This window comes from Bradyrhizobium sp. Leo114, from assembly GCF_055229415.2.
The window spans coordinates 1-56,991 of record NZ_JBUYEN020000027.1 but is presented as its reverse complement, the minus strand read 5'-3'; the positions used below and the strand labels follow the sequence as shown (position 1 = coordinate 56,991).

53 protein-coding genes (1 of these 53 only partly in view) are annotated in these 56,991 nt (G+C 62.6%); 26 read left to right on the top strand and 27 right to left on the bottom strand.

Going from position 1 to position 56,991, the window contains the following annotated elements:
- On the bottom strand, window positions 1-776 hold the 5' portion of the coding sequence (locus ACZIRK_RS28495) for a GlxA family transcriptional regulator (RefSeq protein ID WP_474418615.1). It extends 190 nt beyond the left edge of the window; only the first 776 of its 966 coding nucleotides appear in the window; the start codon lies at window positions 774-776; its stop codon lies beyond the left edge, outside the window.
- Window positions 777-892: 116 nt separating this feature from the next.
- Between ACZIRK_RS28495 and ACZIRK_RS28490 the strand changes: the two genes are divergently transcribed.
- From ACZIRK_RS28490 to ACZIRK_RS28470, 5 genes are all read left to right on the top strand, one after another.
- Window positions 893-1,606, top strand: coding sequence for a hypothetical protein (locus ACZIRK_RS28490; protein WP_474418614.1), 714 nt, complete (start codon window positions 893-895; stop codon window positions 1,604-1,606).
- On the top strand, window positions 1,606-2,898 hold the full coding sequence (locus tag ACZIRK_RS28485) for an MFS transporter (RefSeq protein ID WP_474418613.1): 1,293 nt from the start codon (window positions 1,606-1,608) through the stop codon (window positions 2,896-2,898). Before ACZIRK_RS28490 ends, ACZIRK_RS28485 begins: the two co-directional genes overlap by 1 nt.
- A 73-nt stretch (window positions 2,899-2,971) precedes the next feature.
- On the top strand, window positions 2,972-3,679 hold the full coding sequence (locus ACZIRK_RS28480) for a YqcI/YcgG family protein (protein WP_474418612.1): 708 nt from the start codon (window positions 2,972-2,974) through the stop codon (window positions 3,677-3,679).
- Window positions 3,676-3,996 (top strand): cupin domain-containing protein, encoded by a 321-nt coding sequence (locus ACZIRK_RS28475; RefSeq protein ID WP_456643150.1) that lies wholly within the window; start codon window positions 3,676-3,678, stop codon window positions 3,994-3,996. The genes ACZIRK_RS28480 and ACZIRK_RS28475 overlap by 4 nt, the downstream gene beginning before the upstream one ends.
- 119 nt (window positions 3,997-4,115) lie before the next feature.
- A complete protein-coding gene (locus ACZIRK_RS28470) occupies window positions 4,116-4,274 on the top strand; it encodes a hypothetical protein (RefSeq protein WP_474418611.1) in 159 nt (52 codons plus the stop codon).
- Window positions 4,275-4,472: 198 nt separating this feature from the next.
- Here the strand turns inward: ACZIRK_RS28470 and ACZIRK_RS28465 are convergent, their stop codons facing one another.
- Window positions 4,473-5,726, bottom strand: a complete 1,254-nt coding sequence (locus tag ACZIRK_RS28465) for a CaiB/BaiF CoA transferase family protein (protein ID WP_474418610.1) — start codon at window positions 5,724-5,726, stop codon at window positions 4,473-4,475.
- A 196-nt stretch (window positions 5,727-5,922) separates the two neighbouring features.
- On the bottom strand, window positions 5,923-6,975 hold the full coding sequence (locus tag ACZIRK_RS28460) for a hypothetical protein (protein ID WP_474418609.1): 1,053 nt from the start codon (window positions 6,973-6,975) through the stop codon (window positions 5,923-5,925).
- 161 nt (window positions 6,976-7,136) lie between these two features.
- On the opposite strand from ACZIRK_RS28460, the gene bamA reads away from it, so the two are divergent.
- A complete protein-coding gene (bamA, locus tag ACZIRK_RS28455; protein WP_474418608.1) occupies window positions 7,137-9,563 on the top strand; it encodes an outer membrane protein assembly factor BamA in 2,427 nt (808 codons plus the stop codon).
- Here the strand turns inward: bamA and ACZIRK_RS28450 are convergent.
- Both ACZIRK_RS28450 and ACZIRK_RS28445 read right to left on the bottom strand, forming a co-directional pair.
- Complete coding sequence (locus ACZIRK_RS28450) at window positions 9,544-10,119, bottom strand: DUF6456 domain-containing protein (protein WP_028164883.1); 576 nt, start codon at window positions 10,117-10,119, stop codon at window positions 9,544-9,546. The genes bamA and ACZIRK_RS28450 overlap by 20 nt on opposite strands.
- A 97-nt stretch (window positions 10,120-10,216) precedes the next feature.
- Window positions 10,217-10,756 (bottom strand): GcrA family cell cycle regulator, encoded by a 540-nt coding sequence (locus ACZIRK_RS28445; protein WP_474418607.1) that lies wholly within the window; start codon window positions 10,754-10,756, stop codon window positions 10,217-10,219.
- A 134-nt stretch (window positions 10,757-10,890) separates the two neighbouring features.
- Here ACZIRK_RS28445 and ACZIRK_RS28440 point away from each other — a divergent pair, with 134 nt between their 5' ends.
- From ACZIRK_RS28440 to ACZIRK_RS28430, 3 genes are all read left to right on the top strand, one after another.
- Entirely contained in the window at window positions 10,891-11,529 is a 639-nt protein-coding gene (locus ACZIRK_RS28440) for a S24 family peptidase (protein WP_130223634.1), read from the top strand.
- 107 nt (window positions 11,530-11,636) lie between these two features.
- The gene (locus tag ACZIRK_RS28435; RefSeq protein ID WP_474418660.1) at window positions 11,637-11,912 is read left to right on the top strand and encodes a hypothetical protein; all 276 of its coding nucleotides are present in this window, start codon (window positions 11,637-11,639) and stop codon (window positions 11,910-11,912) included.
- 176 nt (window positions 11,913-12,088) lie between these two features.
- Entirely contained in the window at window positions 12,089-13,243 is a 1,155-nt protein-coding gene (locus ACZIRK_RS28430; protein WP_474418606.1) for an OpgC domain-containing protein, read from the top strand.
- A 25-nt stretch (window positions 13,244-13,268) separates the two neighbouring features.
- On the opposite strand, the gene cyoD is transcribed toward ACZIRK_RS28430, so the two are convergent.
- The 5 genes from cyoD to ACZIRK_RS28405 form a co-directional block, all read right to left on the bottom strand.
- Window positions 13,269-13,658 (bottom strand): cytochrome o ubiquinol oxidase subunit IV, encoded by a 390-nt coding sequence (gene cyoD, locus ACZIRK_RS28425; protein WP_474418605.1) that lies wholly within the window; start codon window positions 13,656-13,658, stop codon window positions 13,269-13,271.
- Complete coding sequence (locus ACZIRK_RS28420) at window positions 13,655-14,305, bottom strand: cytochrome (ubi)quinol oxidase subunit III (protein WP_208824491.1); 651 nt, start codon at window positions 14,303-14,305, stop codon at window positions 13,655-13,657. The genes cyoD and ACZIRK_RS28420 overlap by 4 nt, the downstream gene beginning before the upstream one ends.
- Before the next feature lie 3 nt (window positions 14,306-14,308).
- Window positions 14,309-16,306, bottom strand: coding sequence for a cytochrome o ubiquinol oxidase subunit I (cyoB, locus tag ACZIRK_RS28415; protein ID WP_474418604.1), 1,998 nt, complete (start codon window positions 16,304-16,306; stop codon window positions 14,309-14,311).
- Window positions 16,296-17,129, bottom strand: a complete 834-nt coding sequence (locus ACZIRK_RS28410; protein ID WP_474418603.1) for a cytochrome ubiquinol oxidase subunit II — start codon at window positions 17,127-17,129, stop codon at window positions 16,296-16,298. Before ACZIRK_RS28410 ends, cyoB begins: the two co-directional genes overlap by 11 nt.
- A gap of 283 nt (window positions 17,130-17,412) precedes the next feature.
- Window positions 17,413-18,714, bottom strand: coding sequence for a glycoside hydrolase family 3 N-terminal domain-containing protein (locus ACZIRK_RS28405; protein WP_474418602.1), 1,302 nt, complete (start codon window positions 18,712-18,714; stop codon window positions 17,413-17,415).
- Window positions 18,715-18,900: 186 nt separating this feature from the next.
- Here ACZIRK_RS28405 and ACZIRK_RS28400 point away from each other — a divergent pair, with 186 nt between their 5' ends.
- Genes ACZIRK_RS28400 through ACZIRK_RS28390 form a run of 3 tightly spaced genes read left to right on the top strand, consistent with a single transcriptional unit; the run spans window position 18,901 to window position 22,704 of the window.
- A complete protein-coding gene (locus ACZIRK_RS28400; RefSeq protein WP_474418601.1) occupies window positions 18,901-20,553 on the top strand; it encodes a DUF4153 domain-containing protein in 1,653 nt (550 codons plus the stop codon).
- On the top strand, window positions 20,444-21,115 hold the full coding sequence (locus ACZIRK_RS28395; protein WP_456643190.1) for a response regulator: 672 nt from the start codon (window positions 20,444-20,446) through the stop codon (window positions 21,113-21,115). The genes ACZIRK_RS28400 and ACZIRK_RS28395 overlap by 110 nt, the downstream gene beginning before the upstream one ends.
- Window positions 21,112-22,704 (top strand): sensor histidine kinase, encoded by a 1,593-nt coding sequence (locus ACZIRK_RS28390; RefSeq protein ID WP_474418600.1) that lies wholly within the window; start codon window positions 21,112-21,114, stop codon window positions 22,702-22,704. The genes ACZIRK_RS28395 and ACZIRK_RS28390 overlap by 4 nt, the downstream gene beginning before the upstream one ends.
- 3 nt (window positions 22,705-22,707) lie before the next feature.
- On the opposite strand, the gene ACZIRK_RS28385 is transcribed toward ACZIRK_RS28390, so the two are convergent.
- The 10 genes from ACZIRK_RS28385 to ACZIRK_RS28340 all read right to left on the bottom strand — a co-directional run bounded on the left by ACZIRK_RS28385 (window position 22,708) and on the right by ACZIRK_RS28340 (window position 32,191).
- Window positions 22,708-23,940, bottom strand: coding sequence for an acetyl-CoA C-acetyltransferase (locus ACZIRK_RS28385; RefSeq protein WP_474418599.1), 1,233 nt, complete (start codon window positions 23,938-23,940; stop codon window positions 22,708-22,710).
- A 152-nt stretch (window positions 23,941-24,092) separates the two neighbouring features.
- Window positions 24,093-24,947, bottom strand: coding sequence for an HpcH/HpaI aldolase/citrate lyase family protein (locus ACZIRK_RS28380; RefSeq protein ID WP_474418598.1), 855 nt, complete (start codon window positions 24,945-24,947; stop codon window positions 24,093-24,095).
- A gap of 4 nt (window positions 24,948-24,951) precedes the next feature.
- Entirely contained in the window at window positions 24,952-25,407 is a 456-nt protein-coding gene (locus ACZIRK_RS28375; RefSeq protein WP_028164873.1) for a MaoC family dehydratase, read from the bottom strand.
- Entirely contained in the window at window positions 25,407-26,183 is a 777-nt protein-coding gene (locus tag ACZIRK_RS28370) for an enoyl-CoA hydratase/isomerase family protein (protein ID WP_474418597.1), read from the bottom strand. The genes ACZIRK_RS28375 and ACZIRK_RS28370 overlap by 1 nt, the downstream gene beginning before the upstream one ends.
- Entirely contained in the window at window positions 26,180-27,403 is a 1,224-nt protein-coding gene (locus ACZIRK_RS28365; RefSeq protein WP_474418596.1) for a CaiB/BaiF CoA transferase family protein, read from the bottom strand. The genes ACZIRK_RS28370 and ACZIRK_RS28365 overlap by 4 nt, the downstream gene beginning before the upstream one ends.
- Before the next feature lie 25 nt (window positions 27,404-27,428).
- Window positions 27,429-28,145 (bottom strand): ABC transporter ATP-binding protein, encoded by a 717-nt coding sequence (locus ACZIRK_RS28360; RefSeq protein ID WP_474418595.1) that lies wholly within the window; start codon window positions 28,143-28,145, stop codon window positions 27,429-27,431.
- Window positions 28,142-28,900, bottom strand: coding sequence for an ABC transporter ATP-binding protein (locus ACZIRK_RS28355; RefSeq protein ID WP_474418594.1), 759 nt, complete (start codon window positions 28,898-28,900; stop codon window positions 28,142-28,144). Before ACZIRK_RS28355 ends, ACZIRK_RS28360 begins: the two co-directional genes overlap by 4 nt.
- A gap of 2 nt (window positions 28,901-28,902) precedes the next feature.
- Window positions 28,903-29,934, bottom strand: a complete 1,032-nt coding sequence (locus ACZIRK_RS28350; RefSeq protein ID WP_028164868.1) for a branched-chain amino acid ABC transporter permease — start codon at window positions 29,932-29,934, stop codon at window positions 28,903-28,905.
- Window positions 29,931-30,833 carry a branched-chain amino acid ABC transporter permease gene (locus tag ACZIRK_RS28345; protein WP_474418593.1) on the bottom strand — a complete coding sequence of 301 codons (903 nt, stop codon included), beginning with the start codon at window positions 30,831-30,833 and terminating at the stop codon, window positions 29,931-29,933. The genes ACZIRK_RS28350 and ACZIRK_RS28345 overlap by 4 nt, the downstream gene beginning before the upstream one ends.
- Window positions 30,834-30,931: 98 nt before the next feature.
- The gene (locus ACZIRK_RS28340) at window positions 30,932-32,191 is read right to left on the bottom strand and encodes an ABC transporter substrate-binding protein (protein ID WP_474418592.1); all 1,260 of its coding nucleotides are present in this window, start codon (window positions 32,189-32,191) and stop codon (window positions 30,932-30,934) included.
- A gap of 169 nt (window positions 32,192-32,360) precedes the next feature.
- Here ACZIRK_RS28340 and ACZIRK_RS28335 point away from each other — a divergent pair, with 169 nt between their 5' ends.
- From ACZIRK_RS28335 to ACZIRK_RS28310, 6 genes are all read left to right on the top strand, one after another.
- The gene (locus tag ACZIRK_RS28335) at window positions 32,361-33,857 is read left to right on the top strand and encodes an AMP-binding protein (RefSeq protein WP_474418591.1); all 1,497 of its coding nucleotides are present in this window, start codon (window positions 32,361-32,363) and stop codon (window positions 33,855-33,857) included.
- A complete protein-coding gene (locus tag ACZIRK_RS28330; RefSeq protein WP_474418590.1) occupies window positions 33,854-34,513 on the top strand; it encodes a TetR/AcrR family transcriptional regulator in 660 nt (219 codons plus the stop codon). The genes ACZIRK_RS28335 and ACZIRK_RS28330 overlap by 4 nt, the downstream gene beginning before the upstream one ends.
- Window positions 34,503-35,276, top strand: coding sequence for an SDR family NAD(P)-dependent oxidoreductase (locus ACZIRK_RS28325; RefSeq protein ID WP_474418589.1), 774 nt, complete (start codon window positions 34,503-34,505; stop codon window positions 35,274-35,276). The genes ACZIRK_RS28330 and ACZIRK_RS28325 overlap by 11 nt, the downstream gene beginning before the upstream one ends.
- 10 nt (window positions 35,277-35,286) lie before the next feature.
- Window positions 35,287-37,206 carry a flavin-containing monooxygenase gene (locus ACZIRK_RS28320; protein ID WP_474418588.1) on the top strand — a complete coding sequence of 640 codons (1,920 nt, stop codon included), beginning with the start codon at window positions 35,287-35,289 and terminating at the stop codon, window positions 37,204-37,206.
- 29 nt (window positions 37,207-37,235) lie between these two features.
- Window positions 37,236-37,865 (top strand): 2-hydroxychromene-2-carboxylate isomerase, encoded by a 630-nt coding sequence (locus ACZIRK_RS28315; RefSeq protein WP_208824547.1) that lies wholly within the window; start codon window positions 37,236-37,238, stop codon window positions 37,863-37,865.
- Between the two features lie 530 nt (window positions 37,866-38,395).
- Window positions 38,396-38,644: a hypothetical protein gene (locus tag ACZIRK_RS28310; RefSeq protein WP_130223693.1), complete on the top strand. Its 249-nt coding sequence runs from the start codon at window positions 38,396-38,398 to the stop codon at window positions 38,642-38,644.
- Window positions 38,645-38,749: 105 nt separating this feature from the next.
- Here the strand turns inward: ACZIRK_RS28310 and ACZIRK_RS28305 are convergent, their stop codons facing one another.
- The 7 genes from ACZIRK_RS28305 to ACZIRK_RS28275 all read right to left on the bottom strand — a co-directional run bounded on the left by ACZIRK_RS28305 (window position 38,750) and on the right by ACZIRK_RS28275 (window position 49,351).
- The gene (locus ACZIRK_RS28305) at window positions 38,750-39,910 is read right to left on the bottom strand and encodes an epoxide hydrolase family protein (RefSeq protein ID WP_474418587.1); all 1,161 of its coding nucleotides are present in this window, start codon (window positions 39,908-39,910) and stop codon (window positions 38,750-38,752) included.
- 91 nt (window positions 39,911-40,001) lie between these two features.
- Window positions 40,002-41,384, bottom strand: a complete 1,383-nt coding sequence (locus ACZIRK_RS28300) for a sensor histidine kinase (RefSeq protein ID WP_474418586.1) — start codon at window positions 41,382-41,384, stop codon at window positions 40,002-40,004.
- 35 nt (window positions 41,385-41,419) lie between these two features.
- Window positions 41,420-42,097, bottom strand: a complete 678-nt coding sequence (locus ACZIRK_RS28295; protein WP_474418585.1) for a response regulator transcription factor — start codon at window positions 42,095-42,097, stop codon at window positions 41,420-41,422.
- Window positions 42,098-42,259: 162 nt separating this feature from the next.
- Window positions 42,260-43,408, bottom strand: a complete 1,149-nt coding sequence (locus ACZIRK_RS28290; RefSeq protein ID WP_474418584.1) for an efflux RND transporter periplasmic adaptor subunit — start codon at window positions 43,406-43,408, stop codon at window positions 42,260-42,262.
- Between the two features lie 107 nt (window positions 43,409-43,515).
- Window positions 43,516-46,704: an efflux RND transporter permease subunit gene (locus ACZIRK_RS28285; protein ID WP_474418583.1), complete on the bottom strand. Its 3,189-nt coding sequence runs from the start codon at window positions 46,702-46,704 to the stop codon at window positions 43,516-43,518.
- A 200-nt stretch (window positions 46,705-46,904) separates the two neighbouring features.
- Window positions 46,905-47,441: a DUF305 domain-containing protein gene (locus tag ACZIRK_RS28280; protein WP_474418582.1), complete on the bottom strand. Its 537-nt coding sequence runs from the start codon at window positions 47,439-47,441 to the stop codon at window positions 46,905-46,907.
- Between the two features lie 521 nt (window positions 47,442-47,962).
- The gene (locus tag ACZIRK_RS28275; protein WP_474418581.1) at window positions 47,963-49,351 is read right to left on the bottom strand and encodes an aminotransferase-like domain-containing protein; all 1,389 of its coding nucleotides are present in this window, start codon (window positions 49,349-49,351) and stop codon (window positions 47,963-47,965) included.
- Between the two features lie 329 nt (window positions 49,352-49,680).
- Between ACZIRK_RS28275 and ACZIRK_RS28270 the strand changes: the two genes are divergently transcribed.
- The 8 genes from ACZIRK_RS28270 to ACZIRK_RS28235 are packed head-to-tail and all read left to right on the top strand — an operon-like array spanning window position 49,681 to window position 56,593.
- Window positions 49,681-50,163, top strand: a complete 483-nt coding sequence (locus tag ACZIRK_RS28270) for an MSMEG_0572/Sll0783 family nitrogen starvation response protein (protein WP_028164856.1) — start codon at window positions 49,681-49,683, stop codon at window positions 50,161-50,163.
- Between the two features lie 29 nt (window positions 50,164-50,192).
- Window positions 50,193-51,254 carry a Nit6803 family nitrilase gene (locus ACZIRK_RS28265; protein WP_474418580.1) on the top strand — a complete coding sequence of 354 codons (1,062 nt, stop codon included), beginning with the start codon at window positions 50,193-50,195 and terminating at the stop codon, window positions 51,252-51,254.
- Window positions 51,163-52,299 carry an MSMEG_0568 family radical SAM protein gene (locus ACZIRK_RS28260; protein WP_474418579.1) on the top strand — a complete coding sequence of 379 codons (1,137 nt, stop codon included), beginning with the start codon at window positions 51,163-51,165 and terminating at the stop codon, window positions 52,297-52,299. Before ACZIRK_RS28265 ends, ACZIRK_RS28260 begins: the two co-directional genes overlap by 92 nt.
- A complete protein-coding gene (locus ACZIRK_RS28255; protein WP_474418578.1) occupies window positions 52,296-52,844 on the top strand; it encodes an MSMEG_0567/Sll0786 family nitrogen starvation N-acetyltransferase in 549 nt (182 codons plus the stop codon). Before ACZIRK_RS28260 ends, ACZIRK_RS28255 begins: the two co-directional genes overlap by 4 nt.
- A 2-nt stretch (window positions 52,845-52,846) precedes the next feature.
- Window positions 52,847-53,842, top strand: coding sequence for a sll0787 family AIR synthase-like protein (locus ACZIRK_RS28250; RefSeq protein WP_474418577.1), 996 nt, complete (start codon window positions 52,847-52,849; stop codon window positions 53,840-53,842).
- Window positions 53,839-55,005, top strand: a complete 1,167-nt coding sequence (locus ACZIRK_RS28245) for an MSMEG_0565 family glycosyltransferase (protein ID WP_474418576.1) — start codon at window positions 53,839-53,841, stop codon at window positions 55,003-55,005. The genes ACZIRK_RS28250 and ACZIRK_RS28245 overlap by 4 nt, the downstream gene beginning before the upstream one ends.
- Entirely contained in the window at window positions 54,998-55,285 is a 288-nt protein-coding gene (locus ACZIRK_RS28240) for an MSMEG_0570 family nitrogen starvation response protein (RefSeq protein WP_474418575.1), read from the top strand. Before ACZIRK_RS28245 ends, ACZIRK_RS28240 begins: the two co-directional genes overlap by 8 nt.
- 12 nt (window positions 55,286-55,297) lie before the next feature.
- Window positions 55,298-56,593: an MSMEG_0569 family flavin-dependent oxidoreductase gene (locus tag ACZIRK_RS28235; protein ID WP_474418574.1), complete on the top strand. Its 1,296-nt coding sequence runs from the start codon at window positions 55,298-55,300 to the stop codon at window positions 56,591-56,593.
- Window positions 56,594-56,991: the final 398 nt, after the last annotated feature.

Sequence of the window (56,991 nt, the reverse complement as noted above, 5' to 3'; positions counted from 1 at the left end):
GTCATGCCGGTGCGGCTGGCATAGGTGCGGGCGAAGGTGCGCGGTGTCATGCCGGCTTTCGCGGCCAATGTTTCCACCTGGAGATCGCTGGCGATGTTTTCGATGATCCAGGCATGGAGCGCGCTGAAGCGACCTTCGACATCGGAAGCCTGTGCTGCGAGAACGGTCGAGAACTGGCTCTGACCGCCCGGCCGTTTCAGGAACACCACCAGCCGCCGGGCAACATCGAGCGCAATCGTATGGCCGAAATCCTCTTCGATCATGGCGAGCGCCAGGTCGATGCCGGCGCTGACGCCGGCCGATGACCAGACATGCCCATCCTTGACGAAGATCGCATTGGGCTCGACGCGGACATTTGGAAAGCTGTCCTGCAGCCGCGGGCAATAGCGCCAGTGCGTCGCAGCGCGCTTGCCGTCCAGCACACCGGTCCAGGCGAGCGCGAAAGCCCCGAGGCAGACCGAGGCGATCCGGCGTACCTGCGGCAGCGCCTGCGAAATCCATTTCATCAAGCGCGCGTCATTGCGGATCTCCCAGATGCCGGGGCCACCCGGGATCACCAACGTGTCGATCTGGTGCGGTCGCACGCTGCTGATCGGAGCCGTGCCGATCATCATCCCCACATCCGTCGAAACCAGTCCGCCCGAGGTGGACAGATAGGAAAGCGAATATCCGGGGCCCGGCAACTCGATTGCCTCCAATTCGGCGAACACCTGCGCCGGCCCGGAGATGTCGAGCAGTGTCACGCCGGGGAAAGCGACAATCGCAATCCGCCGCATCGCGGCCTGCGGGCGCGGAGGGAGCCGTCGGGATTTGGCAGATTTCGAGGGCATATTGTCCTTTAAGCCATTCGAGCCTCGCCTGTATAGCTCTCTATGGACAGTGGAGTTCTGCCATGGTGCGAAAGCTCGGCAGCCAATACCAGGCCATCAACTCGCCCTGGACCGGTTATGCAGTCTACAGTTTTCCGGATGCATCCTGCATCGGAGCTTCCGACCGCCAGCCGCTGATGGACGCCATGAATGGCATCATCGCCGTAAACTGGAAGGCGACGGAGCCGCACTGGACCGCAAGCTCTCCCCCATTCGACCGCAAGTATAGCCTCATCCTTGTGTTTGACAGCTTGGGACTGGCGGCCTTTTCCGTCTATCGCGTGCTGCAGATGTCATGCGGACCTGCGGTCTATCGCAGCGGCACCGAGGTGCTTCCGGCTCACCAGGGACACGGTCTGTACGGCTTCTTCACTCAGGAAGTGCTGAAGCGTGCAAGCTCCGCAGCAAAGGGAATTGGCGGCCTGTTCTACGGATGGCGGACACGCAATCCAATCGTCTGGGCGGCCAATGCCAAGATCTGCGAGAAAGTGACGCCCTCGCTGCTCGACGACATCAGGGATTCCGCCCTGCAGGCAGCCTGCGTCGAGATGTGCACAACCCTCTATCCCGGCAAACCGCTCGAGGTGCCTGAAATGATCATGCGCGGCGCCTATGGCCACATTAAGCACCATCGGCAAGCTTACCGCGGCACCGCATCACTGGTCGATGCGGCGATGTCCCGCATGATTCCGGATTCGGCGGATGCACTATTCTCGGTTGGATTTGCGAGGGTGTGATGTCGATGCTGGGTCAGCAAACCGCATACGCCTCGACGGCCTCGCGGCTCGGTGACCGAGCCTATTGGGCCTGGGCGACGGTCGCTGTCGCCTACGCCATCGCCTTCCTGCAGCGCGTCTCGCCGCAATCGGTCAATCTGAGCCTGATGCACGACTTCGGTACCGACGCCGCGGGCGTCGCGATGCTCGCCTCCGGCTACTTCTGGGGCTACACGCTGATGCAGATTCCGGCCGGCCTTCTGGTCGACCGTTACGGCGTCAAGCGCGTGGTGCTAGCCAGCATGGCCGCTTCGTCGCTGGGCAGCGCAGCCTTTGCGCTGGCGCCGAACCTGCTTGATGTCTTCGCAGCGCGCCTGATCGTCGCCTGCGGCGATGCGCTGGTGTTCACAGCGCTCTTGAAGCTGGTCGCGCAGAACTTCTCCGATGAGCGGTTCGGCATCATGTCGGGCATCTCACAGGTGTCGGGATATGTCGGAGGCGTGATCGCGACGACGCCGCTTGCGGCCGCCGTAACGGGCTTCGGGTGGCGCGCCTGCTTTCTGTTCATAGCCGCTGTCGGCCTCGCCAATCTCGTCGCCGCCAAGTTCGCATTAAAACCAAATCCGATGTCATCCGGCAACAAGACGCTGAAGAGCGTCATCGGCGCCGCACGGCAATCGTTGTCGCATGTCGCCAATTGGGGATGCGCCATGACCTTTGCGTCCCACTTCGCAGTGGTGACGACGCTGTCGGGAGTATGGGGCATTCCGATGGTGGCGCACTTCTTCAACATCTCGCCGATCGCCGCCGGAACGCCGCTGCTTGCCTTCATGATCGGCAACGCCATCGGCTCCATCTTCCTCGGTCACGCAGCCGACCGCGTGGCGGCACTCGACGCAGCACTGATCCGCATTTGCGTGCTCCGCATGATCCTCGTCGCGATGCTGCTGCCGCCGATCGCCAAGGCATTCGGCCTTGTTTATGTCACCGTGGTGTTCACCACGCTCGGCCTGGTCGCCGGCGGAACGGTCCCCCTTGTGCTCAAATGCACCAAGCGGCTCTACACGGCCGACCTCATCGGCGTCGGCGCATCCGTGAACACGACCGCGGCCGGGATCTTTACCGGCATCGCGCAACCGATCATCGGGTTCGCCATGCTTGTCGCGAGCCAGTTCGCCGTAGCCGATACCGCACATGGCGCAGGTGCGATCGGAGATGCCGGCTACGGTACCTTGATCGCAATTCTGCTGCTTATGTCGCTGCCCGGGATTGCCGGACCGCTTTTGATGAGAGGCAAACTGATAGTTCAGTAGTGGCGTTAACCTTGTAGGGGGCGTTATGGAGCGTTTGTTCTTGAGAAGAGAAGAAGTCGCGTCGAAATTTGCGGTGAGCAGTTGGCAAAGCGTGATGTTCGCCGAGTTCGAAGCGCAGATGAGCAGCGAAGCGAGACCGTTCCCCTGCGTGTTCGGCGTAGCCGGTTATCGCCAGGACCAGCTCCGCTACCTGTTCCTCGATCCGTACGACGTCGAAGTGCTCGGAGAACAGCTAGCGCACTATGTCTCGCAAGCCCGCTCGTTCGGCCCCAATACTTCACTGATCATGTTTACGCGGCCGCGCCCGGTACAAACGCTTGACGCCTATTATCGCAAGATGTGGTCGACGCTCGACCAGCTTGCGCGGCTGGACAAGTCTGCTTGGCCAAGCGACATTCCTGAACAGTTGGACGATCCCATGTGGGAATTCTCCTTCGCCGGCGAACCGATCTTCGTGGTGTGCACGACGCCGGCGCATGTGATGCGCCAGAGCCGTCGCTCCAGCGCGTTCATGCTGACCTTCCAGCCGCGGTGGGTGTTCGAAAAGATCCTCGGAACGGAAAAGGCGGCCAATGCGGCATTCGCGGAAGTGCGCAAACGGCTCATTCCTTACGACAGCACCGGTCCCTCGCCGCTGCTCGGACGCTACGGCGCGACCAACGGGCGCGAGTACCAGCAATATTTCCTGCAGGACGACAACCATTCCGTAGGGGGCTGCCCCTTCGCCAAGCTCGCGCAGAGCAAGTCGGGTCACACCAGCAACACGGAGCAAGCGGCATGACCAGGATTGTGACAGCTCAGAAGACCGAATTCGCGATCGATCCGGCGATCCTCAACCTGCTTCCGGAACAAGGCTCGATCGAACTGCAGCATGACGTTGCGGGCAAGGTCCATAGCTTCCACACCCATCCGGTCGACGAGATCCTGATGATCATCAGCGGCAGGCTGAATTTCACCTGGGATGGCGGTCAGCGCATCGTCAGCGCCGGCGATACCATCTTCCTCCCGGCCGGCACGGTCCACCAATCGGAAGCGCTGGAAGGCGGTGCGGTCTATGCAATCGCGACCCAGCCACCCGCCAATATGGCGCGCAACTGATCGTTTCGCTCGATGGAGCTCCGAGCTATCTACTGCAGCTCCACAACACACAACTTGGATTGTTAATCCGCTTATTAGGAGAGGAAGAATTTATGGCATATCCAGGCAAACGCGACGGCTTGGCCAAGAAGGTTGAAACCGCAGCCCAAGAGGCCGAACGCCTCGGTCTGACCACAGCCACCTTGATACTCCGGATGGCGCGTCTCGAGATCGACCGGGCCGAGCACAAGGAAGCGGACGAGAGGCCAAACATCAAACTCCGCAGCAAGCCGAACTGAAGCTGTAGCTTGGCTGGCTCGAAAAGCGAGATCGGCCCAAGGCTACAGCGTTTTCGAGCGAAGTGGATGCCGGTTCGCGTGAAGAAAACGCGTCAAAACAAGAATCTAGAGCTCCGGTTCTGATTCAATCAGAACCGAATATACTCTAGAGATCGCCGGCGGAGCGTGCCCAGGCCGATCCGCCAGACGATGGTCCGCTTAGTCCGTCTTCCCGAACGCTCCAGCTTTCTTCAGCGCCGCGATACGGCCGTCGTCATAGCCGAGCGTGGCGCGCAGCACGTCCCTGGTGTGCTGGCCAAGCAGCGGCGCGGCAACCGGATCGACGGTCGGCGTAACGCTCATCCCGATCGGCGTCTCGATATTGGGAACGAAGCCCGCGGTCGGGTGCGGAATCCTGCTGAGGCGATCACGGTCGCGCACTTCCGGCGCATTGAACCCCTGCTCGACCGTGCGCAGATAGCCGACCGGAATATTGGCCTTCTTCATCTTCGCCATCCAGTTTTCGAGCCGGTCGGTAGCAAAGATGCCGGCAATGATCGCGCGCAGCTTCTCTCTGTTTGCGGTCCGGTTCTTGCGGTGCGCGAAATCGGGATGGGTGATGAGATCCGGCCGGTCGAACACTTCGGTGACGAGGCGGCGGTACAGCCGGTCGTTGGCGCAGGCCATGTAGAGCGGACCGTCGGCGGCCTGGTAGAGACCGACCGTTGGCGAACCGTTTGGCGAATTGCCGAAGCGACCGGGATTCTGGCCGCTGATCAGATAGGCCATGCCGTAAAATCCGGTCATCGCTACCGCCATATCGATCAGCGCGACCTCGACATGCTGGCCGCGCCCGAGCCGGTCGCGCGCCAGCAAGGCAAGCAGGATCGCGTTGCAGGCCGACATGCCGGTCGCCATGTCGACGATCGGCGGACCGGTCCGCACCGGCTCACTATCGGGAAAACCGTTCAGCGACATGAAGCCGCTTTCGGCCTGCGTGATCGGATCGAACCCCGGTCGCAGGGCAAACTCGCCCTTGCGGCCATAGGCCGAGATCGAGCAATAGATCAGTCGCGGATTGCTCGGCGCCACCGAAGCATAGTCGAGGCCGAACTTCTTCATCACGCCGCCGGAGAAATTCTCCACCACGACATCAGCCTTGGCGATGAGTTCGCGCACCACCTCGAGCGCGGCGGGATTGGTGAAGTCGAGCGCAATACCCCGCTTGTTACGGTTGAGGCTGAGATAGGCCGCGCTCTCGCCGCCGATTTCCGCATGCTCATAGGCGCGCGTGTCGTCGCCGCCATCTGGATTTTCGATCTTGATGACCTCCGCGCCGAAGTCGGCAAGCGTCTGCGTACAGGCGGGACCGGCAACCACGCGGGTGAAATCGATAACCAGCAGACCATCGAGGGCGGTCGGTTCGCCCTTTGCGCGCGGCGCGCGCTCGGGCAATTGTGGTCCAGCGGTCATGGTTGGGTGTTTCCTCTTATTGTCAGTTCACGGGCAAACACCCGTGGTCGCCAAGAGCGACGCCACGACTTTCTAGCGGAAGCACCAAGGTGAGGCCAAACCCGGATTTTGCAGGGCGGGATATCAGCCTGACATGGCTACCGGCTCAGACCGCCGATATTCCGCGGTGAGAAAGGGCACTACGCCCGATCGAGCCTCATTGCTGCTTTTCCCAGAACTGCAACAGTCCCTGCGAGGCCGAGCCACCGATCACGCAGGGGATGCCGATCGCGACCTGCCCGAGCGCCGCCGCCGAGACGCACCCGAGCGAGAGCGCGCCGACGCCAACCTGGCCCCAGAAGTCCAGATTGCGCCGGCTATCGGAGCCCTTGGCCTTGAGTTCGTCGACGGCAGCAAGGGCATCCTTGCGCAGCGCCGCGATCTCCACCGTATCGGCCGCATCGACGACCTCCGCGAGCGGCGCCTTGATCGGCGGTTTCTGCCGCGCCAGTTCGTTGCGCAGGAAATCACGCAGGCTGGCGTCGCGGATCGCATAGCTTGCCAGCGTATAGCGCGCCATGCTGCCGACCGTGAGCTTGTCAACGGTATCACGGCTCCTGCTCCACGGCAGCATTTCGATGATGCGCTGGATCGGAACATGGGAGCCGGTCGCAAAATAATATCCCCATAGCGTGTCCAGGAGATCCTGGTTGGTGGCAAAGCTCAGCTTTGTGTTCAGCTTCCTCTCCTCCTTGGAGAACGGATTGCGCGTAAACGCGACGCGCAGCTTGTCCATCATCCCGGGAGTCGCCTCCTCGAGTGGAATATCGTTGAGTGTCGGCAGCCTGCCCGAAAGGTAGCTGTCAATCATCACGCGGCGCCCCGGCATTCGCGCCGCGACCCTGCGCAGGATATTCCGCCAGTCAACCAGCCCGGAATAGGCGATTGCGCGCACGATCACCCATTCATCTTCCGGCGCGACGGGGAAGAAACTCGCAACCAGTTGCTCGGCCTTTTCCGGATTGGAGCCGATCGCACCGGCGATAAAGCCGAGATAGATGCCGGCATTTTCCGGCTCCTTGAAGCTTTGCGAATGGAAGAGAATGCGCACCGCGGCCGGCACATGGGCGTAATCCGGCTTGGCGCGATAATTATAGATCCACTGCTGGACTACGGCGAGCGAGGCGCGCGGGTCGATGTCCGGCGTCTTCTCCGCATGCGCCGATTGCATCAGCAGCAGGGAGCTTACGACGAGAGCTGCGTAACGCATCCGGCACTCCTGGCGAGCGTTGATGTATCACCGCACCAACATCTCGGACTTTGTGCTGCAAAGCATGATGCGGCCATTGCGACAATTCTGAGAACCGCCAGGTTAAATATGCGCGCTCAAATTATGGCGGGCGGCCAATTCCAGCCTGCAACTCACCCCAGATGCGACATCGTTTTGCCCGGCACCGGCAATTCGATATCGCCGGTCAATGGGAGACCGCAAGGGACGTGAAGCTCGAGCGCATCACGCTGTATCGGCAACCATCGAGGCTGCGCCTGATCGGCTCGGTGCTTGTCGCCGCCGCAGCCCTGTTGAACGCGGCCGCACCGCTTGCCGCCGAGGGCGTGCCGGCGCCAACAACGACAATTATCGTCGAAGGCAATCGCCGGGTCGAGGCCGATACCGTACGCTCCTACTTTCATCCAGGGCCGGACGGCCGGCTCGATGAAGCCGCGCGCGATGAAGCCTTGAAGGCGCTGGTCGCAACGGGCCTGTTCGAGAAAGTCTCGATCGAGCGTACCGGCGATGGTCTGACGGTGCGTGTAGCGGAAGCGCCAATCCTCGACCGTGTCGCCTTCGAGGGTAACAGGAGAATAAAGGATGCCGATCTGGCCGCCGCGATCGAGTCCAAGCCGCACGGCAGCCTGCAGCGTGCAACGGTGCAGTCGGACGTCGGCCATATCATCGAAGTTTACCGCCATGCCGGACGCGACGACGTCCGCGTCGCGCCCGAAATCATCGACCGCGGCAACGGCCGCGTCGATCTCGTTTATGTGATCACGGAGGGTACGAAAACGCCCGTACGCCAGATCAAGTTTGTTGGCAATCGGACATTCGGCGCACGCCAGCTCAACGCCGTGATCAAGACGTCGGCCACCAACATGCTCAGTTTTCTGACCGGCGGCGACGTCTACGATCCGGACCGCGTCGCGCAGGATCAGGAGCAGTTGCGCCTCTATTATCGCAGCAAGGGCTATGCGGATGCCGCCGTTCGCTCGGCAACGGCCGAATACGATCCAGCGGCCAAGGGATTTGCAGTCACTTTTGTGATCGATGAAGGCCCACTCTATCACTTCGGCGATGTCAGCATCGCCTGCAACATTCCCGGGCTCGATCCGCAAAAACTGCGCGGGGTCGCGCCCGCTCGCGCCGGCGCGGTGTTTGACGGCAACGCGCTCGACAAGAGCACCGAACTCCTTGCCGTCGAGATGGCCAAGCTCGGTTATCCCTTTGCGCAGACGGTGACGCGCATCGCACGCGATGCCGCTGCACAGCGGATCGATGTCACGTTCGTGATCGACCAGGGGCCGCGCACCTATGTCGAGCGCATCGAGATCCACGGCAACACCCACACGCGCGACTATGTGATCCGACGCGAGTTCGACATCGCCGAGGGCGATCCCTACAACAAGACGCTGATCGATCGCGCGGAGCGGCGATTGAAGAACTTGAACTACTTCAAGACCGTCAAGATCTCCAATCGGCCCGGCTCAACGCCTGATCGCGTCGTGCTCGATGTCGAGACCGTGGAGCAGGCAACCGGCGAGTTCAAGATCTCCGGCGGCTACTCGAGTACTGACGGCGCGCTGGTCGAGGTCAAGGTGGGCGACCGCAATTTCTATGGGACCGGAAAGAACGTTCAGGCCTCTGTGAGCTATGGCCAATACGCCCGCGGCATCGACCTCGCGGCGTCAGAGCCCTATTTCCTCGGCACAAAGGTGTCGGCGGGAATCGAACTGTTCGGCCGGCAGAGCGAGGTGAGCAGCTATCAGTCCTATAACAGCACGACCTATGGCTCGACCCTGCAATTGGGCACGCCGATCACCGAGCAGCTCGGCGTGCAATGGCGTTACTCGATCTACAACCAGGACATCTCGCTCGGCCCGACCAGCTCCGGCTTGCCCCCTTCCCTCGCAGTCCAGCAGGCCGCCGCTAATGGGCCAGCCTGGGTCTCCGCCGTTGGTTCGACCTCGACCTACAGCACGCTCGACAACAACAAGAGCCCTACGAGCGGATTAAGGTCGCAACTGAGCCAGGATCTGGCCGGCCTCGGCGGCGACGTGAAGTTCCTGCGGACCAGCGAAGACGCGCGCTACTATCAATCACTCGCGGGCGACCTCGTCGGCATGGTCCGCGCTCAGGGCGGCTACGTCACCGGCTGGGGCGGTCAGCAGGTGCCGCTGATGAACAGCTTTTTCGGCGGACCGACCATGGTCCGGGGCTTTGCCACCAACGGCTTCGGCCCACGTGATCTGACGCCCGGCACCACCATGGATAACGTCGGCGGCAGTGCCTATTGGGCGACGACGGCGGAACTACAGAGCGGAATTCCCGGCGTGCCGGACGAATACGGCCTCAAGGCATCGGCTTTCGTCGATGCCGGAAGTGTATTCCGTTATACCGGTCCGACCAGCGTGGGCGGCACCGCGCTGCAAGTTGGCAATAAAAACGTCGTGCGCTCCTCGGTCGGCATGGGCCTCACTTGGGCCTCCCCCTTCGGCGCACTCACCGTTGACTATGCCTTGCCATTGACCAAAGCCGCCTATGACGTGGTGCAGCCGCTCCGCTTCAGCGCTGGAGGCTTTTGACGGGAACGGGATGCGGCGTCGCAAAGCCGTAGATTAGCGCCAGCCGGTCGAGACATTCCTTGAGGCGCCGCGCAAAGTAATCGTTCCAGCGCTGGGTTCGCAGTCCCCGCCGCTCGCCGACCTGCTCCATGGTCATGCCGAGGATCAGGACTTCGTGCACCAGTGCCGAACCGTCGGCGCCGAGTTCGCGCTCGACCCGGTTGAGCCGCGATACCGCCCTGCGCTGGGCCTCGGTGATCGGCTCGCGCTGCGTGCCACCATCGACATATTCCCTGGTCGTGTCGACCGCGCGCGGCCCACGCTCGGCCTTCTCCCAATCACTCTGAAACGCGCGGCCACCTCGAAACTGGGTATCATCGATCTGACGGTGCGAATGCAGGCGTCCGAGCGGATCGTTGCGGACCGAGCGCAGCGCAACGACTTTGTCTCCAGGCTCGAGCGCAAGTGGATCGTCGACCTCAACGGTAGCGACTTCGGCGTTGTACGGCAAATCCTGTGCGCGGCGGTCATGTGCTCTTGCGGGATGATATGGTTTCTTGCGTTTGGCGCGCGGCATGGCTTGGCTCCTTCAGGGCAAAATTCAACCGGGACCATCTCGCCGGCGGCAAGACGGGTCGCTAGCAAGATGGATGAGGTGGGAGGCGCGTACGCCGCTATGCCGGCTCGCTTAGGCGCAGCGGCGCGATGCTCTGTAACGGCTCCGTCTCGAGCTCCGGATTGCGGCTCAAGTAGAAATGGGGCGTGCAGTAGCTTGAGCCTGGCCGCCTCCGATGACCACAAAACGTGATGGGTTCGCCATCGCTGTCACCGCCATAGGGGTATCGGCAATCGCCGTATTGGAGCTCCACCAGCGAAAGGTGGCGCGGCGCGATCTCGACACAACGGAGCTCGACCTGCGGCGCCTTCTCGAACACAGGCATCGGCCAAGGGAATTCGATCGATCTTGGCTGGCGTTCCCGCGGCTCGCTCGACCTGTTCAACTGCGGCACTGGCGTCGGCCGCGGCGTCACCGGTGGCGAACCGTCTGGCGTCGACAGGCCGAGCCGCCTGGCACGGCCGATCGCGGCGCTTCTCGTATAGTCGGTGTTGAATCTGGCGTTGATCGTCTTGGCGATCTTCGCAAAACTCATGCCTTGGGCGAGATATTCCCGCAACGCGTCCGAATGTTCGGACGCCCAGCCTGTCACTTCCATTGTTGATTCTTGTCCTTCGCTTCGGCGCCCGACGCCTCACCCGCCAATTTCTGATATTCCGAAATGAAAGTCAAGCTTGATTTCTGATTATCAGAATTGCTACGCTTTCCGGGGATTCGAAAGAAGGATACGCCATGCTGGACGCCAGATTGATCGAGCGGGGCCTGCGGAAGCCAGGCAAGACCAAGGGTGGGCTCGCGCAGGCGATGGGTGTTCGCCCCGGCGCTGTTTCCGAAATCCTCTCCGGGATACGCCTGATCAAGGCGTCCGAGATTGCACCGATCATGGAATATCTCGAGCTCAACTCGGTGCCGGTCATGGGGCGTGTCGGTGCCGGCGCGTCGATCGAGCCGGAATATGAGCAGGTGCCGCCCGAGGGGCTCGGTGAGGTCGAGTTACCCTTCCCGATCGCAGAAGAAATCATCGCATTCGAAGTATCTGGCGATTCCATGCTGCCGAAATACGAGAATGGCGACATCATTGTCGTCTATCGCGAGCAGCGACATCCGCTCTCGAGCTTCTATGGCGAAGAGGCTGCCGTTCGCCTGAAGACCGGCGAGCGCTATCTGAAGACGATCGAGCGCGGAAAGTCGCCGACGGTGGTCAACCTCACGAGCTTCAACGCCAAGCCGATCAACGGGGTGAAGCTCGAATGGATCGGCGAAATCTGCGTGACCCTGCCGCGAGGCCAGATCGAGCGACTGCGCAGCAAGGCGGCCGCACGGTCCCGCAAAGCCGCCAAGACGCAGGGGCCTCGGACGCCGGAGAAATAGACGGCCTCCAATTTCTGATTTTCAGAAATTACACTTGACAAATTTCCGATTTTCGGAAATTATGTCGCCATCGACTCCTGTCGAGAGAGGTGGCCGATTTGGCCGACATGCAGTATTTCGTCGTGATGATCGATTACGGCCGGCGCGGCCGCGAGGCCGTCGTTGATCCCGAAATCACGAGGCGCGAGGTCATCGCGCGGGTTGTATCGGGCGAATACAGGAATATCAGCTTCATCCACGAAATCTCCGATTCGGTTGTCGAGGACGTGACGGCCGATATCCTCGCCGAGGCCGCCCTCCCCGACATCAGCGCGGCCGAAGCCGACCTGCAGGCGTGCACGTTCGACCATCGCCGCGATCTGCGCAAGCACGAGCAAGCATGATCGGCCCTTCACATGAATCGCGATGAATCACATTCCAATTTCGAAAACGTGATCGTCCGCGGCTTTAATTCGTCAGCTGCAGATCAAATATGTTCGGCCAAACGGCTATTCGGAGTAGCGGCGGGGTGCGATGGATTCGCGATTCGCTGCTCCGAATTTGTGAAGTCTTGCTCTCAATGAATCCATATGTGAAGGCTGAGATCGCGGCGCGCGACGGCGATCTACGCATATTCCTTCTGCTCGGCATCGCGACCTGGTCCCTGTTCCTGGATCATATTCCGCACAACGCCGTCAGTGCGTTGACCTTGCGGAACTTTGGATTCAGCGGGGCGACCGAGCTGTTTGTATTTGTGATCGGCTATGCCGCTGCGATCATGTACGGGAAGATCGTTGTGGAACGTGGCTTCGTCGTGGGAGCGACCCGTGTGCTCAAGCGGGTATGGCAGCTCTACGCAGCCTATGTGGTGCTGTTCGTCGTCTACGTCGACCTGATCGGATATGTCGCGGCCCAATCCGCCGCGCCCGATCTCTTCGCCGAATTCAACATCACCGACTTCATCGAGCACCCGATTCGCGTAATCGTCCGCGGCTTGCTGCTGCAGGCCAAGCCGCTCAACCTGGACGTATTGCAGCTCTTCATCGTCCTCATGGCGTTCCTTCCCGCCGTGCTGTTCGGCATGATGCGCTGGCCGCGTCTGACGATGCTTGGATCCTTTGCACTCTATCTGTCGGCGCGGCACTTCGACTGGAATCTGACCGCCTTTCCGGAGGGGGGCTGGTATCTCAATCCGTTCTGCTGGCAATTGCTGTTCGTGCTGGGCGCTTGGTTCGCGGTCGGTGGCGCAGGAGATGCACACCTGGTTCGCGCGATGCAGAAGCTTCCGGCCTTGCGCGTCACCGCGTTGATCTACCTGCTCGTCGCCCTGACGATCATGTCGGCCGGGAAATCACCTGCGCTGGCGGAAATGATACCCAGTTCAGTGCTCGATGCCTTTCCGCCCAACGACAAGGCGAACCTCGCTCCCTATCGGGTGCTGCACCTGCTCGCAATGGCGTTCTTTTTCACCATGCTGATACCTCGCGACTGGTACGGACTCCAGTTGCAGGCGGTGCAGCCCCTCATCAAATGCGGCGAGGAATGGCTGGCGGTGTTCTGCTCCGGCATCTTCCTTTCATTTGCCGGGCACCTGGTTCTGATCACAGGCCCCAAGTCGCTGGCGATGCAGGTGCTGGTCAGCGCCGCCGGCATTCTCGGCATGACCTGCGTCGCCTATTACGCGTCCTGGTCCAAGCGGCAGGACCACAAATCCGCGGTCGGCGTACGATCCTGATGCAGCTTCATGGAGGCGTGCGGCGCTAGCGCTGCATCTGGATGATCTGGTCCATCGGCATCATGTTCTGATTGAGGTTCGCCATGATCCATAGCGAGCCGCCAATCACCAGGAAGACGATGAGCACGCCGAAGGCAAGCGCCATCACGTTGTTGGTGTTGTCAGGACCGGTCGTGAGGTGAAGGAAGAAGACCAGATGCACGCCCATCTGGGCGATCGCCAGCACGATAATGGCGACGGGAATGCTCGGCTGCCAGACCAGATCGGTGCCGGCAACAAAGAACGAGGTCGCCGTCAGCAGGAGCGCAAGGCCGAGGCCGGTGACATAGCCGAGTACGCGCAGGCCAACGCCGCCTTCGCGTTCGTCGCCCGGCGCCAGATCGATGCGGTGCTGGTCCGAGGTTTGATCGCTCATGGCTTGCTTCCGAGCAGATAGACCACCGAAAATACCGCGACCCAGATGATATCGAGGGCGTGCCAGAACAGCGCAAAGCACATGATGCGTCGCCCGATGTCGGCTCGAAAGCCCTTGGCGACCACCTGCGCCATCATCGTCAGCAGCCAGAGGATGCCGGCAGAGACATGCAGGCCATGGCAACCGACCAGGCTGAAGAAGGCGGTCAGAAACGCGCTGCGCGTCGGCCCCGCCCCGCGCGCGACCAGGTCCGCAAACTCCCGTCCCTCGAGGTAGAGAAAAGCGAGCCCGAGGACGCAGGTTGCCGCCATGCCCACCTGGAACCAGAGCTTGTTTCGGACGTCAGCCGCGATGTTGGCGAGCCCGCAGGTGAAACTCGACAGCAACAGCAAGACGGTCTCGATCGCGACTCTCCTGAGGTCGAACAGTTCGGCCCCCTTCGGCCCCCCTGCGGTCTGGTCAACCAGGACCGCATAGGTCGCGAAGAAGCACGAGAACATGACGATGTCGCTGAGCAGGAATATCCAGAAGCCGAATCCCGTGACGATCCGCTTCGGCACCGGTCCCGTGTGCGCGACCGCGGCATGCGCGATCCCGCGCAGACGGTGCGGATCGGCTTGAGCATATGCCAGCGTCGTGTCGGCCATGGCTCAGGCTCCCGCCAGGCTGGTCAGGGCGCGCCGCTCTTCCATATTGGCGCGGTCGATGCGCGCCACCTCCTTCGCGGGGATGACGTATTCGTCATGGTCCCGCCATGCGAATGCGACGAAGGTGGCGAAGGCACCGATCGCGCCGGCCGCGACCATCCACCAGATGTGCCAGATCAACGCAAAGCCCATGATGGTCGCGAAGAAGGCGCACACGAAGCCGGTCGGGGAATTGCGCGGCATCTCGATGTCCTTGTAGTCGAGCTCGCGCTTCTCGAGGCCCTGCTGCTTGGCATGCGCCTTCAATGACCAGTAGGCATCTTCGCCGGTCACATCAGGTGGAATCGCGAAATTGAACACCGGTGGTGGCGAAGCCGTTGCCCATTCCAGCGATCGCCCATCCCAGGGATCGCCGGTGCGGTCGCGCAGCTCTTCACGATGCCGAATGCTGACGGTGAGCTGCATGATCTGGAAGATGATCCCGATCAGGATAATCACGGCACCAGCCGCCGCGATCAGAAGCCACGGCCGCCATTCCGCGACGTCGTAGTGCTGCATTCGCCGCGTCATGCCGAGAAAACCGAGCGCATAGAGCGGCATGAACGCAACGTAAAACCCGATCAGCCAGCACCAGAACGCCGCCTTGCCGAGCCCCTCATGCAGGCGGAAGCCGAACGCCTTTGGAAACCAGTAGGCATAGCCCGCGAAAGCGCCGAACAGCACGCCGCCGATGATCACGTTGTGAAAGTGAGCGACCAGGAACAGGCTGTTGTGAAGCAGGAAATCGGCTGGCGGCACGGCGACCAGCACGCCGGTGAGGCCACCGAGGATGAACGTCACCATGAAGCCGATCGCCCACAGCATCGGCGTGTCGAACCGCACCCGTCCACCATACATCGTGAACAGCCAGTTGTAGATCTTCACGCCGGTCGGCACCGCGATGATCATACTGGCGATCCCGAAGATCGCATTGACATAGGGACCGGCACCCATGGTGAAGAAATGGTGCAGCCACACCATGAAGGAGATGACGCAGATCGCCATGGTTGCGAGCACCATGGACCGATAGCCGAACAGCGGCTTGCCCGAAAACGTCGAGACCACCTCGGAGAAGATTCCGAACGCGGGCAGTACAAGGATGTAGACCTCGGGGTGACCCCACGCCCAGATCAGGTTCATGAACATCATCACGTTGCCGCCGGCCTCATTGGTGAAGAAATGGAAGCCGAAATAACGGTCGAGAATCAGCATCGCCAGCGTTGCTGTCAGGATCGGAAACGCCGCCACGATCAACAAACTCGAGGCGAGCGTGGTCCAGCAGAACATTGGCATCCGCAAATAGGTCATGCCCCTGGTGCGCAGCTTCAGCACCGTGGTAACGAGATTGATGCCGGCAACCAGCGTGCCGACGCCGGAGATCTGAAGCGCCCAGAGATAATAGTCGACGCCGACACCCGGCGAATAAGTGAGTCCGGACAGCGGCGGATAAGGCAGCCATCCGGTGCGCGCGAACTCGCCCACCACGAGCGAGATGTTGACCAGCAGCGCGCCTGTTGCGGTGAGCCAGAAGCCGACGGAATTCAAGGTCGGAAACGCCACGTCCCGCACGCCGAGCTGCAGCGGCACCACCAAATTCATCAGCCCGATCACGAACGGCATCGCCACGAAGAAGATCATGATGGTGCCGTGCGCGGAGAATATCTGGTTGTAGTGCTCTGGCGGCAGATAGCCTTGCGACTGGAAGGCAACTGCCTGCTGCGATCGCATCATGATAGCGTCGGAGAAGCCGCGCAGCAGCATGACCATGGCGAGCAAGGTATACATCACACCGATCCGCTTGTGATCGACGCTGGTGATCCATTCGCGCCAGAGATATGGCAGGTGGCCGGCAAGGACGACCCAGACCAGGACCCCGAGGATGACGAGCGCGACGGCGCCCGAGGCGATCATCGGAATCGGCTGATCGATCGGAATCGCGGACCAGTTCAGCTTACCGAACATCTTGGCCTCCGATATGCGACTGCGCGCTTTCTGACGTCAGCTTCGGTCCCGGCCCCGGGGGTATCTCCTGGGTCACGATGGCGTTGAACAGCCGCGGATCCTCGAGCCGATAGGTCGATGTCACGGTCTCGACTGACTGCTGGGCGAGCTTTCCATAGCTCTCCGCATTCAAGACACGATTGGTCTGGGCGGCGCGTGCCACCCAATCAGGAAACTCGAGTTGCGGTACGACCTGAACGTCGAACATCATATTGGGAAAGCCATCCCCGCTGAAATGAGACGACAGGCCCTGAAGGGTACCCTGATTGTCGGCGCGCAGCTTCAACCGCGTCACCATCCCGTTCATCGTATAGATCATGCTGCCAAGCTGCGGGATGAAGAACGCGTTCATCACGCTGCCGGAGGTCAACTCAAGATCAAGGGGAGAGCCGACCGGTACCGTCAGCGTGTTGACCGTTGCGATCCCCTGGTCCGGATAGATGAAGAGCCACTTCCAATCGAGCGACACGACCTGGATGCGGACCGGCGCGCCGGTCCCATCAATGGGCCGGGCGGGATCGAGCTGATGCGATCCAATCCACGCCACCCCGCCAAGCAGGATGATCGTCAGCGTCGGGATCGACCACACCACGAGCTCGAGGCGGCCGGAATAAGCCCAATGGGGCTGATAGGTCGCCCGTGGATTGGACTCGCGAAACCAGAATGCAAAGGCAAAGATTGCCGCGATCGTCGGCAGGACGATCGCCAGCATGATCCCGACCGAGTCGATCAGAATTGTCTTCTGGGCAGCGGCGATCGGACCTTGCGGATCGAAGATGTTCATCGCGAAGCCGTGACCGTGTTGTTGCTACAGCGGGGTCTTGGAACGACACTTCGGCGGACGAGATCGGCTTGGTCGGAATCAAGGCAACGGCGCCGGGGTCCCGACAGGAAGACTGATACACTGACTTTAGAGGTTCATCCCGGGATTGTCCGATCAAATTTCAACCGCCCCGCGGCGATCAGCGGGCTCGATCGTTCATTTTTGAAAAAAGGCGGCGCAGTTTGCTCTCGCAGCATCTGGGCTTGCTCCGAGCATCCGGGTCGCCCGCGCCCCACGAGTGTCCTCAATCTCCTGGAAATGCGCGTCTCAAGCGCGCCTCGCTTTGGCGCAGCATGGCCGGGTCCAGCTTTCCCTGTCGGGACGCGTCCAGCGCGCAGGCAAAGATGCGATAGAACTGCGCGCCGTCGAATGCGACCAGGAGCATGTCGACGCCGGCATTCAGCGCCTCGACGACGGCATCGCAGACACTGTGCTGGTAGATCGCTCCCATCACCAGGTCATCCGTCATCACGATGCCCTGATAATTCCATTTGTTTCGAATGATCCCGTCGACGACGCGCTTTGAGTGCGAGGCCGCATGATCCGGATCGATCGCGGTGAGAGTCACATGGCCGACCATGAGCTGCGCTTTTGAGTTCGCCAGCACCTCCCGGAACGGACGCCAGTCGGACGCTTCCAATTCGTCCACTGATGTTCCGAGTTCCGCGCTGAAGTGATGGGTATCGGCGCGGACGCGGCCCAGCCCGGGAAAATGCTTGACGGTTGCCCCGACGCCGAACGCCTCGAGGCCGTGAACATACGCCTGCGCGATCTCGCCGACGATGGCGGGATCGGCTGAGATTGCGCGACGGCCGATCAGCGTATTGAAATCAAATCGATTACGCCCAGCCTCGGGCCGCAGGTCGAGCACCGGGGCAAAATTGAGATTGACCCCGAGCGCCGCCAATTCCTGTCCGTGAATGCGGCCGAATTCTTCGGCCTTCGCCTTCCGCACGTCCGACGTCATTTCCGCCAATGTGGCTAGCGCCGGCAGCTTGGTCAGTGGCGGCGACAGATGAGAAACGATGCCACCTTCCTGGTCGGCTGCGACGATCAAGGGCGGCAGCCCTGCAGCGCGCCGCTTGTCCTGAAGGGCTGCGATCTCGGCTTTCAACGCCTCCGCCGACTTTCGCCGCAGATTGTGCTTGCTGACATAGATGCCGCCGATCAAGCCCTTCTCCGCCAGCACTGTCACCGCTGAGACCGACGAATAGCCGACCATGAAGTGCGGCCCAAGGCTGCGCACCTGCGCAGCGTCGACCTGCAACACCTCGCGCTTGCGCAGCTCGAACGTAAGATGCGCGCCCAGCATCAGAAGCGGCGGCAGGCACCACAACAGGACCAGCAATCTTCGCGAAAACCCTCGCCGCCAGGAGCCGCGAAGCAGCAGGACAAGGACCACCACGCTGCTCGTGACCACGAGCACGATGTTTCCCGTTCCGCGCAGCACGGCGAGATAGGGCTCGTTCTTGTTGGCGGCGACAAGGGCGAGCACCAACCCGGCGAACCAGAGCCCGATGATAACGACACGATTTCGAAATTTCATGGTTGGCGACGCCGCGTGTGAAACAACAGACCCCGCCCCTATCAAATGCACACATGCCGCGCGAGCACTTAACCACGTCTGCACGGAAACTGCACAAAATTCCTGAAGTCGTGCAGACGACCATTTCGAGATTTGCACAACGTCAGTTCAAGGTCCGCCGCGTTCGACATCCGCAAAGGAATTGACATGACAAGTCTCCCTTCGCCCGCCGCCGATATCCGACCCGTCCAAAGCTTATCGCTGCCAGCCAAGCTCGCGATCGCGGTCGCGCTGGCTGCGCTTGCCGACTTGCTGTTCTACGGCGAGCGAATCGGAATATCGGTTGCTGTCTTCGCTGTTGCGCTGGCCTGCGGTTCGCTGCTTGCCAACATCGCCAAACTGGAGGGGCGTCGAGCGATGCTCGGCGGCCTCCTCATGATCGCCGGCCTCGTCCCGACCGTGGAGGAAGTCAATGCGGCATCACTTGCGATCATCTTGCTCGCGCTCGGAGCGGCCCTCTTGCTCACGACCAACCCTGGTCTCACCGGCCCTGGCGAACGAGCGGCGGCGCTTTGCGACCTCTTCCTGGTCAGTCCTTTCAGGTTCTTTGTGGACGCGCTCGGGATGTTCAATCTGCCGGCGCTGACCAGCGGTCTCATCCTGTGGTTCGTGCCAGCATTGCTTGGAACAGTTTTCGTCGCCTTGTTCGTCGCCGCCAACCCTGTGCTCGAAATATGGATCGGCCTGATCAACCCCAGCAACGCTGCTTCGCATCTAAACGTCGGACGGGCGCTGTTCTGGATCGTGGCGATATCCCTCGTCTGGCCGTTCATCCATGTCAGGTGGCGCCGCAAATCTGGCTCGGTCGCTGCCGCGGCCGAATCCCCCACGCCGGCCGCGGATACATCTTCCGATGTCGTCGATTTCCTCGGCGCACCGACCATCCTGCGCTCGCTGATCCTGTTCAATCTGCTGTTCGCGGTTCAGACGATCCTGGACGCGGTCTATCTCTGGGGCAATGCGGCGCTCCCGGCCGGCGTCACCTATGCCTCATATGCCCATCGCGGCGCCTATCCCCTGATCGTCACGGCCCTGCTGGCAGCGGGCTTCGTTCTCGTCGCAATTCGGCCTGGTGATCCCGCCGAAGGGTCCAAGGTCATACGACCCCTGGTCTATTTATGGGTGGCGCAGAACGTCCTGCTGGTCGCTTCCGCCATCTACCGGCTCGACCTCTATGTGCAGATATATCTTCTGACCTATTGGCGCGTGGCTGCTTTCATCTGGATGCTGCTGGTCGCCGCCGGGCTTCTATTGATCGTCGCCCGCATCATGCTGGACCGTTCCAACGCCTGGCTGATAGCGGCAAACCTGGTCACGTTGACGGCCGTGCTCTATGTCTGCTCGCTCGTCAACTTCGCTGCGATCATTGCCGACTACAATGTCACCCACAGCCGGGACGTGTCCGGCAAGGGCCTGCAGGTCGACACAAACTACCTGGCTCAGCTCGGGCCGCAGGCGCTGCCCGCGGTCGAGAAGGTCCTGCAGCTTCGCACCAGCGATCCGTGCCTTGTTTCCCGCCGAGATTCGCTTGTAGAACAGCAGCGGCGGGACATGGCGTCCTGGCGTTCCTGGGGTTTTCGAAGCTGGCGCCTGCAACGCTATCTCGACGGCGAACAGAAGAACAAGGTCACGGGTGACGAGCGGGCTGGAGGGACGTTTGACGCACCGTATTCTTATCGTCGACGACGACCTGCACATCCGCGAAGTCATCCGCGTCGCCCTCAAGAAAGCCGGCATGAACGTGGTCGAGGCGCGCGACGGCAAGGAGGCGCTCGCCCGATTTGCAAGCGACCGGCCTGACCTCATCGTGCTCGACATCGGGATGCCAGAGCTGGACGGGCTCGACGTCTGCCGGGAGGTGCGAAAGAATTCCGATGTACCGATCCTGTTCCTGTCGGCGCGCGACGATGAGATCGACCGCGTGCTGGGCCTCGAGATTGGCGGCGACGACTACGTGACAAAACCGTTCAGCCCGCGCGAGCTCGTCGCCCGCGTCAACGTCATCCTGCGGCGCATGAACCCTCGCGGCGGCGACGCCAAAGCCGGCAACACGGTTCTCACGCAAGGCAGACTGTCCGTCGATCCCGAGCAGCACGTCGCGTTGTTTGCCGGGATACCGCTCCGGCTGACGGCAATCGAGTTCGGAATCCTGCGTGCCTTCCTGACGCGGCCGACGGCCGTCTTCAACCGCGAGCAGCTCATGCGCGCATCCTACCAGCTCAACATCCAGGTGTCCGACCGCACCATCGACAGCCACATCCGCAACATCCGCGCCAAGCTCGCCGCGCTGAACTGCGACAACGTCATCGAGACCATTCACGGCGTCGGCTTCAAGCTCGGGCGATGCGAGCCACAGGCATGAGCGGTCCGAATGCGCCCGACAAATGGCGGCCATCGCTCAGCCTGGTCATCTTCACCGTGCTGGCGACCGTCGCCATATTGCCCCTGGTCGGCCTGTTCTTCTTCCGCCTCTATGACAACCAGCTCATTCGCCAGACCCAGGCCGAGCTGATTGCGCAGAGCCGCGTGCTGGCGGCGATCTTCGCACAGGAGGTGCAGGCGCAGCTCACCAACGGGATTCCTCTCGGCGCCGAGGTCCCGCCCGGCGTCTTGCCCGATCCTGGCGATCAGGTCACGCCGATCCGGCCCGCGCTCGATCTTGCCGGCAATGACCTGTTGCGACGGCGGCCCGCCGCCCTGCCCGCGCGCGCACCGGCCGACCAGGCCTATGTCGAGATCGGCGCGCGACTGCTGCCGATCGTCCGCGAGACGCAGAAGGTAACGCTAGCCGGATTCAGGATCCTCGATCCGCACGGCGTCGTGATCGCGGGACGTCAGGAAGTCGGACAATCGCTCGCCCATATCGAGGAAATCGCCGCGGCGCTCCATGGCGAATATCGCGCGGCGCTGCGAATCCGCATGCCGGACAAGCCCCCGCCGCCGATCTATTCCATCAGCCGCGGCGTCGGCGTGCACGTGTTTTCCGCGATGCCGGTGATCGTCAACAACCGCGTGGCCGGCGTGATCTATACGACCCGGACCCCGAGCAACATTTTCGACCATCTCTATCAGGAACGCGTCAAGTTCCTGCTCGCCGCGCTCGCCGTGATCCTTGCGACGATGGCGATCGGGCTGTTTTTCTCTCGCACCATCACCCAGCCCATGCACGAACTGATCGGCCGCGCCGCGCGCATCGGCAAAGGTGATCGCAGCGCATTCCGTCCGTTGCGGCACTACGGCACGCGCGAATTCGCACAGCTCTCGCATAGCTTCTTCGGCACGGCCGAACAGTTGGCGCGGCGTTCGGACTACATCGCGACGTTCTCGGCACATCTCACGCACGAGCTGAAATCGCCGCTCACCTCGATCAAGGGCGCGGCGGAGCTGCTCTTGGATTCTCTGGACGACAAATCGGACGGCCTGACCCGTTCCGAGCAGAGGACCTTCGTGTCGAACATTCTCGGCGATACCGAGCGCCTCGAAGCGATGGCCCAGCGCTTGCGCGAACTAGCGCGCGCCGAAACCGTGCCGCAGAACGAGCGCACCGAACTCGCGTCCGTGATCAGTGATCTCAAGGGCCGGTTCCCGGCTTGCGTTGTCACGGCGGCCGGCAGTCTCGACCGGCCGATCGGGATGTCCGGCGAAAAGGCGCTGATCGTCCTCTCACACCTTGCCGACAACGCCGTGCGGCACAACGCCAGGAATATACGGCTCGACGCCGTGGACGAGCATACGGCCGTCAGGCTGGTCGTGGGCAATGATGGTGATCCGATCTCGGAAGCCAACCGCGAACGGATCTTCGACGCCTTCTTCACCACCCGCCGCGATGCCGGCGGCACCGGGATGGGGCTTGCGATCGTGCGCGCCGTGATGACAAGTCACGGCGGCTCGATCCGACTGCTGCCGACCAGTGAAGGCGTGACCTTCGAGCTTAGGCTTCCCGCCGCTTGAACCTCACACCCGCTCGATGATGATCGCAGGCGCCATGCCGCCGGCGGCACACATCGTCACCAGACCGCGCTTGAGGTCACGCCGCTCCAATTCATCCAGCACCGTGCCGATCAGGATCGAGCCGGTGGCGCCGATGGGATGACCGAGCGCGATGGCGCCGCCATTGACGTTGACCTTCTCGCGATCCAGCTTGAGATCGCGGATGAACTTCTCCGCGACCACGGCAAAGGCTTCGTTGATCTCGAACAGGTCGATATCGTCAAGCGTCAGCCCGGCCTTGGCCAGCACCTTGCGCGCCGCCGGCACTGGCGCGTTCAGCATCAGGGTCGGCGAATCCCCCATATTGGCCATCGCGACCACGCGCGCCCGCGGCTTCAAGCCGTGCTTCCTGGCGTAGTCAGGCGAAGCCAGCAGGATCGCGGCAGAGCCATCGACCACGCCGGACGAATTTCCCGCGTGATGGACAAAGTCGATGTCGAGATCGGGATATTTTTCCAGGATCAGCTTGCGATAGGTCGTCCCCTTGTCGTCGAGCGCGTAGTCGGCGATCGCCGGGAAGGCAGGTTTCAGCGCCGCGAGCCCTTCGAGCGTGGTCTGCGGCCGCGGATATTCCTCCTTGTCGAGCGCGAGCGTGCCATCCTCGCGATAGACAGGAACCAGGCTCTTGTCGAAATGGCCGCCCTTGATCGCGGCCGCTGCCCGCTTCTGGCTTTCCAGTCCGAGCGCATCGACGTCCTGCCGCCTGATGCCCTCGAGCGTCGCCACGGCGTCGGCGCAGACGCCCTGATGCGATTGCGGATGCCTTGCGCGCAGGCGGAGATTTCCGGCGTCCATCATGAATGGCCCCTCGCCGCGCCGGCCTTCCATCGACATCACCTCGGTGCCACCGGCGATCACGAGATCCTCGGAGCCCGACATGATCGAAGCGGCGGCCATGTTGACGCTGGTGATGCCGGAACCGCAGAAGCGATCGAGCGTCACGCCGCTCGCCTTCACGTCATAGCCTGCATCCAGCGCCGACATGCGGCCGAGATCGCCGCTCTGCGCGCCGCGCTGGGAACTGGTGCCCCAGATAATGTCGTCGACATCGGCGGTATCGATGCCGGTGCGATCGGCCAGCGCCCGCAGCACGGTGGCGCCGAGCTGCTGCGGATGAATGCCTGACAGCGCGCCCTTGCCCGCCTTGCCAATGCCTCGCGGCGTCCTGCATGCATCGATGATCAGCGCGTCAACCATGGTGTGTTCCTCAGACAGTATTACATCGGCTCATTTGCAGCCGATCATCCGGCAAAGTCAATTCGCTGTCGTAGGATGGGTAAAGCGAAGCGTGCCCACCACTTACGGTCGATGCCAGAAAGGTGGGCACGCTTCGCTTTGCCCACCCTACGCTACCCCCGCCGCAGCGCCAGAATCTTCTCCGCGGCGCGCAGATGCGGCTTGTCCAGCATCTTGCCATCCATCTTCACCACACCGGACGGATTTCCCGCGAACGCAGCGACGACGCGCTCCGACCACGCGATCTCCTCGTCCGTCGGCATGAAGGCAGCATTGACGACGTCGACATGCTTTGGATGGATCACCGCCTTTGCCAGGAAACCATCCTGCCGCGCCGTGATGCATTCCTCCCGGAGCGCATCCAGATTGTTGATGTCGGTCGCGATCGTATCGATGGCGACGACGCCGGCGGCAGCCGCGCTGATCAGGCAGAGATCGCGCGCCAGCCAGAACGGGCTGTGAAAACGACTACCGGTGCGGTTGCGCGAGGCCCCGAGCGAGGCGGCGAGATCTTCGGCGCCCCACATCATGCCCCATAGCCGTGGGCTCATATTCTCGAAGTCGAGCAGTTTCAGCACCGCCCGCGCCGTCTCGGTCGCAACCGTCACGATGCGTGTCGTGCCCTGGGCAATGCCGGATGCCGCCTCGAACGCATCGAGGTAAAGCGCGAGCTTGTTGACGTCGGGGGCCCCTGCACATTTCGGCAGGACGATGCCGTCTGGCTTCCCCGGCATGACGGCTGCGAGATCGCCCAGCGTCATGTCGGTGTCGAGCGCGTTGACGCGGACATACATCTTCTGATCCGGATTGCGCGAATTCAACATCTCGCGCGTGATGCCGCGCGCCGCCTCTTTCTGCTCCGGCGCAATGGAATCCTCGAGATCGAGGATCAGGGCATCCGCGGCCGTCTTCTTCGCGCTTTCGAATTTCCGGACGCTGTCGCCGGGAACAAACAGGAACGAACGCATCGCCTCACGCCTTCGGTTTGCAGAGCATCAGCCCGGTACGGCGGCAGCTCGCCACCACCTCGCCGCGCTGGTTGGTCATGGTGTGCTCGAATTCCACGAGCCCCTGGGTCGGCCGCGACTTGCTCGGGCGCTTCGAGACGATCTTGGTGTGCGCCCGCAGCGTATCGCCATGAAACACCGGCTTCGGAAACTTCACATCCGTCATGCCCAGATTGCCGACGGTGGTGCCGAGCGTCGTATCATAGACGCTCATGCCGATCATGATGCCGAGCGTATAGAGGCTGTTGAACAGCCGCTGGCCATATTCGGTCTTCTCGGCGAAATGGGCATCGAGATGCAACGGCTGCGGGTTCATGGTCAACAGACTGAACATCGTATTGTCCATCTCGGTCACGGTGCGGCTGAATTCATGATGGAATTCCCGCCCGACCTCGAACTCCTCGAAATATAGTCCTGCCATCAGCGTCCCCGATAGTTTGGCGTCCGCTTCTCGACGAACGCGTTCAACCCTTCCTGACAATCTTCCGTCGTCGCGACAAGCGCAAAACTCTCGGCCGCGTTCTCGATCGCGCGGCGGTAGTCCGCATCCACTGCGCGCATGAAGGCATCGCGGCCGAGCTTCATCACGATCGGCGACTTGGCGGCGAGCTTTCGGGCGACCTCGCGGGCGCGATCGAGCGCGGTCCCCTTCGTCACGACTTCGCTCAAAAGGCCCATGCGAAACGCGGTTGCCGCATCGAACGGCTCGCCGAGAAACAACGGGCCGAAGGCCTGGTGCTTTCCGACCAGCCGCGGCAAATGCACGAAGTGAAGCGCTGGTATCAGCCCGACATCGATCTCCGGATAGCCGAAGGTCGAGGCGTCGCCGGCAATGATCATGTCGCAGGATATGGCAATGGTCATGCCGCCAGCCCGCGCGGCACCATCGATCGCTGCAATCGTCGGCTTGCCCATTCGGTACTGGACATCGTTGAGGGCGAAGTAGAGCCGTTCGAGAAAGCCCTTGATCTCGATCGCCGGCTTGCCGCGCACGATGTCGAGATCGAGCCCGGCACAAAACACCTTGTGGGCACTGCCGATGATCACGGCGCGCACGGCTGCATCGTCCTTGGCCGTCTGCAATGCAGCCAGCAGCGCATCGATCAAGGACAGGCTCAGCGCGTTGACCGGCGGGCGATCCAGCATGATCTCGGCAATACCGTCGGCAACCAAGTAGCGGACGAGTTTCTCGCTCATGGTGCACCATCTCCATTTGGCCGCGACTGACGCACGGCACCGGCCGCGATCAACGCATCGATGACGGCACCGTCGAAGCCAGCCTCTGTCAGAACCTCGACGCTGTCCTGTCCGATATCCGGCGCGGGACGCAGATCGTCCTCTGAACGACTTGCGATCCCCGGCGTCCGCGGCGTGTAGACCGGGCCGACGCCGGGCGTATCCTGGCAGACCGCGGCCTTGGTTGCCTCGACGTGAGCATTCCTCAGCCATTCGCCGGGATTGTGGATGCGCTCCGCGATGATATCGGCCGCATGCAGCCGCGTCAGCCACGCCTCGGCCGTTTGGGTCAGGAAGACTTCCCGTAGCTGCGGGATCAGCGTATCAGCCGAATCCGCACGCCGAGCGAAATCGGCAAAACGCGGATCAGTGGCGAGATCTTCGCGCCCGATCGCCGTGCAGAGCCGCCTGTACTGCGCTTCGTTCACCAGCGTCACCATCATCCAGCCGTCCTTGGCCTGGTAGGTGCCAGCCGGCACGTTGAGCGCGCGCGGTGCACCGCCTTCCAGAATGAACTCAGCAACCTTGTGCCCCAGCAGCGCCGCCGTCGACTGGCAGAGATTGACGTCGATCCAGCGCCCCGTGCCCACGGTCGCCCGCGCGAACAGCGTGGTGGCGATGGCATGGAAGGCATAGACGCCCGTGACGACGTCGGAGATCGTCGTGCCGACCCGGTGCGGTGTACCGTCGGCGCCGACATTGACCGAGACCAGACCCGAAAACGCCTGCGCCACGGAATCCGATCCGGGACGCTTCGCGTAAGGCCCACTTTGCCCGAAGCCGCTGACCGAGAGATAGACCAGGCTGGGATTGTCGCGTGATAGCGATTCATACCCAAGCCCGAGCCGCGCGGCCACGCCGGGCCTGAAGCCTTCGATCAGGACGTCGGTGTCCCTCGCCAGCTTCTGAGCAATCGCGATCCCATCCTTCTGCTTCAGGTCGAGGCAAAGGCTGCGCTTGCCGCGGTTATAGACCGCCGACAGCGTGGTGTGGTTGCCATAGGTGGTCCCGAGATAGCGCGACCAGTCGCCCTCGGGCGGCTCGACCTTGATGACGTCGGCCCCGTAAACGCCAAGCAGCATCGCGCAATAGGGCGACGCAATGCCCTGTCCGAAATCGAGCACGCGAAGGCCGCGATAGGGCGCCTCGTGCGTTGGCGCCAGCCTGCTATCAATCGCCATTCATCCTCCCCATGGGGGCCGAAGGCTACAGCGCCAGATAGCGCTGCCGAATGTTGTCGTTGGCCTTCAGCTCTTCGATGGGAGATGTGTAGACGATTTGGCCCTTGTCGATAACCGTCGCGTGGCTCGCAAGGCCAAGGCAAAAATGCATGTTTTGCTCGGCGATCAACACCGTGGCGCCGGTTGCGCGAAGCTGCCGCAACAGTTCGCCGATTCGTTGCACGATGATCGGTGCCAGCCCCTCGCTCGGCTCGTCCAAGAGCAGCAGCGCGGGGTTGCCCATCAGCGTCCGCGCGATGGCCAGCATCTGCTGCTCGCCGCCGGACAGCCGTCCCGCGATCCGGTAGCGCAATGGCTCGAGCAGCGGGAAAACGTCATAGATGCGCTGGATCGACCATTCGTCCTCGCCATTCGGCCCTTTCTTCTGGCCGATGACGAGATTGTCTTCGACCGTATGCTCCGGGAAGATCTGGCGGTCCTCCGGGACAAAACCCAATCCGGCGCGGGCGATGCGATGCGGCCGCATCCCGGAAACGGTCCTGCCGTTCAGGGTCACCTTGCCGCGACGCGCCGGCGCAAGCCCCATGATCGCCTTCATGGTAGTGGACTTGCCGGCGCCATTGCGGCCAAGCAGCGCCACGGTCTCGCCCTGCCGCACCGAGAGGCCGACGCCAAACAGGATCTGGCTAGTGCCGTAGTAGACGTCGAGGTCCTCGACCTGCACGACTGGCAAAGCGCTCATGTCACGGCCTCGGCATGGTCCTCGGTGCCGAGATAAGCCTCGATCACCGCTTCGTTGCGCCTGATGGCATCAGGTGTGCCAGTCGCAAGGATGCGGCCGTAGCAGAGCACGACGATCCTCGGCGCGATCTTGAACACGATGTCCATGTCGTGCTCGATGAAGACGACCGTGATCTTCTGCGTCTCCCAGAGCTCCCGGACCTTGTCGATCATCCGCCAGCGCTCCTCGGTGCCCATGCCGGCGGTCGGCTCGTCCAGCAGCAGCACCTTTGGGTCGAGCACCAACGCCAGCGCGATATCGAGCAGCTTCTGATCGCCATGCGACAGTGTCGCGGCGGTGCGGTGGCGCTTGTTGGAAAGGCCGAGCAATTCCATCGCGTGCTCGGCGCGATCCCGCGTCTCGACGAGCGGGAAACGCCGGTGCAGCACGGTCGAGCGGCGCTGATCCGCGCAGACCGCTGCGAGCATGGTCTCCTGCACGGTGAGCGAAGGAAAGATGCTGGCGACCTGGAACGCCCGTCCGATGCCGTGCCGCACGATCTCGGGCGGCGACTTGCCGGCGAGATCGACGCTATCGAGCAGGACCTCGCCGGCATCCGGCCTGAGCGCGCCCGTGATCAGGTTGAAGAATGTGCTCTTGCCGGCACCATTCGGACCAATCACGGCTGTGAGCGAGCCATCGGAAAAATCCAGCGAAACATTGTCCGTCGCTTTCACCCCGCCGAACGACTTTGAGAGCCCGCGAATATCAAGCATGGCTAGCCGCGCTCCCCTGGCCCGTCGCGCCGCTGCGCATACCACTCGAGCACATAATCCATCAGGCCCTTGCGCAGGCCAATGGCGAAGAACAGGATCACGACGCCGAGCACGATGCCATGATATTCCGTGTAGCGGGTGACGGTATCGTTGAGGATCAGCAGCAGCACCGTGCCGACCATCGGCCCCAGGAACGTGGTGACGCCGCCGAGCATGTTGATGAAGATGCCCTCGCCCGAAATCGTCCAGTAGGCGAATTCGGGATAGGCGCCGGAGACGAACAGCGCCATCACCATGCCGCCGGTGGACGCGAACAGCGCCGCCAGCACGAAGATGGTCAGCTTGGCGCGCCAGACATCGATGCCGATAAAGCTGGCGCGCCGCGCATTGTCGCGGATCATGCGCAGCGTATAGCCGAACGGCGATTGCGCGATCTGGCGCATCAGAAGCAGGCCGAGCACCAGCAGCGCGCAGCTTGTGATGTAGAGATGCACATGATTGGCAAGATCGATGCCGAAAAAAACCGGCCGTGGGATGCCGCCGCGCAAGCCCTGGTCGCCGCCGGTCAGCGACGCCCAGGTCAGGATCGTCGAGTGGATCAGCATCTGGAATGCCAGCGTGACGAACGCGAAGTAGATCTCCTTCAGCCGCACGCAGATCGCACCGATGATCGCAGCGAAAACGGCGGTGATCGCGAGCGTCGCCACAAAAGCCACCGGTATCGGCACGCCGGTGCGCTGCATCAGCAGGCCGAAGCCATAGGCGCCGAGACCGAAGAACATGCCGTGCCCGAACGAGATCATGCCGGTATAGCCGACGAGCAGATTGAGCGACGTCGCGAACAGGCCGAACGCTGAACAGCGGATCACGAAATCGAGCAGCGCCTTGCTGCCGAAGAAGAATGGCAGCGCCGCCAGCACCGCAAAGGCGACCAGCGCAATCAGAATGTCGCGATAACGCGAGCGGAACGAGCGCGTTTCGATGCGCGGCGTAGTCAAGGTCTCCGACGCGCGATCAGCCTGCAGCTCGGTCATGCGACCTCCTTGCCGAACAGGCCGGTCGGCCGTGACACCAGGACGATCACCATGAACAGGTACATCAGGCCTTCGGTGAACAGGGGAAAGCCGAGCGAGCCGAACGAGCGGATCAGGCCGATGAGCAGAGCTCCGATCAGCGCGCCCAGGATCGAGCCCATGCCGCCGATCACGGTAACGATGAAGGATTCGATCAGCACCGAAAATCCCATTCCCGGCGTCAGCGAGCGCACCGGCGCCGCCAGTGCGCCGGCAAGCCCAGCGAGCATGCCGCCGAGCGCGAACACGCCGCCATAGAGCAGCCCGGTATTGATGCCGAGCGCCGATATCATGCCCGGATTGTGGGCGGCCGCGCGGATCACCTTGCCGATCCGGGTGCGGGCGAGCCCAAGGCCAAGCACCAAGGCGGCGGCCAATGCGACCCCGATCAGCAGCAGGTAATAGGGCGGCACGACGCCGCCGGCGATGAACAGCGGCGGCACCTGGAACGCCGACGGCATGCCCATCGACTTGAATTCAGGCCCCCAGATCATGCGTACGACGTCGTCGAAGATCAGCACGAAGGCGTAGCAGACCAGCAATTGCATCAGCACGTCGGCGCCATAGACGCGGCTCATGAACACGCGCTCGAAGATCAGGCCAAGGAGCGCCGTGCCCGCCGCGCCGCAAAGCATCGCGAGCGCAAAGCTGTCCGTGAGCTGGTAGGCCGTCATCGCGAAATAGGCGCCGAACATATAGAAGGCGCCATGGCTGAAATTGACCACCTTGAGCACGCCGAAGATCAGCGTCAGCCCGACGGCGACGAGAAACAGCAGCATACCGATAATGAGGCCGCTGGTGGTTTGCGTCACCAGGCAGGCCGGACTGGCGAGGCAGCCAGCGAGCGCGTCTATATCCAATGCAGTATTTCCATCTCAGCGCGCCGAAACCGTCGGCGCGCAACTCGCCAAACGTGACGTATGTGGAAGCGGCCCGCCCGCCTCCACTCACAGGCCGGTCAGGTGTAGCCCTTGCTCTTCTTCCACTCGGCTTCGAGCTCGAAGATGGTCTTCCAGTCGCCGGCCTTCACCTCCGGCACATAAGGTTCCTGCGGGATCGTGGTGCCCCAGCCGATGGCGTAGCCGACCAGGGTGTTGTCCTCCGCGCGCATCGTCACGGTGCCGTCGGCGCCGAACGGGCATTTGATCGTTAGCCCGCGCAATGCTTCCGCGACCTTCTTGCCGTCGGTGGAGTTGGCTTTTTTCACCGCCTCGGCGAGCAGCATCACCGCAGTCGCGTTCTGCCACGACCAGTTGGTCGGGTACTCGTTGTACTTCGCCCGGTAGGCGTCGCCCCACGCGCCATTCTCCGGCGTCTTCGGGAATGTCTTGATGTAGCGGTTGCCGGAGTGAATGCCCTTCGGCAGGTTCTTCACCACCGTGAGCGCGGTGTAATCAGCCATGTTGACGGCGAAGACCTCCATCTGCGTGAACAGCGCGTAGATGTTGGCCTGGTCGATATAGGACGTCAGATCGCCGCCCCACAGGCACGTATACAGCGCCTGCGGCTTTGCCTGCAGGATCTTCGTCACCACTTCGGTGTAGTCAGGCTGGAACAGCTTTGGCCATGACTCGCTGATGATCTCGACATCGGGCGCAAAGCGCTTGAGATAGAGCGCGAATTCGCCGGTGGTATCGCGGCCATAGGCATAGTCCGGCGAGCAGGTCGCCCATTTCTTCAGGCCCTTGGCCTTCGCGATTGCGGCCGCATAGCTGCCGCCGACGATCGAATCATGAATGCCCTGCCGGACGCAGCGGAATGCGTTCGGAATGTGCTGCTTCGGATCCGCGGTCAGCGAGGAGGCTTCCGAGCAGGTGTGGATGCAGAGCACACCGAGGTCGCGTGCCACTTCGTGAACTGCGAACGATCCGGACGAGGCCTCGCCGTCGAACAGCATCTCGCAGCCATCGGTGTTGACGAGTTCGCGCGCAACGCGGGCTGCTTCCTGCGGCTGGCCCTTGGAGTCGCGGATGACCATCTCGATCTGCCGGCCTGCAAGGCCGCCCGCCGCGTTGACCTTCTCGACCTCGAGCAGCACGGCGTTGCGCGAGGACGTGCCGAGCTGCGCAACGCGGCCCGACAGAATCGTCGGCATGCCGATCTTGATGGTCTTGGCCTGCGCGCGGGCCACCCATGGCGCAGCAATCGTCACCGCACCGGCGCCCATCAGCGCCAGAGTCGCACGGCGGCTGATGCCCGGTTGACGGGTTCTCTTCATTCTCCCCTCCCAGTCGGGTTGTCGTTCCCTATTCCCTTGCCGGAGATCATCTCGTCTCCGTGGACACAAGGATTTCAGAGCAAGGGGGGTGACGTCAAGCCAAAGATGAATTACGAGTCATAGTTCATCGGGGAAGGAAACGAGGCCGAAACGGCCCTTTGAGCGGCAGATGATCAACCTTTCGAGCTTCATCGCCTTTCATGCCAAGCGGACGCCGCATCGGTGTGCGCTGAAATATCGCGGCGTGGACATTTCCTACGGCAACTTCGACGAGCGCATCCGCCGGGTGGCCGGGTGGCTCGCCTCTCGCGGCATCGGTCCCGACGACGTCGTGGCGGTGCTGATGAAGAACAGCGCCGCCTTTCTCGAACTGGTGTTTGCCACCAGCCATATCGGCGCGGTGCTCCTGCCGATCAACTATCGCCTCTCCGCCGATGAGGTCGGCTACATCGTCGGCAATGCCGGCGCGCGCATCCTGATCGCGGATCAAGAGCTTGCCGCAACCGCGGCGGGCCATGCGCCAATCGTATTGCTGGATGAAGCCGCGCAATCGACTGCCACGCAGTTCGCCGGCGACATCGCGCCCGCGCCTATGCATGTCCGCCGACCGCAGGACCTGATGCGGCTGATGTACACGTCAGGCACGACCGACCGCCCCAAGGGCGTGATGCTCAGTTACGAGAACATGTACTGGAAGTCGGCCGACCAGACGCTGGTGCTCGGCCTCAATGCGGATACGCGCCTGCTTGTCGTCGGCCCGCTCTATCACGTCGGCGCCCTCGATCTGCCTGGAATCGGTGTGCTGTGGCACGGCGGCATGCTCTCGGTCCATCGCGACTTCAAGCCCGAACAGGCACTTGCTGCGATCGAAGCGGAGAAGCTGAACGCGGCCTGGCTCGCCCCTGTGATGACGACCGCGATCCTCACTTGCCCCACCCGTGACCGTTACGATGTCTCAAGTCTCGCATGGGCGATCGGCGGCGGCGAGAAAACGCCGGAGGTGCGCATCCGCGCCTTCTCCGACTGTTTCAAGAATGCCCGCTACATCGACGCCTATGGTCTGACGGAAACCGTCGGCGGTGACACCTTCATGGAGCCGGGCCGCGAGATCGAGAAGATCGGCTCGACCGGCCGCTCTATCGCCCATGTCGAGATCGAGATCCGAGACGATCAGGGCAATCGGCTCCCCGCCGGCGAGAACGGCGAGATCTGCCTGCGCGGACCGAAGGTCACGAAAGGATATTGGCGGGATCCGGAGAAGACCGCAGCCGCCTTCTTCGGCGACTGGTTCCGCACCGGCGATGTCGGCTATCTCGACGAGGAGGGCTTCCTCTATCTCACTGACCGCAATAAGGACCTGATCATTTCCGGCGGCGAGAACATCGCCTCCTCCGAGGTCGAGCGCGTCATCTATGAAATGCCCGAGGTTCGCGAGGTCGCCGTCATCGGCGCGCGCGATGAGCGCTGGGGCGAGAAGCCGGTCGCGATCGTCGTGCTGGCGGAAGGCGCTGCGCTCGATCTGCCTGCCCTCACCGACTACTGCCGCACCCGGCTTGCCAGCTTCAAAGTGCCGAAACAACTGATCATCCGCGACAGCCTGCCGCGCAACCCTTCCGGCAAGGTGCTCAAGCGCGTGCTGCGCGCCGAACTGGAGACCGCTACATGACCCAAGCACCGCACGCTGCGCCCATCAAGATCCCCAAGTTGAACCGGGTCGAGCGCAACGCCTGGACCAAGCAAAAGATCTTCGACGCCGCGACCAAGGTGGTCGGCAAATATGGCTACGCGGAAGCCTCCGTCGCCCGCATCACCGAGGAAGCCGGCGTCGCGCAAGGCACCTTCTACAATCATTTCGAGAGCCGGCAGGAGCTGCTGGAGCAGCTCCTGCCGAAGATTGGACTGGACATGGTGCGCTTCATCCACGCACGCACCGGCACCGCCCACACCGCGCGGCAGGAGATCGAGCGTTTCACCGCCTTCTTCGATTTCATCCTGGAAGTGCCGGAGTTCCTGCGCATCCTCAACGAAGCGGAATTCTTTGCACCGATCGGCTACCAGAAGCATTTCGACAATATCTCGATCGCCTATGTGCGCATCCTCGGCCGCGCGCGGCAGGCCGGAGAGATCATTAATTTCAGCGACGAGGAGTTCGAGGCGATCGTGCAGATGCTGATGGGCGCGCGCGGCTATCTCAGCCGCCGCTATTCCTACACCGACGGCAAGGTCACCGCCCCGCCCGATCATGTGATCTCGGCCTATCGGAAGCTTGTGACCCGCGGCCTGTTCAACAAAGCAAGTCGGGAAAATGGCCATGACCGCTGATGGCTTCGTTCTCGTCACCGGCGGCAGCCGCGGCATCGGGGCCGCCACCGCCACGCTGCTTGCCGACCAGGGCCAGCGCGTCGTCATCGTCGACATCGCGCCGGAACCACTGGTCGGGACCGATGCGATCCTCTGGCCCGCCCCGTTCGATGTCGCGAGCGAAGCGATCGTCACCGCCGGCGTTGCCGACATCGAGGCCGCGCATGGGCCGATCACCGGCCTTGTCAATGCCGCCGGCGTGTTCGGAAAGATGCATCGGATCGAGCGGGTGCGGATGGAGCAATGGGACCGCGAGGTCAACATCGACCTGCGCGGCACGTTTCTGGTCGCCCGCAGCGTCGGCGTGCGGATGGCCGCGCGGCGAAACGGCGCCATTGTCAATGTCGCCTCAGTCGCCGGCATGACCTCGGGCCCGATCCACGCCTATACCGCGGCGAAGGCCGGCGTCATCCAGATCACGCAGACGCTTGCCGCCGAATGGGGCCGGGTCGGCGTGCGCGTCAACGCGGTATCGCCGGGCTTCACCCGCACGGCGATGCTGGAAGCCGGCATCGCCTCGGGCGCGCTCAACAAGGAACTGCTGTCGCGGCCATCTGCCATGAACCGGCTGGTCGAGCCGTTCGAGGTGGCGCAGGCGATTGCCTGGCTGCTTTCACCAAAGAGCAGCGGCGTCACTGGCATCAACCTGCCTGTCGATGCCGGCTTTATCGCGGGGTCAACATGGGCCGCCTATGGCGGATTGCCGGAAGCACCGGAAGCGTGAGGACAACAGCATGAACATCGAAATGCCGCGCAAGAAACTCGACCTGGCTTCCGCGATCGCTGAAGGCGACATCCGCGTGCTGTTGATGGTGCTCGTGCACATGACTGGCGATGAGCGCTGGCTGGAACCGCCGTACAAGCCCAAGCGCGACGTGCGCCTGATCCCCGATCCGGACGCCGGCGTGCCGAAAGAAATTCAGGACGAAATCCGCGCCGCGGTCCTGAAGCTCTATGAGAACGGCGAGCCCAAGCCTGCTATCACCGATCCCGGCAACGAATTGATGCTGAAGATGATGAGCGCGACGCTCGGCGAGCCCGTTGCGCCGGAATATGCGCCGCTGATGCGCGAGGAAATGGGTTTCATCCCGCGCGATGCGCGCTGGGCCAAACGTCCATCGGACGAGAAGCTCGCCGAACAGCACGTGCTGATCGTCGGCGCCGGCGTCTGCGCGATTGCGCTCGGCGTCGCGCTGGACCGGCTCGGCATCCCCTACACCATCGTCGAGAAGGAGGACGAGATCGGCGGTACCTGGTACGTCAACCGCTATCCCGGTTGCGGCGTCGATACCCCGAACCACTCCTATTCCTTCTCGTTCGGCGAGCGGAACCAGTGGACGCGTTATTTCGCGCCGCGCCAGGAACTGCTCGACTATCTCTTGAAGGTGGTGCGCGAACACGGCATCCGACGCCATGTCCGTCTCAACACCGAGCTGATCGCCTCACGCTGGGACGACAACAAGCGGCGCTGGATCTCGACTCTCAAGACCGAGAAAGGAGAAGAAACTTTTGAATCGACCGCTCTCGTCAGCGCGATCGGTCAGCTCAACGACCCCGCCCCGGCCCATTTCAAGGGCGAGCAAGATTTCCAGGGCCTCGCCGTGCATTCGGCGCTGTGGTCCGACGATATCAATCTCGACGGCAAGCGCGTCGCCGTGATCGGCACCGGCGCCACCGCGATGCAGCTCGTGCCCGCCATCGCCGATCGCGTATCGTCGGTCACGGTCTATCAGCGCACGGCGCAATGGGCACGCCCGGTCAAGGGTTACTCCGACCCGATCACCGAAGGCGCGCGATGGCTGCTCGCGCATTTGCCCTTCTATGTGCAGTGGTACCGCTTCAACATGTTCTGGCGCTATGGCGACGGCCTGCTGCCATTCCTGCGCAAGGATCCGAACTGGCCGCATCCGGCGCGCGCCGTCAACAAGGGCAACGACCGGCACCGGCAGGAGCTGACGGATTTCATCCTGTCCGAGCTCAAGGATCGCCCCGACCTGATCGAAAAATGCGTGCCGACCTATCCGCCCTATGGCAAGCGCATCCTGCTCGACAACAACTGGTTCAAGACGCTGACCAAGCCGAATGTCGAGCTGGTCACCGACCCGATCGATCATTTTGCGCGCAACGGCATCGTCACGGCAGACGGCGAGCAGCGCGCGCACGACATCATCGTGATCTCCACCGGCTTCAGGGTTTCGGAGATGGCGGCGCGGCTCAACATCACCGGGCGCGGCGGCAACAATCTCAGGGATGTCTGGGCCAACGATAACCCGACGGCCTATCTCGGCTTGACCGTGCCAAACTTCCCAAACCTGTTCCTGATGCTGGGCCCGAACTCAGGGCCTGCGCATGGCGGCAGCGTGATTTTCCAGTCGGAATGCCAGAGCCGCTACATCTCGGCTTGCCTGGTCGAGATGATCGAGAAAGGCATTGCCGCCATCGATGTCAGTCAGGAAGCCCATGATCAATATGTCCGCAAGGTCGATGCCGAACATGAGCAGTTGATCTGGACCCATCCGGGCATGACGACCTATTACCGCAACAGCCGCGGCCGCGTGTTCTCGGCCATGCCCTGGCGCTTCGTCGATTATTGGGCGATGACTCATGATCCCGATCTGAGTCAGTATCGACAAACCAAACGTGCAGACGCCTGAGAGCCACCATGATCACGGAGGGGCCAAGGATGGAAAGGCCGCGCGTACGCATCTACACCGACTACAAGAGCCCTTACGCCTTCGTCGCCAACAAGCGCCTGTTCGAGCTCGAAGAGCAGCATGGCGTCGAGTTGGAATGGCTGCCCTATACGCTGCGGATCCCGGAATTCATGGGGACGGTGGAAGAGCGCACCCCGCATTTCTGGCGCAAGGTGCGTTACGCCTACATGGACGCGCGGCGTTTCGCTAACGCGCAGGGCCTGACGATGAAAGGGCCGCGGCGGATTTACGACGCCTTCTATTCCAGCGCCGGCATGCTGTTCGCCCAACGCCACGGCCTGTTCCGGCCGTACCACGACACGGTCTTTCGCCGCTTTTGGAACCATGATCTGGAGATCGACGAACTATCTGATATCGCTGGCGTGATCGCGACGATCGGCGGCTCGGCGAAAGAGTTCGAGGAATATGTTCATGGGCCCGCGCGAGCGGAACATGATCGGATCGTCGAGGAAGCGGAGGCGCTCGGCGTGTTCGGCGTCCCGACCATGGTGTTCAATGGCGAGCTGTTCTGGGGCGGCGATCGCATCGACTTGCTGATCGAGCGCATCAAGGATCCGACCTCCATCGCGATAGCGCTTGGTAGCCGACATAGGAAATGATCCTGCGCTTCATGGTTCCCTCACCTCGGGGAACCGCGACTTCACTTGACAGCCTCCAATATCTGCCGCAGCATTTTGCTGATGCACCTGTCGGGGTGCTGGAGCTTGGCTCCCGGCCTTGCAGGGATTGCCGATCGATTATGTCGTCGGGCGGCAAGCAGAGGATACGGACAGATGTCCGTCGGGCCACTCTTGGAGAGGAGCATGACGCCACCGGGACAGTCCTGTGACCTTGCTCAGCGGCAAGGTCTCGGCGCAGTTGAGGCGAACAGCAGCTGCTAGCCGCATTGCGCCGTCGACAATCTGAACATATCCACCGGATGGGAGCGCAAAGGCCACGCGCTTTACGATCCAGAGTTATCCTGGTGTCTACCAGAATCCTTCGCTAAAACGAAGATGCAGGGCCCCGCGATGCTCCAATGCACCGGGGCCCATTAATTTGCAGGGTTGAGGCGTCGAGGTCTGCCATCCAGATCCGGAACCGAACTCCTCTTCGCGCGCTAATTTCGCTCGAACCGAGGGAGGTCATGATGAAACGCTATCTGCTTTGTCTCGGTTTGGTTGCGTTGCTCGCGGCTGTCTGCCCTGCCCTCGCCCAAAGCACGAGAACCGGTCCGGCATTTTATGTTGTGCTCAACTCGCTGACCAAGAGTTGCTCGGTTGTCGACAAGACGCCCAAGACGGATACCCCGAACATCACGGTCGCAAGCGACACGGTTTACAAGAGCCGGGCCGAGGCGGAGGAAGCGATCAAGACCTTGCCGTCCTGCTCGCGATAGCTGGTTCGCTAGATGAAACCGAAGGCGACAGTTCGCAGCCAGATGCGCCCAGCACTCCGCGCGCTCCAGCAGCGGTGGATCCGATCAGGCGATAGCGTCCTTCGCTCATGACTGACTCGCTTCTTCGCGCAACGGCCGGAAGAACTCGCGCACCTCGCGCACGAACAACTCGGGCTGCTCAAAGGCGGCGAAGTGCCCGCCCTTCGGCATCTCGCTCCAATGACAGATGTTGGTGTAGCTCGCCTCCATCCACTTTCGAACCGGCGTGACAATCTCCTTGGGAAAGACGGCGACGCCGGTCGGCACGGTGACCTTGTGCGCGGTTCGCCGTTTCGATCCGAAGCTTTCCCAATAGAGCCGCGCCGAGGAAGCCGCGGTGGCGGGCACCCAATACAGCATGAGGTTGTCGAGCAGTTCGTCGCGGGACAGGATGTTCTCGGGATGCCCGTCGCAGTCGGTCCAGGCCCAGAATTTCTCGAGGATCCACGCGGCCTGACCGCTCGGTGAATCCGTCAGCCCATAGCCGAGCGTTTGCGGGCGGGTCGACTGCTGCTTCGAATAGCCGGAATCCCAGTCGGCGTAGTATTTGATACCGTTCAGCGCCCGCACCTCTTCCGGCGTCGGCTGTCCCTCGACATTGGGCCGCGTCGCCATCGCCAGCGTGATGTGAATGCCGGCGCAATGCACAGCGTCTTGCGCGCCCAGCGCGGTCGTGACGGCCGAACCCCAGTCACCTCCTTGCGCGCCGTATCGTGCATAGCCAAGACGTTCCATCAGCACGGCCCAGGCCGCGGCGATGCGATCGACGCCCCAGCCGGTTGCACGCGGTTTGCCGGAGAAGCCGAAGCCCGGCAATGACGGACAGACCACATGAAACGCGTCGGCCGCACGGCCACCGTGCGCGGTCGGGTCGGTTAGCGGCTCGATCACCTTGTGGAATTCGACCACCGATCCCGGCCAGCCATGGGTGATGATCAGCGGCAACGCGTTCGCATGCGGCGAGCGAACATGCAGGAAATGGATGCCAAGTCCGTCGATCTCTGTCGTGAATTGCGCGAAGCGATTGAGGCGCGCTTCGCGGCTGCGCCAGTCATATTCGTCGGCCCAGTAGCGGCAGACCTCCTGGATCCACTTCAGCGGAGCACCTTGGCTCCAGTCTTCGACCAGCTCGGCCTCGGGCCACCGCGTCCGGCCGAGCCTTGATTTGAGATCTTCGAGCACATCGTCACCGACCGCGATCCGATAGGGATGTATCGCTGTGCTCATGGCCCGCTCCTCCAAACGACACGCTCAATATCGGAGAAAAAGCAGGCTATGCGCAAGCGGCATGGACAGGCCGCGGCCCTCCCCTCGGCGATTACGCTTCCGGATCCGGGCAGGCGATCTCGACGCGGCATCCCGCGCCCGGGTGGATCGTCAGCCGGAAGCCGTGCAGCTTGACGATCGCAGCCACCAGATTGAGGCCTAGGCCGACGCCGGGCGTGTTGCGCATCTTGTCGGACCGATAGAACCGCCGCAGCACAGCGTCGCGCTCCTCTGCCGTGATCCCGCTACCGGTATCGACAATGCGGATCACGGTTTCATTCCCGTTGCGCAGCAGTTCGATATCGACCTTGCCGCCTTCCGGCGTGAACTTGATGGCGTTGTCGACGAGATTGGTGACCGCCTCGATCAACAAGTCCCGGTCGCCGCGCACGTTGAGCTCGTGCTCCGCGTGGACCGTCAGCACGATATTCTTGTTCTCCGCGATCGGCTCGTAGATGTCGCAGACCTCCCGCAACATCTCATGCAGCCGCACGATGCCGAAGCCGGCCGACCGCCGGCTGTTCTCGATCTCGGCAAGCCGCAACAGCGCAGTGATGATCGTCAGCGACTGATCGATGCCTGCGATCGCCTTGTCTGCGACCGTCTGAAGCTGCTCCAGCGACGTTGCATGGGTGCGGCCGCGCTCGAGCGCGAGCCTTGCGCGCGTCAGCGGCGTCCTGAGATCGTGGGCGATGTCGTTGCCGACGCCAGCCAGCGCGTTGATCATCGTTTCCATCTCATCGAGCATGCCGTTGACGATGACCGCGAGCTTGGAGAACGGCTCGCTGCCGTCGCGATATGGCAACCTTTCACGCAGATCGCCCGCGATAATGCGCTGGACGCGCTGGTTGACCTCCTCGACCTGCCGTTGCGCCCGCACGCTCAGCCACGCGCCGGCCAGAAGACAGATGATGAATGCCGGCAACAATCCGAACGCGAGCGCTTCGCCGACGACGTGGGAGATCTCCTTGGTCTCATCGACATTGCGTGCAATCGCCAGAACGTTGCCGTTTGGCATGCGCTTTGCGATCGCGCGAACTGAATGATTGTGATCCGGCTGGTCTACCCTCGCCGCGGTGACGCTCTGCGCCGGGGCGTCGATCTTGAGACCGGCCGGAAGACGCTCCATGTTGCCGGCCAACCTCCGCCCGTCCGAGCCAAACACCCCTGCAAACTGAACGCCGCGCGAATCCTGCCGCAGATGATCTTCGATCGCGTTGAGCTGGCGCTCCATCGGCAATGTCGCCATGAAGGCGATCTGACGGCCGAGCATGCGGTCGGTCCGCTCGATCAGATAATTGTCGATCTTCACATAGATGAAACCGAACAGCGCGATCATGAAGACGGCAAGGACGCCGGCCACCGCAAGTGCCCAGCGAAAGCTGTTCGACCGAATGAATTGCCACTGGCCCATCGTGTTCGAATGTCTCTGCATGAGATCAACGGCCATCGATCGGAGCGCGCAATATCTCAGGAGGCCACACGGAGAATGAAGCCGGCACCGCGGACATTCTGGATCATCGGAGTCTCGTCCGGCCCGTCCACCTTGTGGCGCAGGCGCCCCATATGCACGTCGACCAGGTTCGTCGCCGGGACGAACTTGTAGTTCCAGACTTCTTCAAGCAGCATGGCGCGCGTCAGCAACTGGTCGCTGCGTCGCATCATGTACTCGAGCAGGCGAAATTCGCGCGGCAACAGATCGATCACCCGATCGCCGCGCCTGGCACTGCGCTCGATCAGGTCGAGTTCGAGCTGCCCCACCCGCAGCAATGTCTCGCGCGATTCCACCGGCCGGCGGAGCAGCGCCTCTATCCGCGCGATCAGTTCCACGACGGCAAAGGGCTTGGTGAGATAATCATCGCCGCCCATGCGCAGGCCCCGCACACGGTCGTCCACCGCGCCGAGTGCACTTAGCACCAGCACCGGCGTGCGAACCTGCTCTTTCCGCAAGGTCTCGATCACGCTGAGCCCATCCATTCCCGGCAACAAGCGGTCGACAATCATGGCGTCAGGCCGCAGATTGCGAGCCTTGTCGAGGCCTTCTCGACCATTGGCCGACCATTCGACCTCGAACCCGCGTTCAGCGAGTTCGGCCGTAATCTCCTCGGCGGTCTCGCCGTCATCCTCGATCAAGAGCACCTTTGTCATCAATCCGTTCTCGACAACACCCTGCCGGGGGCCGGCCCGCGCCGCTGGCAGCGTGCGTCCGCCCTCCGCTCAACCAACATAGGCTCGGCGGCGGAACCACGCCATTAAATTGCATTTTAGGGAGAGGTTTTGCTGCCGATCCGGGCGGACCACGGAGAGAGATCAGGAAACGGCCTGGGTCCTGAGGGTCACACGGCTGCCGTCGACCAAGTCGACCGACGGATTGAGGATCACCTTGTCGCCCGCTTTAACACCGCTGTTGATCTCCACTTGCTGACCGAGGTCACGCACGACGTTGACCTTGTGCAGATGCGCCACCCCGTTCTCGACCACGGCGACCTGCAGGCCGCCTTGATTGAAGATGATTGCATCCGCAGACACTTTGAAGCTCGGCGTCTTGCGCGGGATGCGCAGTTCGATCGTGCAGTAGATGCCGGGCGTGAGCGCGCCGTCCGGATTCGGGATATCGACCTCGGTCAACAGCGTTCGCGAACCCGGCTGCAGCGCATCGGCGATCCGCGTCACCTTGCCGGGGAAGGTGCGGTCGGGCAGTTCCGGAACGTGCACGATGGCATCGATCCCCGCACGTACTCCGAACGCCGCATCCTGTGGAACAAACACCTGGGTGCGGATGACATTGCTCTGCATGATCGTGAACATGAACGTGCCGCTGGTCGCATCCGCCTGCACCAGGCTGCCGACGTCGATATTGCGCTGGGTGATCACGCCGTCGAAGGGTGCAACGACGTGCTGGTAGATCTTCTGCTGATGCAACACCTGCACCTGCGCTTCCTCGGCGACCACATTGGCCTGCGCGACCGAGACCGCGGCCTCTTGCGCCTTCAGCGTCTGGGAGTCGATCGTTCCCTGCTGCGCGGTGAGCCAGCCCTTCTCCACCAGCGGCTTGTCGCGGTCCCAGGTCACCTTGGCCAGTTCCCTGTTGGCCTGCGCCTGCTGCAGCGCAGACCTGAGCTGCCCGAGCGTCGCCTCAGCCTGTGCGATCTGATGGTCGAGTTCCGGCGCAACGATCTCCGCCAGCAATTGCCCTTCCTTGACATGGTCACCGATATCAACCTCGCGCTTGGCGATATAGCCGCTGGCGCGCGCGAAGATGTTGGCGGAGGCAAAAGCCGAGGTGGTTGCAGGCAGGTTCACGACGTCGATGCCATCGCTAGGCTCGACGGTCGCCACACGAACGTCCGGGATGAGATCGTGGCGCTGTTCGGCCGTGGCCATGGTCTGGCGATATTGGGCGTAGTGATTCCATCCCCCGAACGCCAGTGCGGTCCCTCCGATCAGCCCCAGGGCCACGCCCACAGTCCGGCCAATCCACCGTCTCGAACGGCCATGCCGCACCGGCGCCGGATCGCTTTTGCGATCCCCGGGCGTCGGCTCGATTTTCAAAGGCCGATTGAAATTCATTCCAGCACCTCGTCGAATACCCCTTGATGTTTTTCGCCGTCATTGCCCTTGCGCAGCATGGCAAACAGATAGGGCACCACCAGCAACGTCGTCGGCGTCGCAAACAGCAAGCCGCCGATCACCGCGCGCGCAAGCGCGGCATTCTGCTCTTCGCCGGCCGCTCCGATCGCCATCGGGATCATGCCTACGATCATTGCGGCCGCGGTCATCAGCACCGGTCGGATCCTGGTATGCCCGGCCTCGATCGCAGCCTCGAAGGCAGTCTTGCCGGCAAGCTGCTGCTCGCGGGCAAAAGTCACCAGCAGGATCGAGTTGGCCGATGCCACACCCACCGCCATGATCGCTCCCATCAGCGACGGCACGTTCAGGGTCGTGCCGGTCACGAACAGCATGGTCAGGATGCCACAGAGCGTCGCGGGCAAGGCCAGGATAACGACGAAGGGATCGCCGAAGTTCTGATAGTTCACCACCATCAGCATGTAGACAAACACGGCGGCAAACAGCAGGCCGATGCCGAGATTGACGAACGAGCTGTTCATGCTGTCGATCTGGCCGATCACCTGGATCGAATTGCCTGGCTTCAGCTGCTTCTGCAGATCCCCGACAATATGGCTGATCTGGCTCGCGACGCTGCCGAGATCACGGCCTTGCGTGCTGGCATAGGTCTCGTAGACCGGCTGAATATTGGCCTGGTTGGCATTGGTCGGAACGCTGCCGCGCCTGAACGTGGCGACGTTGCTGAGCAGGCCAGGCACGGGTGTATCGGTCAGCGACGCCAGCGTCGTGGAAACCGGCGTGTTGCCGATATCGCTGACGGACGAAATCCTGCTCTCGGGCGTCTGCACCGCGAAGTAGTATGGAATGCCGGATTTGGGATCGGTCCAGAAATTCGGCTGCACCTGCTCGGACGAGCTCAGGCTGACATTGAGATTGGTGGCGATCGTGTTGGCGTTCAGGCCGAGCTGGGCCGCGCGGGTGCGATCGATGTCGGCATAGAACGCTGGCGCGTTGACTTCCTGCTGCAGATGCGCATCCACCACGCCAGGGATATCGGCGATGCGCTGCCGCAGTTCCTGTGCGACCCGCAGATTATTGTCCTTGTCGTAGCCGACCGTACGGACATCGATCTGCGCCGGCAGTCCGAAATTGAGGATCTGCGTCACGATATCCGCCGCCTGGAAGTAGAACGTGTCCTCCGGGAAAGCCTTGGGTAGCTCCTCGCGCAGCTTGCGCACATAGTTCGCCGTCGGCGCGTGGCCTTCCTTGAGCGCCACAAGGATCACGCCGTCATTGACGCCGATGGTCGAGCCGTCGCTGAAGGCGAGGTTATACGGCCGTGCCGGCAGCCCGATATTGTCGACGATCAATTCGCGCTGATCGGCCGGGATGATTTCGCGGATCTTGTTCTCGACCTGCTGAAAGACGCGCTCCGTCGCCTCGATCCTGGTCCCGGCCGGCGCGCGGACGTGAAGCTGAATCTGTCCGCCATCAATCGCCGGGAAGAAGTCTCGGCCGACCATCGGAAACATCACGCCGCCCAGCAGCAGCACGAATCCCATGCCGATGGGAATGATAAAGCGGTGGTTCAAGAGTTCGGTGAGCCAACGCGAATAGCCATGGCGTATGGTCTCAAAACCGCGCTCGAACGCCGCATGGAAGCGCGCGAACAAGCCGGTCGCCGCCGCTCCTGGTGCGCCGTGATGTTCGCCCTTGAGCAGAAGTCCGATCACGATCGGCGTCAGGGTTCGAGACAGACCGTAGGAAGCCAGCATCGCGAACACGACGGCGAGCCCGAGCGGCGTGAACAGGTACTTTGCCGGCCCATCCAGGAACACCACGGAGGTGAAGACGCAGCTGATCGCGAGCGTCGAGACCAGGGTCGGGACGGCAATGCCGGCGGCGCCGTGCAGCGTCGCCTGTGGCAGCGGCATCCCCTCCTCGGTCAGCAGCCGATGGGTGTTCTCGATCGTGACCGTCGAGTCGTCGACGAGAATGCCGACCGCGAGCGCCAGACCGCCGAGCGTCATCGTGTTCAAGGTTTCGCCGAGGAAATAAAGCACGATCAGCGAAGTCAGGATCGAAAGCGGGATCGAGATCATGACCACCACGGTCGAGCGCCATGATCCCAGGAACAGCAGGATCATCAGCGCGGTCAGCGCCGCCGCAATCGCGCCCTCGCGCAGTACGCCCGTGACCGACTCTTTGACGAACACCGACTGATCGAACAGTTCCTTGATCTGCATGCCCGGAGGCGCCGCGGCGCGCGCCGTCTGCAACGCCTGGTGCACAGCATTGACAACCGAGAGCGTGGAGGCATTGCCGTTCTTGATGATGCTGAGCAGCACCGAGCGCCGGCCGTTCTGCCGCACGACGTTCTGCTGCACCAGCCAGCCGTCATGTACCTGCCCGACATCCTTGACGAACACAGTCGCGCCGTTCACCACCTTGATCGGAATATTGTTGAGGTCGTCGATGCTCGGCGGCGTTGCATTGGTGCGGATGGCATATTGCGTCTTGCCGAACTTCGCCGTGCCTGCCGGCAATGTCAGGTTCTGGGTATTGACGGCGTTCACCACGTCGAGCGGCGTCAATCCCTTGGCGAGCAGCTTTTCCGGATCGATATCGACCATGATCTGGCGGTACTTGCCGCCGGCCGGCGTCGGCAGCGTGATGCCGGGGATCGGCGCCAGTTGCTGGCGGATGCGATAGATGCCGTAGTCGTAGAGCTGCTGTTCGCTCAACGTGTCGGAGCTCAGGCTGATCTGCAGCACAGGAACGCTCGAGGCATTGAACTGCACCACCACCGGCGGCTGGATCCCCGGCGGCATCAGGGCGCGGATCGAGTTGGTGGCGGAGACGATCTGGGCGATGGCGAGATCGAGATTGACGTCGGGCTGGAAGTAGATCTTCTGCACCGACAACCCCGCCATGGTCTGGGCTTCGATGTTCCTGATGCCGTTGACGTTGGAGCTGATCGAATACTGGCTGTAGGTGGTGACGCGCTGCTCCATCTCGGGCGTGCTCAGCCCGGTGTAGCTCCAGATCACCGTCACCACGGGGATGTTGATTTCCGGAAAGATGTCCGTCGGCATCTTGTAGCTGGCGACGGCACCCAGAAACAGGATCAGCGCAGCGACCACATAGAACGTATGTGGAAACCGCAGAGCGAAGCGAACGATACCCATAATCGGTCCTTAACCGCGCGCCGCTCTGCCGGTCCTCACACAAGCAAGCGGCGCGCCTATTTCAAATGCACCTGCACGACGTGACCGGGCTTGTCCGGAACGCCCTCTGTGATCACCAGATAACGTCGTTGAATTTTGTCTTCGCCATGCCCCGTGCGCCGGCGAGGCTCGAGAGCCGACATCCTCATTTGTTTCGTCCCCTACTGCATATGCATCGTGTGGCTAGACATCGCGTCCGGTGATTGCATGGCAGGCATCGTATCCGACTCTGGCGTCGGCGCAGTACCCGGTTGCGTCGGCGCCGCAACCGACGGCGGCAACTCCTCGCCAATCGCAAGCCGCATCGCCGCAATCTCCTGCTGCTGGGTCACGACAATCTCCTGCGCGAGATGGCGAAGCTGCTCGTTATGGCCGTAGCGAAGGACAGCCTTCGCCATGTCGATCGCGCCTTGATGGTGCGGAACCATCATCGCGACGGAATCACGGTCGACATCGCCGGTCGGCTTGATCGTCATGTCCGCCATCATCTTGTTCATGGCGGCATCATTTTCTGAAAGGAAGGGCTGCTCGTCGGCGTAGTCGGGGCGATCGGCCACATATTGAACCGGCATGGCCCCGCGAACGTGATACGCCCTGGTGGGATTCTGGGCCAACACGAACGACGTCGCCGCCACGGTGGCCGTCGTCGCGAGTGAGATCACGCGTTTGCGAACGAAAGAACGTGACAGCACGATCATACATGCCTCCAAGCAAAACCTGGCGCTGCGTGGAGCGACCCACGATCCGACCTCTTCCATTTCCGAATACCTCTAGTGGGTAGTCCGCCCGAACAAGCCCAAAGACGCCGCGTCGCCGACGCCATTCAAGTGGCGGTCGAACATCCCATTCTCAACTAAAAAACGATTTAGGGTTTCGACGGCGCCGATTGGATGTCGGATCGCATCAACAAGCTGCTACGATCAGCCAACATTCGGTGATGGCGCGGATCGCAGCACTCAATATCCGGTGAGTTGGCGAGGACTTTTCTCCTCACGCGATGAAGCCGCGTCGAAAATCGCGCGAGCCAAATCTTAATCAGCTATGCGCAGAAGGCCGATCTGTTCATTCAATTGTGATTGCGGACGCTCGCGCACCCGTGATGACGAGCACACCTGTCTTCCTATGCGCCAGAACAGGCTAGCCGGACGATCGCACATCGCAGTGCTTGTTGTTTCAGGATATGCGCGGCAACAGATTCGTTGCGCTGATTTCGACGACGTCAGAGAAACGACGATGCCAGAGCCGGGCTCTCGGCAAGCGCATGCGCGGTATACTCCAGCGCGCTCCTGACCTGCGGCCGATTGACGGGACCGCCGAGGCATATCCTGACCGCCTCGGGCGGCGATCCGTTGACGACGAATGCATCGCTTGCGACGACACCGATGCCGGTCGATCGCATATGCTCGACGAATGCCGAGCGCGTCCATGGCGCGGGCAGTGGGACCCAGATGTTGAAGCTGAGCAGATCCCCGCGATAAGAACCTTTCGGCAATATCTCCGCTGCCAGCCTCTGCCGCGCCGATGTCTCCGTGCGGATGAATCGCAGGATCGTGTCCGCGGTGCCGTCCTCGATCCAGCGCGTCACCAGCGACACTGTGAGCGGCGAAGCCATGACGGTTGCGGCACGAAGGGCCGAGGCGAACGGCCAGGCCGAACGCGCATCGGGGACCACGACATAGGCTGCGCGTAGTCCCGCACCGATGCATTTCGCAAGGCCCGCGACATGCCAGGTGAGATCGGGCGCAATCGCGGCAAACGGCGCGTGGCCGTGACCGTGTTCGGGGATGAAGCCGTAGGCGTCATCCTCGATAATCGGCAACTTGTGGCGTCGCGCGATCGCAACGATCTCGCGTCGTCGAGGGTCGGGAATCGTCAGCGTCGTCGGATTCTGTAGGGTCGGATTGAGATAGATCGCCTTCGGCTTCAGCTTCTTGCATGCGTCAGTCAAGGCCTGCGGTTCGACGCCGTCATCGTCCATCGGCAAGCCGACCAGCGTGATGCCGAGTTGCGCGGCGATAGCGCGTATGCCCGGATAGGTGATGGCCTCGCACAGCACGATCTCGCCGGGCTTTGCGAGGATCGAGAGAATGCCAAGCAACGCCGGGTGCGCGCCAGGCGACACGAAGATACGGCTCTGCGCCGGCACCAGCGCGCGCCGGCCGAGCCAGCTCGACGCCGCATCCTTGTCGGCCTGGGTGCCGCCGAATCCCTGGTAGCGCAACAGCGAGACGACATCGCGCATGACGTAGTCCGCCGCCGCCTGCATCCGCGCGATCAAGTCGGGATCATCAGGCTCGGGCGGCAGATTCATCGAGAGGTCGACCGGCCGCGGCGGAAAGGCCTGCACTGAGCGTCGCGGGCGCGGCTTGTCGCGGACGAAAGTTCCCTGCCCGACCTTCGATTCGATCAGCCCGCGCTTCTGCGCCTCGACATAACCGCGCGCTACCGTCGTGAAGTCGATGTCGAGCCGCTTGGCCAATTTGCGCTGCGGCGGCAATCGGTCGCCGATGACAAGCTTTCCGGCGGCGATATCATCGGCGATGGCGTCGGCAATCGCGAGATAGCGCGGCTTGTCACTGTTGGAGAGGTCGGGTCGCCAGTCGGTCATTTGCGAGATCTAGCCAGATGAGCTCAAAATTGACCGTATGTTGTTGCATACTTTTTCGCAATTGGGTTCGTAGTACTGCCATTCTTCCTGCGGGACTCGACGAGGGCGCCTGCATAGCAATCGAGCGCGTTGCACACTGCTGCCAGGTAGCTTTTTCTAACGGCAGAGAAACAATCCCTACAGTCCCGTCAGATATCCAGTCAACATTGACTGGATATTTGATCGCATATTGACTGCGTTGATGATTAATCGTGCAAACAGGCGCTTGGCACATTGATTGCAAATCCTGAAATCGATCCGGGAGGCCGGACGAGAGCAGGAGGTGCGCAATGCCCGCAGTAACGATGCCCGCTCGCCAGAAAGGCGATTTTCTTGTCGATTATGAGGAGAAGGTTTTCGAGGACGTCAAAGCCAAGCCCGGCGAGAAGGCGCTGGTGACGTTCCACACTGTCGCGTTCGAAGGCTCGATCGGTCTCGTCAACATCCTTCAGGCGCTTCGGCTGAAGCGAAAGGGTTTTGACACCTCGATCCTGCTTTATGGCCCGGGCGTCACGCTCGGCATCCAGCGCGGCTTTCCGAAGATCGGCGACGAAGCGTTTCCGGGCGCCCAGAACTTCAACAACCAGCTCGCAAAATTCATGGACGAAGGCGGCAACGTCTACGCCTGCCGCTTCGCCTTGCAGGCGCTGTATGGCCATGGCGAGCCGTCGCTGATCCCGGGCATCCGGCCGATCAATCCGCTCGACGTGCTGGATCTGATCCTGATCCACCGCAACGACAACGCCTTCATGCTCCACACCTGGACGCTCTGACGCGGGGCGGGCGGACGAGGGAGGAGACCATGACAGCGAAGCGCATCGTCAAGGCTGCAGCGATCCAGATCGCGCCCGATCTGGAGACGGCGAGTGGAACCGTCGATCGGATCCTTGCGGCCATTGCGGAAGCGGCCGGCAAAGGCGTCCAGTTCGCCGTGTTCCCGGAGACGCTGGTTCCCTGGTATCCGTATTTTTCCTTCGTCCGCCCGCCGGTCCTGAGCGGCGCCGAGCATATCCAGCTCTACGACAACGCCGTCGTGGTGCCGGGCCCAGTGACCGACGCCGTCGCCCAAGCGGCCAAGCGCCATGCCATGGTGATCGTGCTCGGCGTCAACGAGCGCGATCACGGCTCGCTCTATAATGCGCAGCTCGTATTCGATGCCACCGGCGCGATCGTGCTGAAGCGCCGCAAGATCACACCCACCTTCCACGAACGCATGATCTGGGGCCAGGGCGATGGCGCCGGACTGAAGGTGGCCGATACGGCCGTCGGCCGCGTCGGCGCGCTCGCCTGCTGGGAGCACTACAATCCCCTCGCCCGCTACGCGCTGATGGCGCAGCACGAGGAAATTCACGCGGCGCAGTTTCCGGGATCGCTGGTCGGACAGATCTTCGCCGACCAGATCGAGGTGACGATCCGCCACCATGCACTCGAAAGCGGTTGCTTCGTCGTCAACGCCACCGGCTGGCTCTCCGAGGAGCAGATCGCGAAGATCTCGCCGGACGAAGGCCCGCGCAAGGGCCTGCGCGGCGGCTGCATGACCGCGATCGTCTCGCCGGAAGGCAATCACCTCGTCCCGCCGCTCACCAGCGGCGAGGGAATTCTGATCGCCGATCTCGACATGGCTCTGATCACCAAGCGCAAGCGGATGATGGATTCGGTCGGCCATTATGCCCGCCCGGAGCTTTTGTCGCTCGTGCTCAACGACCAGCCGGCGCGTCCGATGCACGGCCTTCACCCCAATCGCCTCATGCCCAATCCGGGAGACGTATCCGATGACACAGCAGATGCCGCACGAGCAACTCAAGGCGATGCCGACCGAGCAGTTGATCAACGAGTTGCAGTCCTTCGGAGTACGCCTCGCTGATCCCAGGAACGGCGGCATCAGCCGCCGCGGTGGCGCCGGCCCCTCGGACCACACGCCATTCACCATCGATGGTTCCACAGTGATGGTGCCGGTCCATAATGCACCGGCGTTCGAGAGCCCATACCTCGTCGAGCGGCCCGACGCCGCGGGCCGCAGCCGCATCTCGCGCGACGGCATCGTTCTGGCTGGCGTCTCGTTCCCGCTGCGGCCGAAATTCTACGAGCTCTCTACCGCCGACGGCATTCCCTATTCCAAGATCGCGACGCTGCATGGGCGTGACGTGCTCGCAACCACGGTGCTGCAGACATGCATCCGCTACCAGAGCCGCACCAAGACCTGCCAGTTCTGCGCGATCGGCCAGTCGCTCGCGGCCGGACGCACGGTCGAGCGCAAGACGCCGGCGCAGCTTGCCGAAGTCGCCAAGGCCGCGGTCGAACTCGACGGCGTGCGTCACATGGTGATGACCACGGGCACGCCGCGCACCTCCGATCGCGGCGCTGCGATCCTTGCCGAGAGCGCCGCGGCCGTCAAAGCCGCCGTCGACCTGCCGATCCAGGCGCAATGCGAGCCGCCGGATGATTTCGCCTGGTTCGGCCGCATGAAGGATGCCGGCGTCGACGCGCTCGGGATGCATCTGGAAGTCATCGGCGCCGATGTGCGGCAACGGATCATGCCGGGCAAGGCGCAGGTTTCCATCGACGACTATTTCGAAGCCTTCGCGGCGGCGGTGCCGGTGTTCGGCCGCGGTCAGGTCTCGACCTATATCCTCGCCGGCCTCGGCGACGAACCTGCCGAGATTCTTGCGACCTCCCGGCGCCTGATCGACATCGGCGTCTATCCCTTCGTCGTTCCGTTTGTACCGATTGCCGGCACGCCGCTGGAGAGTCATCCGACACCACCTCCTTCGTTCATGCACGACATCCTGCGCCCGCTTGCGGACATGCTGCGGGCCGGGGACTTGCGCGCTTCCGACATCAAGGCGGGCTGCGGCAAATGCGGCGCCTGCTCGGCGCTGTCGACCTATGAGCGGAGGGCCATCGCATGATCTTCGAATCGTTCAAGCCGTTCATTGCGCCTGAATTCCAGGTGAAGTTCGCGACCGAAGCCTGGGAGAAGGCTGCGGCCGCTGCGCTCCGCCGCCGGGTGTTCTGCGAGGAGCAGCACGTCTTCGCCGATGATGACCGCGATGCCACCGACGACTGCGCGATTCCGCTGGTGGCCGTGTCGTTGCTCGGCGTCGTCGAGGACGACGTCGTCGGCACCGTACGTATTCACCGCGATGACCATGAACCCGATGTCTGGTGGGGATCGCGGCTGGCGGTCGCGAAGAACTATCGCCGGCTGAGCGCAGTCGGCGCCGGCCTGATCCGGCTTGCGGTGTCGTCGGCGCACGCGCGCGGCTGCCGGCGTTTCCTGGCCAATGTCCAGAGCCAGAATGCGCTGCTGTTCCAGCACATGCACTGGCGCTCGCTCGGCGAGTTCGAGCTGCACGGCCGCCCACATCACCGCATGGAGGCGGACCTCGATCGCTATCCGCCATTCCGCACTCCTGAAACCGGCTTCCTCTCGCTGGCGAAACTGGCGGCCTGATCATGCTCTCCGGCGTCGCCATCGATCAGCTTGCGGAACGGCTGCGGCAGAGCCGCGGCATCGCCGCCAAGGCCGACATCGCCGCGGTGGCCACCGCGCTCGAGCTGTCGGGCGATCAGGCGATCCCCGTGGGCGACGACTGCGCGGCAATTCCGGATGGTGACGGCCACCTCCTGTTTGCCATCGAAGGCTTCATGAACGAGTTCGTCGCCGCCGATCCCTGGTTCGCCGGCTGGTGCGGCGCGATGGTCAACATCTCCGATGTCGCGGCGATGGGCGGCCGGCCCACCGCGATCGTCAATGCGATCTGGTCAGATGGCGCGGATAACGCATCGCCGATCCTCGCCGGCCTGAAGGCGGCGGCGAAGGCGTTCGGGGTCCCCATCATCGGCGGCCACACCAATATTCGCAGCAGCCAGAGCCAATTCGCGGTCGCGATCCTCGGCCGTGCCAAGCGGCTGCTGACCAGCTTCGATGCGAAGCCAGGCGACAAGCTCGTTGCGGCGATCGATCTTCGCGGCCGCTACCGCGAGCCGTTCGCGAACTGGGAAGCGGCAACCGATGCGCCGCCGGAACGGCTGCGCGGCGACATCGAGATCCTGCCGTCGGTTGCCGAGTCCGGGCTCGCGTGCGCCGCCAAGGACATCAGCCAGGGCGGCATCGTCGGCACCGCCGCGATGCTCGCCGAGTGCTCGCAGGTGGCGCTCGCCATCGATCTCGACGCGATCCCGATTCCGGACGGCGTTCTGCTGGAACGCTGGCTGCAGACCTTTCCGAGCTTCGGCTATCTCTTGTCGATCAAGCCGGAACATCTCGACGAAACGCTCGCGCGCTTTCGCCAGCGCGGCATCGCCGCCGCGTCCGTTGGCGACGTGATGGCCGGAACCACGGTCGATATTCGCGCCGGCTCCGACCGCGCGACGGTGTGGGATTTCGCGCAGCAGTCGTTGATCGGCTGCGGCCCCGCCAAGCGTCCGATCCCGCGGAGCGTCGCATGAGCGCTTCGTCCGCGCGGCTTCGCATCGCGATCCTGACCCACTCGACCAACCCGCGTGGCGGCGTGGTGCACGCGCTCGAGCTCGCGGACGCCTTGACGAGGCTCGGCCATGCCGCCATCGTGCATGCGCCCGATCGCGCCGGCAAGGGCTTCTTCCGTTCCAGTCTCGCGCCGACCATATCAGTGCCGGCGTCGGCGGTGTCTGATGACGTCACGTCGATGGTGGAAACGCACATCGCGGATTATGTGCGGCATTTCGAGAATCCCGCGCATCGGCAATTCGATGTCTACCATGCCCAGGACGGCATCTCCGGCAATGCGCTGGCGACGCTGAAGCAACGCCGGCTGATCCAGGGTTACGTCCGCACCGTGCACCACGTCGACGATTTCAGCGATGCGCGGCTGCGCCAGCTCGACCAGCGCTCGATCGTTCTCGCCGATCACCTCTTTGTCGTCAGCCGGATGTGGCAGGAGCGACTGAGGATCGAATTGGCCTGCACCTCTACGCTGGTCGGCAACGGCGTCGATACCAATCGCTATTCGCCTGTCGCCAATGCCGGCGACCACGCACTCCGCGCCCGTCTCGGGCTTCGCGAGGGACCAGTGCTGCTGGCGATTGGCGGCATCGAGCAACGCAAGAACACCCATGCCATCCTCGATGCCTTCAGCCAAGTGCATGCCATCCACCGCTCGGCCCAGCTCGTGATCGCGGGCGGAGCGTCGCTGCTCGATCATGGCGCCTACCAGCGGCAGTTCCGGCTGCGGCTGCAGGATGCGGGGCTGCCCGCAGGTGCGGTGATCGAGACCGGGCCGCTTGCCGATACTGAGATGCCATCGCTCTATCGGCTTTCGGACGCCCTGGTCTTCCCGTCGCTGCGCGAGGGCTTTGGCCTCGTCGTACTCGAAGCGATGGCGAGCGGCGTCCCCGTGATCGTCTCGCATATCTCGCCCTTCACCGAATATCTCGGCGCGGACGACGTTGCCTGGTGCGATCCGCATCAGGCGGGCTCGATTGCGAATGCCATCATCAGCGCGCTGTCCGAACCGCTTCGCTCCCGCCTCGCCGCGAACGGACGTAACGTCGCCGAACGTCACGATTGGAGCCGCACCGCTGAGGCGCACCTTCCAGCCTATCGCCGCATGAGCGAGGTGCATTATGCCTGAAATGCGTTTCCATGTGCGCTGGCCGGATGAAAGCATCGAGGTCTGCTATTCGCCTTCGCTGGTGATCAAGGACCATCTCGCCGTCGGCGCGACCTACTCGCTCGCCGATTTCCGGGAGCGCAGCCGCACCGCGCTGACGATCGCAGCAGAGCGCGTCCGCGAGAAATACGGCTTCTTCTGCACGCGCGCGCTCGGTCAACTCGCCCGGATCGAGGAAACGGCCGGCCGATTCGAGGCCATGCCAGAGGCCTCCGTCACCATCGTTTCGTTCGAAGAATAACAGGAGTTCATGATGTCTGATCTCGACTCTCACTACCCGGTCGTCGTGATCGGCGGCGGACAGGCCGGCCTTGCGATGAGCGCGCAGCTCAGCCGGCACGATATCGACCATGTGGTGCTGGAGAAGAACAGCATCGCCCATTCCTGGAAGACGCAGCGCTGGGACGCGTTCTGCCTGGTGACGCCGAACTGGCAATGCCAGCTGCCCGGCTTCCCCTATGCCGGCGACGATCCGCACGGCTTCATGCTGCGCGATGAGATCGTCCGCTATATCGAAGACTACGCGAAGCACATCAAAGCTCCGGTCCGCGAAGGCGTCGCGGTCGTCAGGCTACGCCAGGTAAGCGGAAGATTCCTGCTCGAGACGACCGCGGGCGAGATCATGGCCGATAGCGTCGTGCTCGCGGTCAGCGGGTATCACATCCCCAAGCTTCCCGAATTCTCGGAGCGGCTGGACCCGGCCATCTTGCAGATCCATTCGTCCGCCTATCGCAATCCGGACCAGTTGCCGCCGGGCGAGATCTTCGTGGTCGGCAGCGGCCAGTCCGGCTGCCAGATCGCCGAGGACCTGCATCTGGCCGGCCGCAAGGTTCATCTCGCGGTGGGCAGCGCGCCGCGCTGTCCCCGCTTCTACCGCGGCCGCGACGCCGTCGACTGGCTCGATGATCTCGGCCAATACGATCTGCCGGTGGATCAGCATCCGCTGCGTGAAAAGGTTCGCAGGAATGCCAACCACTATCTCACCGGCCGCGATGGCGGCCGCGACATCGATCTGCGCAGGTTTGCACTCGAAGGCATGAAGCTCTACGGGCGCCTGCAGGACGCGCGCAGCACCACGTTGCGGCTCGGCGACGATCTAAAGACCAACCTCGACAATGCCGATCGGGTCTACAACGGCATCTGCAGCCTGATCGACGACCACATTGCGAGAGGCGGGATCGATGCGCCGCTGACGCCGCACTATGCGCCGGTGTGGTCGCCCGCGGAGACCCCGACGGAGCTCGATCTTGCGGCGGCCGGCATCACCAGCATCATCTGGACCACCGGCTTTCGTTCGGACTGGTCGTGGGTCGATTTACCGATGTTCGACGGCGCGGGTTACCCCACGCACAAGCGCGGCGTCACCTCGGTCGATGGTGCCTATGTGATCGGATTGCCCTGGCTTTACACCTGGGGTTCGGGCCGGTTCGTCGGCATCGGACGCGACACGGAATTCGTGGCGGACCACATCGTCGGCCGGCGGAGCGCAGTGCAGGCGAATGCAACACGCGCAGATGGGCGCGTGCTCGCGCTCGATACGGCGGGTTAAGCTCTGTCGTTGGTATTGCTTTGGCGCTTCTCGCACCGGCGTCGTCCCCGCGAAGGCGGGGGACCCATAACCACAGGCCGATGTGACCTGCTCCGCTGTGACCGCCTGCCCGCGCCATAACATCTCCCTGTGGTTATGGGTCCCGGGTCAAGCCCGGGACGACGTGGGGAGAGATCACGATTCAAATGTCAAACAGCGAGGGGATGTAAGTTCGCGTTCTCGCGGCGCGTTGCGTCCGAGCTTTTCGTCTCGTTTCACCCTCCTCGATGGCAGAGGGCGCAGGGAAAGCCGGGTGCCGGTTGCACCCGTGGGTCCCGTGCAACAAAAAGCACGGGGGTAGGACCACAGGTTCAACCGAAGCATTCCGGCTTTCCCTGCGCGATGGTTTACGGCTTACT

Coding starts and splice junctions, on each gene's coding strand:
- ACZIRK_RS28380 (WP_474418598.1), bottom strand. CDS start 24,947: ATGCGTTCGTTCCTGTTTGTTCCCGGCGACAGCGTCCGGAAATTCGAA.
- ACZIRK_RS28370 (WP_474418597.1), bottom strand. CDS start 26,183: ATGAGCGAGAAACTCGTCCGCTACTTGGTTGCCGACGGTATTGCCGAG.
- ACZIRK_RS28485 (WP_474418613.1), top strand. CDS start 1,606: ATGTCGATGCTGGGTCAGCAAACCGCATACGCCTCGACGGCCTCGCGG.
- ACZIRK_RS28250 (WP_474418577.1), top strand. CDS start 52,847: ATGCTCTCCGGCGTCGCCATCGATCAGCTTGCGGAACGGCTGCGGCAG.
- ACZIRK_RS28465 (WP_474418610.1), bottom strand. CDS start 5,726: ATGACCGCTGGACCACAATTGCCCGAGCGCGCGCCGCGCGCAAAGGGC.
- ACZIRK_RS28350 (WP_028164868.1), bottom strand. CDS start 29,934: ATGACCGAGCTGCAGGCTGATCGCGCGTCGGAGACCTTGACTACGCCG.
- ACZIRK_RS28255 (WP_474418578.1), top strand. CDS start 52,296: ATGATCTTCGAATCGTTCAAGCCGTTCATTGCGCCTGAATTCCAGGTG.
- ACZIRK_RS28430 (WP_474418606.1), top strand. CDS start 12,089: ATGAATCCATATGTGAAGGCTGAGATCGCGGCGCGCGACGGCGATCTA.
- ACZIRK_RS28240 (WP_474418575.1), top strand. CDS start 54,998: ATGCCTGAAATGCGTTTCCATGTGCGCTGGCCGGATGAAAGCATCGAG.
- ACZIRK_RS28330 (WP_474418590.1), top strand. CDS start 33,854: ATGACCCAAGCACCGCACGCTGCGCCCATCAAGATCCCCAAGTTGAAC.
- ACZIRK_RS28245 (WP_474418576.1), top strand. CDS start 53,839: ATGAGCGCTTCGTCCGCGCGGCTTCGCATCGCGATCCTGACCCACTCG.
- ACZIRK_RS28280 (WP_474418582.1), bottom strand. CDS start 47,441: ATGATCGTGCTGTCACGTTCTTTCGTTCGCAAACGCGTGATCTCACTC.
- cyoD (WP_474418605.1), bottom strand. CDS start 13,658: ATGAGCGATCAAACCTCGGACCAGCACCGCATCGATCTGGCGCCGGGC.
- ACZIRK_RS28265 (WP_474418580.1), top strand. CDS start 50,193: ATGACAGCGAAGCGCATCGTCAAGGCTGCAGCGATCCAGATCGCGCCC.
- ACZIRK_RS28285 (WP_474418583.1), bottom strand. CDS start 46,704: ATGGGTATCGTTCGCTTCGCTCTGCGGTTTCCACATACGTTCTATGTG.
- ACZIRK_RS28405 (WP_474418602.1), bottom strand. CDS start 18,714: ATGAAATTTCGAAATCGTGTCGTTATCATCGGGCTCTGGTTCGCCGGG.
- ACZIRK_RS28375 (WP_028164873.1), bottom strand. CDS start 25,407: ATGGCAGGACTATATTTCGAGGAGTTCGAGGTCGGGCGGGAATTCCAT.
- cyoB (WP_474418604.1), bottom strand. CDS start 16,306: ATGTTCGGTAAGCTGAACTGGTCCGCGATTCCGATCGATCAGCCGATT.
- ACZIRK_RS28440 (WP_130223634.1), top strand. CDS start 10,891: ATGCTGGACGCCAGATTGATCGAGCGGGGCCTGCGGAAGCCAGGCAAG.
- ACZIRK_RS28420 (WP_208824491.1), bottom strand. CDS start 14,305: ATGGCCGACACGACGCTGGCATATGCTCAAGCCGATCCGCACCGTCTG.
- ACZIRK_RS28365 (WP_474418596.1), bottom strand. CDS start 27,403: ATGGCGATTGATAGCAGGCTGGCGCCAACGCACGAGGCGCCCTATCGC.
- ACZIRK_RS28295 (WP_474418585.1), bottom strand. CDS start 42,097: ATGACAAAGGTGCTCTTGATCGAGGATGACGGCGAGACCGCCGAGGAG.
- ACZIRK_RS28275 (WP_474418581.1), bottom strand. CDS start 49,351: ATGACCGACTGGCGACCCGACCTCTCCAACAGTGACAAGCCGCGCTAT.
- ACZIRK_RS28315 (WP_208824547.1), top strand. CDS start 37,236: ATGGAAAGGCCGCGCGTACGCATCTACACCGACTACAAGAGCCCTTAC.
- ACZIRK_RS28310 (WP_130223693.1), top strand. CDS start 38,396: ATGAAACGCTATCTGCTTTGTCTCGGTTTGGTTGCGTTGCTCGCGGCT.
- ACZIRK_RS28325 (WP_474418589.1), top strand. CDS start 34,503: ATGACCGCTGATGGCTTCGTTCTCGTCACCGGCGGCAGCCGCGGCATC.
- ACZIRK_RS28400 (WP_474418601.1), top strand. CDS start 18,901: ATGACAAGTCTCCCTTCGCCCGCCGCCGATATCCGACCCGTCCAAAGC.
- ACZIRK_RS28235 (WP_474418574.1), top strand. CDS start 55,298: ATGTCTGATCTCGACTCTCACTACCCGGTCGTCGTGATCGGCGGCGGA.
- ACZIRK_RS28390 (WP_474418600.1), top strand. CDS start 21,112: ATGAGCGGTCCGAATGCGCCCGACAAATGGCGGCCATCGCTCAGCCTG.
- ACZIRK_RS28335 (WP_474418591.1), top strand. CDS start 32,361: ATGATCAACCTTTCGAGCTTCATCGCCTTTCATGCCAAGCGGACGCCG.
- ACZIRK_RS28260 (WP_474418579.1), top strand. CDS start 51,163: ATGACACAGCAGATGCCGCACGAGCAACTCAAGGCGATGCCGACCGAG.
- ACZIRK_RS28475 (WP_456643150.1), top strand. CDS start 3,676: ATGACCAGGATTGTGACAGCTCAGAAGACCGAATTCGCGATCGATCCG.
- bamA (WP_474418608.1), top strand. CDS start 7,137: ATGCGACATCGTTTTGCCCGGCACCGGCAATTCGATATCGCCGGTCAA.
- ACZIRK_RS28300 (WP_474418586.1), bottom strand. CDS start 41,384: ATGCAGAGACATTCGAACACGATGGGCCAGTGGCAATTCATTCGGTCG.
- ACZIRK_RS28385 (WP_474418599.1), bottom strand. CDS start 23,940: ATGGTTGACGCGCTGATCATCGATGCATGCAGGACGCCGCGAGGCATT.
- ACZIRK_RS28450 (WP_028164883.1), bottom strand. CDS start 10,119: ATGCCGCGCGCCAAACGCAAGAAACCATATCATCCCGCAAGAGCACAT.
- ACZIRK_RS28340 (WP_474418592.1), bottom strand. CDS start 32,191: ATGAAGAGAACCCGTCAACCGGGCATCAGCCGCCGTGCGACTCTGGCG.
- ACZIRK_RS28360 (WP_474418595.1), bottom strand. CDS start 28,145: ATGAGCGCTTTGCCAGTCGTGCAGGTCGAGGACCTCGACGTCTACTAC.
- ACZIRK_RS28490 (WP_474418614.1), top strand. CDS start 893: ATGGTGCGAAAGCTCGGCAGCCAATACCAGGCCATCAACTCGCCCTGG.
- ACZIRK_RS28410 (WP_474418603.1), bottom strand. CDS start 17,129: ATGAACATCTTCGATCCGCAAGGTCCGATCGCCGCTGCCCAGAAGACA.
- ACZIRK_RS28305 (WP_474418587.1), bottom strand. CDS start 39,910: ATGAGCACAGCGATACATCCCTATCGGATCGCGGTCGGTGACGATGTG.
- ACZIRK_RS28460 (WP_474418609.1), bottom strand. CDS start 6,975: ATGCGTTACGCAGCTCTCGTCGTAAGCTCCCTGCTGCTGATGCAATCG.
- ACZIRK_RS28320 (WP_474418588.1), top strand. CDS start 35,287: ATGAACATCGAAATGCCGCGCAAGAAACTCGACCTGGCTTCCGCGATC.
- ACZIRK_RS28435 (WP_474418660.1), top strand. CDS start 11,637: ATGCAGTATTTCGTCGTGATGATCGATTACGGCCGGCGCGGCCGCGAG.
- ACZIRK_RS28445 (WP_474418607.1), bottom strand. CDS start 10,756: ATGGAAGTGACAGGCTGGGCGTCCGAACATTCGGACGCGTTGCGGGAA.
- ACZIRK_RS28355 (WP_474418594.1), bottom strand. CDS start 28,900: ATGCTTGATATTCGCGGGCTCTCAAAGTCGTTCGGCGGGGTGAAAGCG.
- ACZIRK_RS28270 (WP_028164856.1), top strand. CDS start 49,681: ATGCCCGCAGTAACGATGCCCGCTCGCCAGAAAGGCGATTTTCTTGTC.